At 57.2% G+C, this 56,004-nt stretch carries 59 protein-coding genes and 3 tRNA genes (2 of these 62 only partly in view); 37 read left to right on the forward strand and 25 right to left on the reverse strand.

Features of this window, described 5'->3' with window-relative positions:
* Positions 1-381 carry the 5' end (the start) of a homoserine kinase gene (locus ACHQGU_RS11665; protein WP_395495115.1) on the reverse strand. The gene continues 594 nt to the left of window position 1, outside the view, so only the first 381 of its 975 coding nucleotides appear in the window; it begins with the start codon at positions 379-381; its stop codon lies off the left edge, out of view.
* A 15-nt stretch (positions 382-396) separates the two neighbouring features.
* Complete coding sequence (gene ispH, locus ACHQGU_RS11670; protein ID WP_043553687.1) at positions 397-1,395, reverse strand: 4-hydroxy-3-methylbut-2-enyl diphosphate reductase; 999 nt, start codon at positions 1,393-1,395, stop codon at positions 397-399.
* A 240-nt stretch (positions 1,396-1,635) separates the two neighbouring features.
* Here ispH and ACHQGU_RS11675 point away from each other — a divergent pair, with 240 nt between their 5' ends.
* On the forward strand, positions 1,636-2,226 hold the full coding sequence (locus tag ACHQGU_RS11675; RefSeq protein ID WP_395495116.1) for a hypothetical protein: 591 nt from the start codon (positions 1,636-1,638) through the stop codon (positions 2,224-2,226).
* 124 nt (positions 2,227-2,350) lie between these two features.
* Here the strand turns inward: ACHQGU_RS11675 and ACHQGU_RS11680 are convergent, their stop codons facing one another.
* The 5 genes from ACHQGU_RS11680 to ACHQGU_RS11700 form a co-directional block, all read right to left on the reverse strand.
* Positions 2,351-3,712: an ABC1 kinase family protein gene (locus ACHQGU_RS11680; RefSeq protein ID WP_395495117.1), complete on the reverse strand. Its 1,362-nt coding sequence runs from the start codon at positions 3,710-3,712 to the stop codon at positions 2,351-2,353.
* A gap of 1 nt (position 3,713) precedes the next feature.
* Positions 3,714-5,579 (reverse strand): M3 family oligoendopeptidase, encoded by a 1,866-nt coding sequence (locus tag ACHQGU_RS11685; protein WP_395495118.1) that lies wholly within the window; start codon positions 5,577-5,579, stop codon positions 3,714-3,716.
* 171 nt (positions 5,580-5,750) lie between these two features.
* On the reverse strand, positions 5,751-10,307 hold the full coding sequence (gene gltB / locus ACHQGU_RS11690; protein WP_395495119.1) for a glutamate synthase large subunit: 4,557 nt from the start codon (positions 10,305-10,307) through the stop codon (positions 5,751-5,753).
* On the reverse strand, positions 10,307-11,755 hold the full coding sequence (locus ACHQGU_RS11695) for an NAD(P)-dependent oxidoreductase (protein WP_395495120.1): 1,449 nt from the start codon (positions 11,753-11,755) through the stop codon (positions 10,307-10,309). Before ACHQGU_RS11695 ends, gltB begins: the two co-directional genes overlap by 1 nt.
* Positions 11,756-11,950: 195 nt before the next feature.
* Positions 11,951-12,904, reverse strand: a complete 954-nt coding sequence (locus tag ACHQGU_RS11700; protein ID WP_395495121.1) for a complex I NDUFA9 subunit family protein — start codon at positions 12,902-12,904, stop codon at positions 11,951-11,953.
* 309 nt (positions 12,905-13,213) lie between these two features.
* Here ACHQGU_RS11700 and ACHQGU_RS11705 point away from each other — a divergent pair.
* A tRNA-Leu gene (locus tag ACHQGU_RS11705) sits at positions 13,214-13,300 on the forward strand.
* A 490-nt stretch (positions 13,301-13,790) separates the two neighbouring features.
* Here the strand turns inward: ACHQGU_RS11705 and ACHQGU_RS11710 are convergent.
* From ACHQGU_RS11710 to ACHQGU_RS11735, 6 genes are all read right to left on the reverse strand, one after another.
* The gene (locus ACHQGU_RS11710) at positions 13,791-13,916 is read right to left on the reverse strand and encodes a hypothetical protein (protein WP_256441413.1); all 126 of its coding nucleotides are present in this window, start codon (positions 13,914-13,916) and stop codon (positions 13,791-13,793) included.
* A gap of 369 nt (positions 13,917-14,285) precedes the next feature.
* Positions 14,286-14,834 carry a hypothetical protein gene (locus ACHQGU_RS11715; RefSeq protein WP_215755047.1) on the reverse strand — a complete coding sequence of 183 codons (549 nt, stop codon included), beginning with the start codon at positions 14,832-14,834 and terminating at the stop codon, positions 14,286-14,288.
* Entirely contained in the window at positions 14,831-15,148 is a 318-nt protein-coding gene (locus ACHQGU_RS11720) for a hypothetical protein (protein WP_395495122.1), read from the reverse strand. The genes ACHQGU_RS11715 and ACHQGU_RS11720 overlap by 4 nt, the downstream gene beginning before the upstream one ends.
* The gene (locus ACHQGU_RS11725; protein WP_395495123.1) at positions 15,145-15,492 is read right to left on the reverse strand and encodes a cell wall hydrolase; all 348 of its coding nucleotides are present in this window, start codon (positions 15,490-15,492) and stop codon (positions 15,145-15,147) included. Before ACHQGU_RS11725 ends, ACHQGU_RS11720 begins: the two co-directional genes overlap by 4 nt.
* An 83-nt stretch (positions 15,493-15,575) precedes the next feature.
* The gene (locus tag ACHQGU_RS11730) at positions 15,576-16,112 is read right to left on the reverse strand and encodes a hypothetical protein (RefSeq protein WP_395495124.1); all 537 of its coding nucleotides are present in this window, start codon (positions 16,110-16,112) and stop codon (positions 15,576-15,578) included.
* A gap of 343 nt (positions 16,113-16,455) precedes the next feature.
* A complete protein-coding gene (locus ACHQGU_RS11735; RefSeq protein WP_395496428.1) occupies positions 16,456-18,714 on the reverse strand; it encodes a TonB-dependent receptor in 2,259 nt (752 codons plus the stop codon).
* A 132-nt stretch (positions 18,715-18,846) separates the two neighbouring features.
* Here ACHQGU_RS11735 and ACHQGU_RS11740 point away from each other — a divergent pair, with 132 nt between their 5' ends.
* Genes ACHQGU_RS11740 through ACHQGU_RS11750 form a run of 3 tightly spaced genes read left to right on the forward strand, consistent with a single transcriptional unit; the run spans position 18,847 to position 20,960 of the window.
* Entirely contained in the window at positions 18,847-19,179 is a 333-nt protein-coding gene (locus ACHQGU_RS11740; protein WP_395495125.1) for a hypothetical protein, read from the forward strand.
* A 15-nt stretch (positions 19,180-19,194) separates the two neighbouring features.
* Positions 19,195-20,670, forward strand: a complete 1,476-nt coding sequence (locus ACHQGU_RS11745) for a PepSY-associated TM helix domain-containing protein (protein ID WP_395495126.1) — start codon at positions 19,195-19,197, stop codon at positions 20,668-20,670.
* Positions 20,667-20,960 (forward strand): hypothetical protein, encoded by a 294-nt coding sequence (locus ACHQGU_RS11750; RefSeq protein ID WP_062143823.1) that lies wholly within the window; start codon positions 20,667-20,669, stop codon positions 20,958-20,960. The genes ACHQGU_RS11745 and ACHQGU_RS11750 overlap by 4 nt, the downstream gene beginning before the upstream one ends.
* Positions 20,961-21,011: 51 nt before the next feature.
* Here ACHQGU_RS11750 and ACHQGU_RS11755 read toward each other — a convergent pair whose 3' ends face one another.
* The gene (locus ACHQGU_RS11755) at positions 21,012-22,700 is read right to left on the reverse strand and encodes a S10 family peptidase (RefSeq protein WP_408735877.1); all 1,689 of its coding nucleotides are present in this window, start codon (positions 22,698-22,700) and stop codon (positions 21,012-21,014) included.
* 111 nt (positions 22,701-22,811) lie between these two features.
* A complete protein-coding gene (locus tag ACHQGU_RS11760; protein WP_395495127.1) occupies positions 22,812-23,750 on the reverse strand; it encodes an N-acetylmuramoyl-L-alanine amidase in 939 nt (312 codons plus the stop codon).
* A 482-nt stretch (positions 23,751-24,232) separates the two neighbouring features.
* Between ACHQGU_RS11760 and ACHQGU_RS11765 the strand changes: the two genes are divergently transcribed.
* From ACHQGU_RS11765 to ACHQGU_RS11800, 8 genes are all read left to right on the forward strand, one after another.
* Entirely contained in the window at positions 24,233-27,199 is a 2,967-nt protein-coding gene (locus ACHQGU_RS11765) for a ribonuclease E/G (RefSeq protein ID WP_395495128.1), read from the forward strand.
* 132 nt (positions 27,200-27,331) lie between these two features.
* Complete coding sequence (hisG, locus tag ACHQGU_RS11770; RefSeq protein WP_062143817.1) at positions 27,332-28,081, forward strand: ATP phosphoribosyltransferase; 750 nt, start codon at positions 27,332-27,334, stop codon at positions 28,079-28,081.
* Entirely contained in the window at positions 28,078-29,391 is a 1,314-nt protein-coding gene (gene hisD, locus ACHQGU_RS11775; protein WP_395495129.1) for a histidinol dehydrogenase, read from the forward strand. The genes hisG and hisD overlap by 4 nt, the downstream gene beginning before the upstream one ends.
* Before the next feature lie 70 nt (positions 29,392-29,461).
* Positions 29,462-29,680 carry a translation initiation factor IF-1 gene (gene infA, locus ACHQGU_RS11780; RefSeq protein WP_003622234.1) on the forward strand — a complete coding sequence of 73 codons (219 nt, stop codon included), beginning with the start codon at positions 29,462-29,464 and terminating at the stop codon, positions 29,678-29,680.
* Between the two features lie 4 nt (positions 29,681-29,684).
* Entirely contained in the window at positions 29,685-30,317 is a 633-nt protein-coding gene (locus ACHQGU_RS11785; RefSeq protein WP_062143811.1) for a nucleoside triphosphate pyrophosphatase, read from the forward strand.
* Positions 30,314-31,399, forward strand: coding sequence for a ribonuclease E/G (locus tag ACHQGU_RS11790; RefSeq protein WP_395495130.1), 1,086 nt, complete (start codon positions 30,314-30,316; stop codon positions 31,397-31,399). The genes ACHQGU_RS11785 and ACHQGU_RS11790 overlap by 4 nt, the downstream gene beginning before the upstream one ends.
* Complete coding sequence (locus ACHQGU_RS11795) at positions 31,396-31,578, forward strand: DNA gyrase inhibitor YacG (protein WP_395495131.1); 183 nt, start codon at positions 31,396-31,398, stop codon at positions 31,576-31,578. Before ACHQGU_RS11790 ends, ACHQGU_RS11795 begins: the two co-directional genes overlap by 4 nt.
* A 55-nt stretch (positions 31,579-31,633) precedes the next feature.
* Positions 31,634-31,709, forward strand: a tRNA-Phe gene (locus tag ACHQGU_RS11800).
* Positions 31,710-32,302: 593 nt separating this feature from the next.
* Here ACHQGU_RS11800 and ACHQGU_RS11805 read toward each other — a convergent pair.
* Entirely contained in the window at positions 32,303-32,602 is a 300-nt protein-coding gene (locus tag ACHQGU_RS11805; protein WP_062141731.1) for a YggT family protein, read from the reverse strand.
* A gap of 112 nt (positions 32,603-32,714) precedes the next feature.
* On the opposite strand from ACHQGU_RS11805, the gene ACHQGU_RS11810 reads away from it, so the two are divergent.
* Positions 32,715-32,790: transfer RNA gene (locus tag ACHQGU_RS11810), tRNA-Ala, on the forward strand.
* A 67-nt stretch (positions 32,791-32,857) separates the two neighbouring features.
* On the opposite strand, the gene ACHQGU_RS11815 is transcribed toward ACHQGU_RS11810, so the two are convergent.
* From ACHQGU_RS11815 to ACHQGU_RS11855, 9 genes are all read right to left on the reverse strand, one after another.
* On the reverse strand, positions 32,858-33,787 hold the full coding sequence (locus tag ACHQGU_RS11815) for a tyrosine-type recombinase/integrase (protein WP_395495132.1): 930 nt from the start codon (positions 33,785-33,787) through the stop codon (positions 32,858-32,860).
* Between the two features lie 122 nt (positions 33,788-33,909).
* Complete coding sequence (locus tag ACHQGU_RS11820) at positions 33,910-34,161, reverse strand: helix-turn-helix transcriptional regulator (RefSeq protein WP_395495133.1); 252 nt, start codon at positions 34,159-34,161, stop codon at positions 33,910-33,912.
* Entirely contained in the window at positions 34,158-34,502 is a 345-nt protein-coding gene (locus ACHQGU_RS11825; protein ID WP_395495134.1) for a hypothetical protein, read from the reverse strand. Before ACHQGU_RS11825 ends, ACHQGU_RS11820 begins: the two co-directional genes overlap by 4 nt.
* On the reverse strand, positions 34,478-34,825 hold the full coding sequence (locus tag ACHQGU_RS11830; RefSeq protein WP_395495135.1) for a hypothetical protein: 348 nt from the start codon (positions 34,823-34,825) through the stop codon (positions 34,478-34,480). The genes ACHQGU_RS11825 and ACHQGU_RS11830 overlap by 25 nt, the downstream gene beginning before the upstream one ends.
* On the reverse strand, positions 34,822-35,067 hold the full coding sequence (locus ACHQGU_RS11835; protein ID WP_395495136.1) for a hypothetical protein: 246 nt from the start codon (positions 35,065-35,067) through the stop codon (positions 34,822-34,824). The genes ACHQGU_RS11830 and ACHQGU_RS11835 overlap by 4 nt, the downstream gene beginning before the upstream one ends.
* Positions 35,064-35,300, reverse strand: coding sequence for a hypothetical protein (locus ACHQGU_RS11840; protein ID WP_395495137.1), 237 nt, complete (start codon positions 35,298-35,300; stop codon positions 35,064-35,066). The genes ACHQGU_RS11835 and ACHQGU_RS11840 overlap by 4 nt, the downstream gene beginning before the upstream one ends.
* 18 nt (positions 35,301-35,318) lie before the next feature.
* Positions 35,319-35,843 (reverse strand): hypothetical protein, encoded by a 525-nt coding sequence (locus tag ACHQGU_RS11845; RefSeq protein WP_395495138.1) that lies wholly within the window; start codon positions 35,841-35,843, stop codon positions 35,319-35,321.
* Positions 35,844-35,923: 80 nt separating this feature from the next.
* Positions 35,924-36,373, reverse strand: a complete 450-nt coding sequence (locus ACHQGU_RS11850) for a hypothetical protein (protein WP_156478166.1) — start codon at positions 36,371-36,373, stop codon at positions 35,924-35,926.
* 85 nt (positions 36,374-36,458) lie between these two features.
* The gene (locus tag ACHQGU_RS11855) at positions 36,459-37,097 is read right to left on the reverse strand and encodes a helix-turn-helix transcriptional regulator (RefSeq protein WP_395495139.1); all 639 of its coding nucleotides are present in this window, start codon (positions 37,095-37,097) and stop codon (positions 36,459-36,461) included.
* 119 nt (positions 37,098-37,216) lie between these two features.
* Between ACHQGU_RS11855 and ACHQGU_RS11860 the strand changes: the two genes are divergently transcribed.
* The 23 genes from ACHQGU_RS11860 to ACHQGU_RS11970 form a co-directional block, all read left to right on the forward strand.
* Entirely contained in the window at positions 37,217-37,417 is a 201-nt protein-coding gene (locus ACHQGU_RS11860; RefSeq protein WP_395496429.1) for a YdaS family helix-turn-helix protein, read from the forward strand.
* Positions 37,418-37,487: 70 nt separating this feature from the next.
* Positions 37,488-37,967 carry a hypothetical protein gene (locus ACHQGU_RS11865; protein WP_395495140.1) on the forward strand — a complete coding sequence of 160 codons (480 nt, stop codon included), beginning with the start codon at positions 37,488-37,490 and terminating at the stop codon, positions 37,965-37,967.
* A 371-nt stretch (positions 37,968-38,338) separates the two neighbouring features.
* Complete coding sequence (locus tag ACHQGU_RS11870) at positions 38,339-38,773, forward strand: hypothetical protein (RefSeq protein WP_395495141.1); 435 nt, start codon at positions 38,339-38,341, stop codon at positions 38,771-38,773.
* Positions 38,760-39,341 carry a hypothetical protein gene (locus ACHQGU_RS11875; protein ID WP_395495142.1) on the forward strand — a complete coding sequence of 194 codons (582 nt, stop codon included), beginning with the start codon at positions 38,760-38,762 and terminating at the stop codon, positions 39,339-39,341. Before ACHQGU_RS11870 ends, ACHQGU_RS11875 begins: the two co-directional genes overlap by 14 nt.
* Positions 39,334-40,365 (forward strand): toprim domain-containing protein, encoded by a 1,032-nt coding sequence (locus tag ACHQGU_RS11880; RefSeq protein ID WP_395495143.1) that lies wholly within the window; start codon positions 39,334-39,336, stop codon positions 40,363-40,365. The genes ACHQGU_RS11875 and ACHQGU_RS11880 overlap by 8 nt, the downstream gene beginning before the upstream one ends.
* Positions 40,349-42,259, forward strand: coding sequence for an ATP-binding protein (locus ACHQGU_RS11885; RefSeq protein WP_395495144.1), 1,911 nt, complete (start codon positions 40,349-40,351; stop codon positions 42,257-42,259). Before ACHQGU_RS11880 ends, ACHQGU_RS11885 begins: the two co-directional genes overlap by 17 nt.
* A 221-nt stretch (positions 42,260-42,480) precedes the next feature.
* Positions 42,481-42,939, forward strand: coding sequence for a DUF6362 family protein (locus ACHQGU_RS11890; RefSeq protein WP_395495145.1), 459 nt, complete (start codon positions 42,481-42,483; stop codon positions 42,937-42,939).
* 247 nt (positions 42,940-43,186) lie between these two features.
* Entirely contained in the window at positions 43,187-43,375 is a 189-nt protein-coding gene (locus ACHQGU_RS11895; RefSeq protein ID WP_231869549.1) for an HNH endonuclease signature motif containing protein, read from the forward strand.
* 219 nt (positions 43,376-43,594) lie between these two features.
* A complete protein-coding gene (locus ACHQGU_RS11900; protein WP_395495146.1) occupies positions 43,595-44,068 on the forward strand; it encodes a phage terminase small subunit P27 family in 474 nt (157 codons plus the stop codon).
* An 8-nt stretch (positions 44,069-44,076) separates the two neighbouring features.
* Positions 44,077-45,804 (forward strand): terminase large subunit, encoded by a 1,728-nt coding sequence (locus ACHQGU_RS11905; protein ID WP_395495147.1) that lies wholly within the window; start codon positions 44,077-44,079, stop codon positions 45,802-45,804.
* Between the two features lie 2 nt (positions 45,805-45,806).
* The gene (locus ACHQGU_RS11910) at positions 45,807-47,087 is read left to right on the forward strand and encodes a phage portal protein (protein WP_395495148.1); all 1,281 of its coding nucleotides are present in this window, start codon (positions 45,807-45,809) and stop codon (positions 47,085-47,087) included.
* Between the two features lies 1 nt (position 47,088).
* Positions 47,089-48,045, forward strand: coding sequence for a S49 family peptidase (locus ACHQGU_RS11915; protein WP_395495149.1), 957 nt, complete (start codon positions 47,089-47,091; stop codon positions 48,043-48,045).
* A 1-nt stretch (position 48,046) separates the two neighbouring features.
* Entirely contained in the window at positions 48,047-49,384 is a 1,338-nt protein-coding gene (locus ACHQGU_RS11920; RefSeq protein ID WP_395495150.1) for a phage major capsid protein, read from the forward strand.
* A gap of 4 nt (positions 49,385-49,388) precedes the next feature.
* On the forward strand, positions 49,389-49,613 hold the full coding sequence (locus ACHQGU_RS11925; protein ID WP_061498748.1) for a hypothetical protein: 225 nt from the start codon (positions 49,389-49,391) through the stop codon (positions 49,611-49,613).
* 39 nt (positions 49,614-49,652) lie between these two features.
* The gene (locus tag ACHQGU_RS11930; protein ID WP_395495151.1) at positions 49,653-50,330 is read left to right on the forward strand and encodes a phage head-tail connector protein; all 678 of its coding nucleotides are present in this window, start codon (positions 49,653-49,655) and stop codon (positions 50,328-50,330) included.
* On the forward strand, positions 50,330-50,677 hold the full coding sequence (locus ACHQGU_RS11935) for a hypothetical protein (RefSeq protein ID WP_395495152.1): 348 nt from the start codon (positions 50,330-50,332) through the stop codon (positions 50,675-50,677). The genes ACHQGU_RS11930 and ACHQGU_RS11935 overlap by 1 nt, the downstream gene beginning before the upstream one ends.
* Positions 50,652-51,062: a hypothetical protein gene (locus tag ACHQGU_RS11940; protein ID WP_395495153.1), complete on the forward strand. Its 411-nt coding sequence runs from the start codon at positions 50,652-50,654 to the stop codon at positions 51,060-51,062. The genes ACHQGU_RS11935 and ACHQGU_RS11940 overlap by 26 nt, the downstream gene beginning before the upstream one ends.
* Positions 51,059-51,541 carry a hypothetical protein gene (locus ACHQGU_RS11945; RefSeq protein WP_395495154.1) on the forward strand — a complete coding sequence of 161 codons (483 nt, stop codon included), beginning with the start codon at positions 51,059-51,061 and terminating at the stop codon, positions 51,539-51,541. Before ACHQGU_RS11940 ends, ACHQGU_RS11945 begins: the two co-directional genes overlap by 4 nt.
* Positions 51,542-51,604: 63 nt before the next feature.
* Complete coding sequence (locus tag ACHQGU_RS11950; RefSeq protein ID WP_395494505.1) at positions 51,605-52,864, forward strand: phage tail tube protein; 1,260 nt, start codon at positions 51,605-51,607, stop codon at positions 52,862-52,864.
* A 110-nt stretch (positions 52,865-52,974) separates the two neighbouring features.
* On the forward strand, positions 52,975-53,388 hold the full coding sequence (locus tag ACHQGU_RS11955; RefSeq protein ID WP_395494504.1) for a hypothetical protein: 414 nt from the start codon (positions 52,975-52,977) through the stop codon (positions 53,386-53,388).
* Positions 53,319-53,744, forward strand: a complete 426-nt coding sequence (locus tag ACHQGU_RS11960) for a hypothetical protein (protein WP_395495155.1) — start codon at positions 53,319-53,321, stop codon at positions 53,742-53,744. Before ACHQGU_RS11955 ends, ACHQGU_RS11960 begins: the two co-directional genes overlap by 70 nt.
* Positions 53,744-54,460 carry a hypothetical protein gene (locus tag ACHQGU_RS11965; RefSeq protein ID WP_395495156.1) on the forward strand — a complete coding sequence of 239 codons (717 nt, stop codon included), beginning with the start codon at positions 53,744-53,746 and terminating at the stop codon, positions 54,458-54,460. Before ACHQGU_RS11960 ends, ACHQGU_RS11965 begins: the two co-directional genes overlap by 1 nt.
* Positions 54,461-54,466: 6 nt before the next feature.
* Positions 54,467-56,004, forward strand: partial view of a phage tail protein gene (locus tag ACHQGU_RS11970; protein ID WP_395495157.1) — the start only. It continues 4,057 nt past the right edge of the window; 1,538 of the gene's 5,595 nt are visible here — the first part of the coding sequence; the start codon lies at positions 54,467-54,469; its stop codon lies off the right edge, out of view.

A 56,004-nucleotide genomic window follows, 5' to 3' on the forward strand; every position in this document is an offset into this window, starting at 1 on the left:
CTGAGCCAGCGCCTGCCCAAGCGGGCGGCAATGTTCCTGCCGGATTTTACGCGGCCATACACCGGGGAGAAAGGTTGTAATAGCCGCAGGCCGCCCTGCGAGTGTGCCGAGCGTCTGCCCGGCTGTACTAGCCACCGGCTGCGGGCAGGAAACACCCTCCCCCGCCAGATGCTGCATGAGCCCCAGAAACCACGGGAGTTCCTGCGCATTCACCCGCTTTTCATACAGCGTGAGGATAAAATCCCCCTGCGTGGTGCGCAGCTGAAAATTGCTGTTTTCCACACCCTCGGCAATGCCACGAAATGCCACCAGATTCCCAATGGCGTAATCGCTCAGAAAAGCCTCAAGGGCTTCATCGCTCACATCTGTATAAACGGCCATCCTTCTGCGCTGCCCTCAGCCCAGAGGAGCAGGCAGGCGGAAGATCACGCTTTCTTCCTTCACCGTGCGCTCATCAATGCACAGGGTGTAACGCTTGGCCATTTCGGCCACCATTTCCTGCACCAGTGCTTCCGGAGCAGAGGCACCCGCCGTAATGCCCAGCGTGTTCACGCCTTCCAGTACGGACCAGTCCAGCGCATCCAGACGCTGCACCAGCAGAGCACGCGGTGCGCCGGAGCGCTCGGCCACTTCCCGCAGGCGCTGGGAGTTGGAGGAGTTGGGGGAGCCGATCACAATCACCAGATCGCATTCCGGCGCAATGGCCTTCACTGCTTCCTGACGGTTGGTAGTGGCGTAGCAAATATCCTCGCGCTTCGGCCCCTCAATCAGCGGGAAGCGTTCGCGCAGGATATCCACGATCTCAGCCGTATCATCTACGGAGAGCGTGGTCTGCGTGATAAAGGCCAGACGGGAGGGATCAGCCGGCTGCACGGTGCGGGCTTCTTCCGCATCGTTAATCAGCGTAACCGCACCGACGGGCAGCTGGCCCATAGTGCCCACCACTTCAGGATGCCCGGCATGGCCGATCATCAGGATATGGCGGCTTTCCGGGCCACCGCCGGCAAAATGACGCTCGGCCTCGCGGTGCACTTTGGACACCAGCGGGCAGGTTGCATCCAGATACAGCAGGTTGCGGCGTTCCGCCTCAGCCGGGACCGTTTTGGGCACACCATGGGCAGAGAATACGACGTGGCCATCAGGCGGAACCTCATCCAGTTCCTCGACAAAAATGGCACCCTGCGCTTCCAGAGCTTCCACAACCGTACGGTTGTGGACAATTTCATGACGCACATAAACAGGTGCGCCGTAGCGACGGATGGCTTCTTCCACCACGCGGATTGCGCGGTCTACCCCGGCGCAGAACCCACGCGGACCAGCGAGAAGAACCTTAAGAGACTTGCCATGCGGGGCCTGTGCGGGCTCCTGTGTGGCGGCGGGAGTTTGATCGGGCATGGTGTTCCCCAAACTTGCGGCGGACGGTATAGAAAAAACAGCTATAAGAAGCATAAGTAAGGTAGGCTATGCCCGAAACCCTGAGCAGGTCGCGGTCACCGTGGCCATGGCCTACGCAAAGCGAGGTGGTGATGCAACCCGTTTTCCGGCATTGTGGCCAGCACAACCCTGCTTGATGTCTATGTTTTGCTCGTTTTTTATCTGTTCAACCCCCTCTAACCGATAATTCCGGATTTGCACATGTCCCAAGACCTTTCTCATCCACGCCGCCTGCTGCCCCGCTTTGCGGTGTCAGGTCTTGCGGCTCTTGGCCTGCTGACCATCCTTGGTGGCTGCGGGGATGAGGAAAATGCCTCCATTGCCTTTGCCCCCTCCTGCCCGCTCACCCATATTCCGCCGGAAGCTGCGGATTACTATCTGTATGACGGCAAGACCGCGACCTTCCCGCATCTGATCACGCGGGCGAGCATCCTGAAATTACAGGGGGATTGTCTGGGCGCCGGGCCGAAGGATCTGAAAACCCGAATCGCTTTGCGTTTTGTAGTCAGCCACGGGCCGGCCGCCGCTGGCAGCACTGTCACGCTGCCCTGGTTTATTGCCGTGCTGCATGGGGACCGGATTGTGAACAAGCATGTGTTCAAACACACGTTCCAGTTCCCGGCCAACCTCTCCAGCATTACCAGCGACAGCAAGGTCGTGACGGTCGATCTGCCCATTCCGCCCAAGAACATAGACTCGGATTACCGGTTTGAAGTGGGCTTCCAGCTCACCAAAGAGCAGCTGGACTATAACGAACAGCATCTGAAAAAAGTTGACTATCAGGCTTACTAAAGCCTGAAACGGCAGCCATCCTGTCTGGCACGTGTGCCGGTGCGGATAGCTGCCAGCCTGCCCTGTTACCCCTCGAAGGGTAGACCGCAGAGCAGGCTTACAGGACTAACCTCAACAGAGCAGGTTAGCTGGCAGGCGTTGCCGGGAAGCGCGCAGCGTCAACGGCAGCTTTCTGGCGAGCAGCCAAAGCGGCTTCATCAAAGTCCTGCACGATCTCATGAAAGAGTTCGTACCAGTTCATCTTCACCTTCAGCCGCATGAAGACAGAGCCCAGCCCCACGGCGGAACGGTCCACCAGCACAAATTCCCGCGGCAGGCGCACACCGCCCGTGCGTTGCAGGCCTTCATGCACTTTGGACAGGATTTCACGCCCCAGAGCGGGATTGTTGCCTTCCTGAATATACCGCACGCGGTTATCCATCAGCGGTTCATACAGGAACCCGGCCCACTCGTTCAGGACGTCGATCTTTTCCGGGGTCAGGTCCGTAAAGCCCCACGCGGCATACGCTTGCGTGGCCAGTTCCTTATCCTTGGTCTGCAAGGCCCGGTAGAGGTCGATATTCCCCTTGATGAAGGACGGATTGAAAATCCGGATCGCCCCAAAGTCCAGCAGGTTCAGCCCGTAATCATCCCGCACGGTGAAGTTCCCCATATGAGGGTCTCCATGCACCACGCCATACTGATACAGCGGCACGTACCAGGCGCGGAACAACGTGCGGGCAATCTTCTGCTTCTGCTCTTCCGTCAGGCCTGCCTGAATAACGGCGTTCAGGCCGCGCCCGTTGACCCACTCCATGGTCAGCAGGCGGCGCGTGCAGAGTTCATCAATCGGAGCCGGCACCGTCACTTCCGGACAGTCAGCCAGAGCGGTCCGATACAGCCGCATGTTGGCGGCTTCACGCAGATAATCGAGCTCTTCGCGCAGGCGCTCGGCAAGTTCTTCCACCACGTCATCCTGACGGATGGCGTTATCCAGCCGGTGGTAAACCCCAATGGCCATACGGAACTGGCGCAAATCGGCTTCCACCGCCGCATTCATATCCGGATATTGCAGCTTGCACGCGACCTGCCGGCCATCGGCCAGCACGGCTTTATGCACCTGCCCGAGGCTGGCAGCCGCTGCGGCTTCCCGTCCGAAGGAGCGGAAATTCCGTTCCCAGCCAGCCCCCAGTTCCGCCGTCATGCGGCGGCGCACAAAGTTCCAGCCCATCGGCGGGGCATTGGCCTGCAACTGGGCCAGCTCTTCCGCATATTCCTCCGGCAGCGCGCCGGGGATGGTGGAGAGGAGCTGAGCCGCCTTCATCAGCGGCCCTTTCAGACCACCGAGAATGGATTTCAGATCTTCCGCATGTGAGGCACCGCCTGAGCGAATCCCCATTTTGTGCCCGGCAAGGCGGGCGGCAAGACCACCCACGGTGCCGGTTGTCTGGACCATGCGGCGCAGCTCACCAAAAACGCCGCTATTGTCCAAGTCCCGTTCGGCCATGTTACGCCTGCTCCAGCTGATCGATAAAGCCGGAGATCACATCCAGCCCCTTGCGCCAGAAGCCCGGATCGGACGCATCCAGCCCGAACGGTGCCAGCAGTTCCTTGTGGCGCTTGGTGCCGCCTGCTTCCAGCATGGCAATATATTTATCCTGGAAACCCGGTGCACCCTCACTGAACACGCCATACAGCGCGTTCACCAGACAATCGCCAAACGCGTAGGCATAGACATAGAACGGCGAGTGAATGAAGTGCGGGATATACGCCCAGAAGACGTCATATTCGGGCGTGAAATTGAAGACCGGCCCGAGGCTTTCCGTCTGCACCTGCAACCAGATTTCGCCAATCCGCTCCGGCAGGAGCTCACCGGATTTACGCTCATCATGCACGCGGGTTTCAAACTCGTAGAACGCAATCTGGCGCACCACAGTGTTGAGCATATCTTCCACTTTGCCGGCCAGCAGGGTGCGCTTGCGGTCCGGGTCCGTTTCCGCATCCAGCAGAGACTGGAAGGTGAGCATTTCCCCAAACACACTGGCCGTTTCAGCAAGCGTCAGCGGGGTATTGGACTGGAAGTAGCCCTGCTTTGCCGCCAGAACCTGATGCACCCCATGGCCCAGCTCATGTGCCAGCGTCATCACGTCGCGCGTGCGGCCATGATAGTTCAGCAGGATAAACGGATGCGCAGACGGCACTGTGGGGTGCGCAAACGCGCCGGGAGACTTGCCAGGAGCAGGCGGCACATCAATCCACGGATGCGTCAGGAAGGTATTGATCACCTTACCCATACGCGGGTCAAAGCCATCATAGGCTTTCTGCACAATCTGCTTAGCTTCATCCCACGGGATTTTGCGGTCTTCACAGCCGGGCAGTGGGGCGTTGCGGTCCCAATGCTCCAGCTTATCCAGCCCCATCCATTTCGCTTTGAGGGCGTAATAGCGATGCGCAAGGCGCGGATAATCTTCCCGGACGGCGGAGACCAGCGCATCCACCACTTCGTCCTCAACCATGTTGGACAGGTTGCGGGAGGATGTGGGGCGGGCGTAATGGCGCAGCCCGTCAGAAATGGCTTTGTCCTTGGCCAGCGTGTTGGTGATGAGGGCGAACAGCCGCACATTCTCACCAAACACTTTACCAACGGCTTTCCCGGCCTTCTCACGCACAGAGCGATCCGAATCGGACAGGCGGTTCAGCGCATCACCAACCGGCATTTCCTTGCCATCCAGCGTGACGCGCAGGGCGGCAATCGTCTCATCAAACAGACGGCACCAGGACTGCGCACCCGTTACGGATTTTTCCAGCAGAACCTTCTCGACCTCATCAGAAAGCTGATGCGGGCGGAACAGGCGCGTATCATCCAGAAACGGCTTCCAGTGCGCCAGAGCCGGGTCCTGCATTTTCTGCGCCAGATCGGCATCATCCAGCCGGTTGAGTTCCAACGTAAAGAACAACAGATGCGTGGAAATATCGGTCAGCTTTTCGCTAATAGACTGGCTGAAACGGCTGATTTCCGGATCGGACGAATTCGCGGCAAACAGCAGCGAGGCATAGGACCCGGCCTTGCCCAGTATCTCCTCAATCGCCTCACAGGTGCGGATGGCTTCCGCCACCTCAGCCCCGGACAGACCTGCCAGCTTGCCCTGATAACGGGCGGCAAACTCTTTGGCCTGCTGCTCAGCCTGAGCCAGATCCTGCTTAATCGCCGGATCTTCCATACTGTTATAGAGAGCCGAAAGGTCCCAGCGCGGAAGGGTGGAAGCCTCCTGCCCCGGCGCGGCACTGGTTGCGGCCACAGCCCCGGCTTCCGCAGCAAAGGCCGGAAGCTGAGACGAACGGTGAGAATGCGCTGTATGTTTCATAAGCGGCATCCTATCGCGCAATTTAGCATGAGGCGAGTACATGTGAACGCAATCGGGGTTCACATACGGCGCAGGTCAGGCTGCGCACTCAGCACGACCCGAAAGACCTCCCTGCCTTATACGCTCATAAGGCAGAAACAGATCTTTCGGGACCATCCTCTTTGTCAGGCAAAAGCCTGATCAGGCAGATTCGGCCAGCTCTTCTTCCGGCACACTAAAGCCGATGATACGGGCGTAGTCTTTCGGCACAATCTGCCAGAAGCGCGGCAGAACATCGTTCCATTTATGCAGCAGGTTTGTTGCATAAGGGGAACCGGTTTCTTCTACATGCCGCTCAACCAGACGCCGCAGTTCCTCCGCCCAGCGCTCATCCGTCACCCGTGTCCAGAACAGGGACTCCGGATTAACGCGCTTTTCAAAGGTGTTGGTATCATCCAGCACAAACGCCATGCCGCCGGTAAAGCCTGCACCGAAATTGTCGCCAATTTCGCCCAACACAACCACGGTGCCGCCGGTCATATATTCACACGCGTTGGACCCGCAGCCTTCCACCACGGCCACAGCACCGGAGTTACGCACCGCAAAGCGTTCACCCGCCTGCCCGGAGGCATAGAGTTCGCCCGCCGTCGCGCCATACAGCACCGTGTTGCCGATAATGGCGTTCTGGTTGCTGACAAGACGGGAAGACGGAGAAGGCCGCACGGTGATGGTCGCGCCGGACAGACCCTTACCAACATAATCGTTGGCATCCCCCAGCACTTCCAGCTTCAGCCCCTGCACGGCAAACGCCCCCAGTGACTGCCCGGCAGACCCGCGCAAACGCACCGTCAGATGACCCGGAGCCAACGTCGTCATGCCAAACTTCCGCACAATGAGAGAAGACATGCGGGTGCCAATGGCACGCTGCGTGTTCTGCACGTTGTAGTGCAGCTGCATTTTCTCACCGTGGTCGAACAGCGGTTTTGCATCGCTGATCATCTGCGCATCCAGCGTATCCGGGACCTCGTTCCGGCCTTCCAGCGTGCAATAGCGCGCAAACGGGCCGGGATCTGCCTGTGAGAGCAGAGAGTTGAGGTCCAGATCATCCAGATAATCCGCGCCGCGAGACACCTGACGCAGCAGATCGGTCCGGCCGATCACTTCGTTCAGGCTGCGGAAGCCCAGAGACGCCAGAATATTGCGCACATCTTCAGCAATGAAGGAGAACAGGTTGATGACTTTCTCCGGCGTGCCTTCAAATTTCTTGCGCATCGCCTCATCCTGCGAGCACACGCCCACCGGACAGGTGTTGGAGTGGCACTGGCGCACCATGATGCAGCCCATGGCCACAAGGCTGGCCGTGCCAATCCCGAATTCTTCCGCACCCAACATAGCGGCAATCACCACGTCACGTCCGGTCTTGATACCACCATCAGTGCGCAGCTTTACGCGATGCCGCAGGCGGTTGAGCATCAGCACCTGATGCGCTTCTGCCAAACCCAGTTCCCACGGCAGACCGGCATATTTCACGGAGGTCAGCGGACTGGCCCCTGTGCCACCGGAATGGCCGGAAATCAGAATGGCATCGGCTTTTGCCTTCGCCACACCCGCCGCGATGGTGCCAATGCCGGAACGGGCCACCAGCTTGACTGTCACCGTGGCATCCGGGTTGATCTGCTTCAGGTCATAAATCAGCTGAGCCAGATCTTCGATCGAGTAAATATCATGATGTGGCGGCGGAGAAATGAGAGTCACACCCGGCGTGGCATGACGCAGCTTGGCGATCAGCCCCGTGACCTTAAAGCCCGGCAGCTGCCCGCCTTCACCCGGCTTGGCACCCTGTGCGACCTTGATTTCCAGCTCACGGCAATCATTCAGATACTGTGCCGTCACACCAAAGCGGCCAGACGCCACCTGCTTGATGGCGGAAGAGGCATTATCACCATTCGGGCGCGGTTTTGCACGTTCCGGATCTTCCCCGCCCTCACCGGAATCAGATTTCGCACCAATCCGGTTCATGGCGATGGAGAGCGTCTCATGCGCTTCCGGGCTGAGGGCCCCCAAAGAAATAGCCGGGGAGATCAGGCGTTTCCGCAACTGCGTAATGCTTTCCACTTCCTCTACCGGAATGGGCGTGCGCCCTTCCCGGAAATCCAGAAGATCCCGCAGCGCCACCGGCGGCTGTGCCCGCACGGCATCCGCATACCGCTTGTAGATGGTGAAGCTGTCACTCGCCACAGCGGTCTGGAGCATGTGGATCAGCGTGCCATCAAACGCATGCTGCTCGCCCTTGCGGCGTAGTTTGTAAAAACCACCGACAGGGAGGGCAAGAGACACAGAATCCCATGCTTCCTGATGGAAGGTCAGCACATTGCGGGCAATCCCGGGCAGACCAATACCGGAAATGCGGGACGGCATACCGGGGAAGAATTCCGCCGTCAGCGCACGGGAGAGCCCCACCGCCTCAAAGTTACAACCACCACGGTAAGACGCCACGATCGAAATGCCCATTTTGGACATGATCTTGAGCAGGCCTTTATCCACGGCCTTCCGGTAACGCTCCATGCACTCACGCAGGGAGAGCTTACCAAACAGCCCGCGGCGATGCCGGTCCGCAATACATTCCTGTGCCAGATACGGGTTAACCGTGGTCGCCCCGACCCCGATGGTCACTGCAATGGAATGCACATCCAGCGTGGTGGAGGCCCGCACGTTCAGAGATGTGAAGGTGCGCAGGGAGTTGCGGACAAGATGCGTATGAACTGCCGCTGTCGCCAGAATCATCGGGATATACGCCCGGTCCGGAGACTGGTTTTCATCCGTCAGGAACACATGCGTGCAGCCACCACGCACGCTTTCCTCTGCCTCACGCCGGATGCGGGCAATGGCTTCACGCAGACCAGTCTCGCCTTCCTTCGCCGGGAAAGAGCAGTCAATCAGGCAGCCGGAGGTGCCGCAGAAATTACGCAGCGCTTCATATTCACCCGATGTCAGAACCGGACTGGGCAGTTGCAGCATTTCGCACTGCTCTGCGGACTGATCCAGAATATTCCCAAGATTTCCCAGACGTGTCGCAAGACTCATCACGCGGGATTCCCGCAGGGAATCAATCGGCGGGTTGGTCACCTGACTGAAGCCCTGCCGGAAATAATGTGACAGACCACGGAAACGCGGAGACAGCACCGCCAGAGGCGTATCATCGCCCATGGAGCCAATGGCTTCTGTCCCGTTTTCCACCATCGGGTGCAGGATGGCTTCCAGCTCTTCCAGCGTGGTGCCCACAGCCAGCTGACGGCGACGCAGTTCATCACCCTGATAGAGAACCGGCTCTTTCACATCGGAGCGGACAATACAGCCAATTTTCTGAATACCGCCGACCCATGAGGAGAAGTCCTGACGGGAAGCCAGAAGATCCAGCAGTTCCTCATTGCCATACAGGCGCGCTTCCTGCAGATCGACGCCGATCACATCGCCCGGGCCAAGCCGCCCGCGTTTGGCAACATTGCTTTCAGGCACACGTACCATGCCGGTTTCAGACCCGACAATCAGAAGATTATCGTCTGTTACCGTATAGCGCAGCGGGCGCAGGCCGGAGCGATCCAGACCGGCAATCACCCAGCGGCCATCCGTGGCGCACAGGGCTGCCGGGCCGTCCCACGGTTCCATCACCGCATTGCAATAAGCAAACATATCGCGGTGAGACTGCTTCATCAGAGAATTCCCGCCCACGCTGGCAGGAATCATCAGCGCCTTGGCCGCAGGCGCATCACGCCCGGCAAAGGTCAGCAGTTCAAACACGTTGTCCAGCGTTGCCGTATCGGACCCACCCGCCTGCACCAGCGGTTTGATGTCCTGCATCCACGGGTCGAGATCCGGGTGAGACAACCGCGTTTCGTGGCTTTTCATCCAGTTGATGTTGCCGGAAATGGTGTTGATTTCACCATTATGCGCCAGACGACGGAACGGCTGCGCCAGCTTCCATGTGGGGAAGGTGTTGGTGGAATAACGCTGATGATAAATGGCAAAGCGGCTGACAAAGCGCTCATCCAGCAGATCCGGATAAAACTCGGTCAGATGCTCGGCCAGGAACATGCCTTTGTAGATGATCGAGCGGCAGGACAGAGAGCAGATATACAGATCGACCTGCGCTGCAATTGCCGCTTTTTCAATCCGCCGACGGATAACGTACAGATCCCGCTCAAACGCTTCTTCTGCCGTGCCCGGCAGGTTGCGGATCATGATCTGTTCAATTTCCGGGCGTGTCGCGTTGGCTTTTTCACCAATACAGGCCGTATCAATCGGCACCTGACGCCAGCCGTAAATGCCGTAGCCGAAGGCCAGAATTTCCGTCTCGATAATCTGGCGGCACTGTTCCTGCGCGACCAGATCCGTCTTGGGCAGAAACACCTGCCCGACGGCGATGATCGCACCCTCTACCGGCTGGTCACCCGTGCTGGTGATCGCATCCGCAAAGAAATTCTGCGGGATTTCCACATGGATACCGGCACCGTCACCCGTTTTTCCATCGGCATCCACCGCACCGCGATGCCAGATAGCTTTCAGGGCTGCAATACCGGCTTCCACCACGTCACGGCGCTGCTTGCCGTCCAGGGCTGCAACCAGACCAACGCCACAGGAATCCCGTTCATCAGCCGGGTCATACAGGCCGTCCAGAGCGGCAACATTGTTGTCCCACGCTTCAAAAAACTCTTTGGCGCTTTCACCATGCGTGGTGTCAGGATGCTTCTGCATGCCCATTATCCCTGCTCCGCCACGGCCTGCGCCGTTGCGTGTGTTTCAATCCATTGATGAATGCGTTCCGCCGCATCCCGACCATCGCGAATAGCCCACACCACCAGACTGGCCCCGCGCACAATATCGCCTGCGGCAAACACACCCGGCAGAGTGGTCATGAAGCTATCATGCCCCACCTTGAGCGTGCCCCAGCGGGAAACAGCAAGGTCCGGCTGGCCCCACAGCTGCGGCAGCGGTTCCGGGTCAAATCCCAGAGCGGCAATCACCAGATCCGCGTCCAGCGTGAAGGAACTGCCTTCCAGCGGTTCGACCGACTGACGGCCTGTGGCGTCCGGGAGGCCCAGCTTCATGCGGGTGGCGCGCACGCCCGTCACATGGTCATCGCCCAGAAACGCTTCCGGCGCGGACAGCCAGACAAATTCAACGCCTTCTTCTTCCGCGTTTTTCACTTCCCGCGCGGACCCCGGCATGTTGGCCTTGTCACGCCGATACAGACATTTAACGGATTTGGCCCCCTGACGAATGGCCGTGCGCACACAGTCCATCGCGGTATCGCCACCGCCCAGCACCACGACATTCTTACCTTTGGCATCCAGCGCCTGCGCATCGTCCGGTAGCGTATCGCCCAGAGAACAACGGTTAGAGGCGGTCAGATAATCCAGAGCGCGCTCAATGCCTGCCAGTCCGGCACCGGGGCCACCAATCGCACGGGATTTGTAAACACCGGTGGCGATCAGAACGGCCTGATGGCGGCTGCGCAGTTCTGCAAAGGACAGATCACCCTCGCCGCTACCAACGCCCTGCCCCAGATGAAACGTCACGCCGCTTTCTTCCAGCAAAGCATGGCGACGCGCGACGATCTCTTTTTCCAGCTTAAAACCAGGGATACCGTAAACCATCAGGCCACCCACGCGGTCATACCGGTCATACACGTGCACCTGATAGCCTGAGGCCCGCAGGCGCTCAGCGGCAGCCAGCCCCGCAGGACCAGCCCCGACAATCCCGACGGATTCCGTCCGTTCCCGCACAGGGCGTGTGGGTTTGACCCAGTTATTCTCAAAGGCTGTGTCGGTAATATAGCGCTCGACCGCACCAATGGTAACGCTCTCAAACCCCGGCTCAATGACACAGTTGCCTTCACACAGACGGTCCTGCGGGCAGATGCGGCCACAAATTTCCGGGAATGTGTTGGTCGCGGAAGAGACCTCATAGGCTTCTTCCAGCCGCCCTTCCGCCGTCAGCATCAGCCAGTCGGGGATATTGTTTCCCAACGGGCAATGCACGGAACAGAACGGCACGCCACACTGAGAACACCGGCTGGCCTGCTCACCTGCCGCAGCGGGAGAGAACTCCTCATAAATCTCCGCAAAATCCGCCCGTCGCGCCTGCGCTGTGCGCTTATCAGGCTGCTTTTGAGCGACAGAGACAAATTTCAGCATGGGTGTGGTCATAAGGCGTTCCCCGGAGACGGGGCGCGCGTCAGACAGACCTCGCCCCAAACAAGCAGGACTGAGGTAGCGCCTTACGCGCCATCCTGAAAAGACAGTATTACTGTCCTTTCTTTATTTTTCCTGTTTTTGAAAGAGATTTAGCCTCAAAAACCATTTTATATAGGTTTCATATCGGACCTTTTTATCTCTAACCCCTTATTCTACAAGGCGAACGCCTGAACGCCCACCACCCGCCCGATAACGGGTCAGATAAAACGGCACGATGGCCTCTATGCTCTGCGGAGTCAGCCCGAGCTTTTCAAAACCTGACTGACCAGGCGGCACAACATTGTCCTGAGACAACATCAGCAACTGGTCACGCGTCAGGATATGTCCCGGCAAACGCTCGAAAATCGCTGCCTGAATGCGCGCCAGAGCCGGAGGCACCACGTAAAGCGCACGAGAGCGCTGCGTGGTCCGCAAAACCCACTGATAAATCTGCTTCATGGTCAGGATATCCGGCCCGCCAAGTTCCCACACCTGCCCCGCCAGCGAGGGATCTTCCGCCAACCGCGCCACAACCTGCGCCACATCCCCTACATACACAGGCTGAAGGCGCGCATTGGCACCATAAACAGGCAGAACCGGCAGATACCGCGCCAGCGTAGCAAACATATTAAAGAAGTGATCCTCCGGCCCGAAGATAACGGACGGCCTGACAATAGAAGCCTGCGGCATGACGGCCCGGACAGCATCTTCCCCCGCGGCCCGACTCCGCCCGTAAGCAGACGGTGCTGAATGAGACGCTCCCAAAGCAGACATCTGCACAAACGCTGGCACGCCAGCCTGTGCGGACAGACGCGCTACCCGACCTGCCCCCTCAACATTCACGGCCTCAAGCCCCTGCCCGGATGCATCCCCCAGCACCGCGGCCAGATTGATCACAACAGACGCGCCCTCGACCACACAGGATACTGAGGCATCATCCAGCACCGAGGCATAGAAAGGCGCGATTTGCCCCAGCTTTCCCAAAACCCGCAGGGATGCGGCTTTATCCGGCCTACGGCAGGCAATACGTACGGTGTATCCGGCTTCAGCCAGACGCTGGACAACATACCGCCCCACAAAGCCACCACCGCCAAACACTGTCGCAATCTTCTGCTCACTCATGGTGTTCTTTCCACTCCTGTCTGCTCTGGCCTGCCTTCTGGGATAGCCCACGCATAGTCTACGCCTCTTTTTGGAACGCTCGGTGAGCACAAATGGTTCAGCATCCTCCCCGACCACCTGCCTCGCCCCAAGGACACAGGCAACACACCATGAAAAACTGCTGTTTTTTAGGGAATTTGGAGAGGCGACTGGACGCCAAATAACAAAAAGAAACAAATCCTGAGAAAAATGTATTTTTTTCCGTTGACGAGGGTACGGGGCCAAGCTAAATACCCCTTCACCAGCCGGGGTAACCCGGTTGTCATCTGAGCCCAGATGGCGGAATTGGTAGACGCGCAGGTTTCAGGTATCTGTGGCCGCAAGGTCGTGGAAGTTCGAGTCTTCTTCTGGGCACCAAAAAAAACCGCAGTTCGCTGCGGTTTTTTTGTATCTACTGCTCTTCATCCCCTCATGCTTTTTTGCATGACGGGGAATGAGAGTGGATCTCCCCCATTGTTTCCATTCTCAACATGCAAATCCGCACGAGACGCTGTGCAATTTTTCAGCTTGTGCTTATGCCGCTCGCTTCTGAGCCATTCTCTTAGTCACATCACCTGCTTCGCGTGATGCGCGGGCTGTAAGAGGCGCACACCTGATTGCCACCCCCTACCGCCTTTTGCCGAAAGCTCTCTGCACTTATCCCCAGAATCTGAGGATGCCTGCGGGGGTAAGCCTGTGGATAACGGGTACATCTTTCCGGGATTATGTCAGCATTTCTAACACCCTAATATTCCATGACTTTCGATAACCTGAGCTTGAAAGCTCCCAGAATCAAAAAAAGAAGCCCGACTCCTCCTGCATCAGCAGAAAGAACCGAGCTTTTTTGAAAGAACATGATTATCAGAAATTATCTGGGCTTTTTGAGCTGCCGGAACAGCATAATCAGAAAACCCGCCACAGCCGCACTCACAGCGACAATGATGCGGGCCACCGGTTTCTGACGAGTTTTGAAGTCTTCAGACAGTTTTTCCATGGAAGTATCCTCCTTACCTAAGATAAAAACGTTTGGCCGGAGACACTGTTCCCGCACTGGCACCGCCACAAGCCAATCAATCTTGTCTTTTCTCGTATACCCGATGGTCATACGCAGCAATCATTGACCAACAGGCACCGTAAGCTTCCTTGCGCAGACCGATCCTGACTCCCACAAGCCCTTACTGCCCGACAAAGCCTGCTACCTATTGAGGGCATATTTGCGGCGAGTCAGAAGGCTACATCAGTAACTTTACCAATCAACCAAACAAATCATTCTGACGCTTTTTCCAGGACAGGAAGGCGGCGAGGCCTGATCCCAGCACCACAGTGCTCAGGCTGCCTAAGATCAGGCCGCACTCAAAGCTCGTCATTGCACCGCCAGCACGGAGAGTGCTGTTGCCTCCTGCTCGTCTGTAACGCTTGGCAGGCTGATACCCAGAACCCCCTCAAACGCATCAATCACGGTCCGAAGTGCGTTAAAGGTGGTGATCGCTGTATTGATCACGCTGTTGGTCACAGTCTGCTGAGCTGCGACCAACCCGGCACGGATTGCCACTGCAACATTATTGAGGTCCACCAGCAACGTATCAATGCGCGTTTTGGCATTCGTGTTGTCGTAGCTGACTGTCAGGCTACCATTCGTCTCGCTCGCCAACGCAGAGAGTGCGGTAGACAAAGCGCCTCCCGCAGCCTCAATAACGGCCACAGCCGGAGCCCCCATAGCAGTGGATACGGCCGTGATGCTGAGAATAGTTGTGACAGCATTGATACCTGCTTGCGCGTAGGCCTTAACTTTGGTCGTGTTCAGCGTAAGCGTGGTCGTTTTTCCACTTGTCGTAACCGTGCAAGCAGTGAGCGTCCCGGCCGCAGCCACGAGGCTGGCGGAGCACAGGAAAGTGCGACGAGACTGGATCATGATTGTTTGTCCTGCACAGTGGATGAGGCTTGCGCAGCCAAACTCTGAGATGTATCGACCCGCGCCCCGATGTGATTGACCGCCCAGCCGATGTTTAGGCCTATGGCGGAAACGACCTGATAGGGAGTCGTCCATTTGCTACCGGCTTGCGGAGGCTGGATTGCTGCGGTCACACCGCCACAAATGATGATCACCCCGGAGATGACCGAACTCCACGGTTCCGGGATTGCTGAAAACAAAAGGGGCACCACCGTAGTGATGCCCCCAATCTTGGCCGCATTAACCGCAAAAGCGTTTTTCGTGGTGTCTGTCACATCCCATCTCCCCTCAGGCCAACACGATAAAATGCGTGATGACCAATAGTGCATTTATAAAAGCGACCTTGCGCCCAATAGGGCCTCTGGCCGCGCCAGTCGTAATAGTGATCCGCTCCACCAGTCAGGTCAGACAGGCCGCCGTTCACAAGGCAAGCAGACAGACCCTGAGCCTCGCGAAACTGCATGTCTGAGTCAGAAACTGTCAGAAGCTTTTCACGGTTGGGATCGCTGGCATCCCAACAGGAAAACTGGGCATGTGCCTGACACACTCCGGCAATATCATGCCCCCACCAGCCTGGATGTTTCGCCCGGTTACCGATGACATTCAGGACCGCCTGCATGCCCCGTGTTCCCTCCCCCCTGGCCTCACCCCAAGCCGTGCGAGAAGCTGCCTGCACGGAGTCAGTGATTGGTAGTGTGCTTGTCATGATTTTTCCCAACCTCTGGGAGCCAGTGCATAGACAGAACCTTGCGGTTGAGGCTGCGGCGCAGGAACTGGAATATGATACCGATGCAAAAAACCAACGTTACCAAACAGGTAATCATCCCAGGTTTGGCTGGAAAGAATCGTGCCGCCCGCTGCCGCAGCAATAGTGCAAATAATCCCGACAATGACTGATCGTGTCCGCCAGCGGCGCAGGTTTTCTTCAGCAAGCCGGTTCTGGTTTTCCTGAGCGCCAGTGAGTTTTGCGAGCTGTGTTACCAGATCAAAAACTCTTACTTCCAGACGGCTTATTCCCGCTGTTGTCGCCACAGTGCGGGCATTCTCTTCTGCCCTCATAGTGGCAAGATCTTTGCTGATGCCGTCCAGCTTTCCGTCAGTCGCGTCCTGTCGCCGCTCAACGGCAGCGAGACGAATTTCATGACCACCAACAATTTCGCGTAGGTCACCATCAGCTGCAACGATTATGCCGCTCTGTTCTTCAGTCATAGATTTTCCGGACACAAAAAAACCGCCCACACGGCGGTATGTTCTATGCGTATGGGCGGTTAATTTGTTAGCCGCTATAGCCCCACTGCGCGTCGATCCATGCAATGCGCGTTGCCGCGTATCGCATGGAAATCACTCCGAAGCGGCGCAGAGAACGCCGACATTATTGATTGTATTGGGGTAATAGGTGGTGCCGTCTGTCAGGATCACGCCCGACGAAGTGTTGCCACTTGTAGATTGTGCGTCTTGCATTGTTTTGTCCGGAAAAAAGAAAAGCCACCCAAAAGGGTGGCTTTGTAAAACCGGGTTCAAAGAGGAATGCTCTTTAGCCCCGATGTTATCCAGACTTAGGCATGACCACGCGGGCAGGCAATTACAGATCTGTGGTGAATGAGAACTTGAAGGTTCTGGGCAGCCCCTGCAGCAAGTAGCCATTAAAAGCTGAGGCCCAGTAACGTGTGTTGGCAATATTATCGACGCCAAACCGCAAAGTCAGAGGTTTGTGTGCAACCGCAAACGTGTAGCGGGCCCCCAGATCAAACCGTGTCCAGACTGGCAGATGCGCCGTGTTAGCTGTGTTCACCCACTGTTTTCCGGTATTTTCCACTCGGCCGACCAGCGTTGCGCCACGCAGGAACGGCAGGTCATATTCCAGATTTCCATTGATGGTATAATTCGGAATCCCAATAGCCGTATGGCCATTATCCAGCCCCTGTGCCGTACGGCGCAAATTAGCATCAATCAGCGTGGCACCACCGTTAAATCGCAGGCCGGGCAAAATCTGACCGTTTACACTTAATTCTGCACCCCGGTTCCGCTGCAATCCATTTTCCCGGAAAATGAAAGAGCCATTATTGCCGTATGGTTCCGTGTAGGAATTGGGCTGAGAGATTTGATAAAATGCCAGTGTCGTTGTGAAGCGTCCGGTATCGTATTTAGCACCGACTTCATACTGAACACTTTTGAAAGGTGGAAAAATCTGCCCGAGATTAACCAGATTGGTGCCACTCGCCGTCGGCCCCTGCGATAGCCCTTCAATTCGATTAAAGTAAATAGACGTGCGGCGAGTTGGGTGAACCACAAGTCCGACAACCGGCGTGATCGCATCCCGGCTATAATGCGACGTACGGGACCCATCCGTATAAGCGTCGTATCCGTTTATCAGCATATTCTGGTAACGGAAGCCGGCAGTCAGCGCGACGCGCCCCTTCCAGAAGGACATTGTGTCTGAAAAGAACAAACTATAGAGCTGCGTTCGGCTGGTTGGCAGCGGGTTGTCCAGATTGCCACCTGTCCAGTTTTCTGTCGGGGCCGGAACTGCCGCCGTATTATAGAGGTTCGTATCGAAGGAACTGAGCGCCATGGAATACGCCGTGCGGCTTTCTTCCCACAAGGCGGATCCACCGGCATTGATTTCATGTTTGACTGGCCCGGTGTCAAAATGGGCGCGCACACCGCCGCGTGTGCTTTCATTTGTCTGCGCATAGGGCACATACATAGCCCCGGCTGTGGCGGCACCAGTCTGGGAATTATTCACCGTCAGAGTGGAGTAATTGCCTTTCTCGTCACTCCCAAGGCCACCAAAAGCACCATAAAGTGTGACGTGTTTTGATAAATCATGCTCGATATTAAGCATGCCAAAAATGTAATTCAGATCATTATACGTCCAGCGCTGGCCGTAATTGTGCGAGGCATTGGGCACGCGCGGCACCCCCGTTACATCCGTGCCAAGAAATACGCCCGGACGCCCGCCATTCACACCCTGATTCTGGTAATTCATATCCAGAGAAATACGTGTTTTGTCATCATGCCAGTCAAAATCCGCGCCCAAGGCAACGGAGTGGCGACGTTCATGATCAATAGACGTCTGACCATCCAGACCCGCAACATTCAACCGCAGCCCATACGCTTTGTCCTGCCCAAAACGTCGCCCCACATCAAGACTGCCGCCGCCAACACCCTGACTGGCATAATCACCCGTCAGACGGGTGATCGGCGTATTCTGGGCATGTTTAAACATCAGGTTGATGTTCCCCCCGATGGCCGTCCCGCTGGGAGCAGCCCCGTTCAGGAACGCGCTGGCGCCGTTGAGCACCTGAACCTGATCATAAAGCTGGGGGGAGAGAAGCTGCCGGGGCGTGATGCCGTACAGACCATTAATAGCGACGTCGTCCCCATACACAGGGAAACCACGGATGACGAAAATTTCCGAGAAGTTCCCGTAGCCGTATGTGGTGCGCACTGAGGGGTCATTCTCCAGCACCTCGCCCAGTGTCTGAGACTGCTGGTTGAGAATCAGACTGGACGTATAGCTCCGGATGTTAAACGGCACATCCAGCCCCTTCTTGGTGCCCAATGCCCCAAGCTGACCACCGCTGATGACTTCCATCTGGTTGCGACGTCGGGCCGTGACCAGAAGGTTTTCATCTTTCCGGGCCTCTGTTGTCGGCGTCTCCGTTTGTTGGACTTTCTTAACGGGCGCAGCCTTATCCGTTACCGTTTTCTGCGGTGCAGTTGCCTCCTGTTGTGCGGCAAAAGCAGCATCATTGAAGACCGCAACTGTTGCCAGCAAGAACGCAACCCGCCCTACTCTGTGTAGTGAACGAAGGACCGGCAGGCGACCACGCATCATCATGATTAATCCAAAATTAGAGACCGACCGCGCCTCCATAAGCGCAATTAAGAGACATTCGCAATATTATTTTATAATTTCCTCCTATGTCCGGGGTTTACAGCCGTCTCCTGACTACTTAGCAACATGAGAATGAGTCGCACCAAAAGCCCGGGCATGACGGTGTCTTCCGTCCAGCCTGACACCAGGAAAAACCAGAAGCGTCAGGCTGTTCTCCGGCGGCTTGGTTTGCTGGCTGTTGTCTGCGCGCTCTCCTTTCTGACAGCCCATCTGGCCATGCTGGATGCTCAGCGCCTACCGTTTGAAGACATGCGGCTGAAAACGGATCTGGGCGGCATGGTGATCGCCGCTCTTTTCCCTGTTCTTGTGCTGGCTGGGTTTGCCGGACGCAGCCATTGGTGGGGGCTGATCCTTGGCCTTGTCGCCTGTGGCTCAGCAATCCTTGCTGGTATTCTTCCGTTCTGATGAGAAAGACGACCCATGCGTGAAACACTGCGGGTGCATATGGGGTGGCTCCATAGCTGGGTTGGCTTTCTGGCAGGACTGCTGCTGGCCTGTATTTTCGCGTCTGGTACGCTGGCCGTATTCGATACGGAAATCACCCAGTGGATGCAGCCTGAAGTCCCGCTGACGCAGGGAACATCCCTCACACCTGCCGCTTTGCAGGCCGCCGCGCAGGCTGTCCAGACTGAAGAGGAGAAAGGACTTTCCGCGTTCCTCACTCTACCCTCGCAGCGTGATCCCGTTCTGCGGGTTCTGCATTATGATGGGTATGAGTTTGTCGGCACTGCGCTGGATTCAACAACCGGAGCCGTCTTCCCTGCCCGCGAGACGGCTGGCGGGCAGTTTTTCTATAATTTCCATTTCTCACTGCGCGGCGGCAATCAGCCCGGCGTGCAGATCGTCACCTTTCTGGGGCTTTGCCTGCTGGTGGCCATTGGCTCCGGGCTTGTCATCCACATCAAGGCGCTTTGGCCGGACCTTATCCTGTTCCGCCCGTTTGGAGCACGTCCGCGCGCCTGGGTGGATGCTCACCTGATCGTGGGGGTTCTGTTTCTGCCGTTTATTGCTTTCATGGGCTATACCGGCACCGCTATCCACGCACGAGCATTGCTTCCTGCCGAGTCCTTTTTCCCCTCTCACACGGCAGCCCCGCACAAAAAAGAAAAGACCGCTCCCAAAGGGCACGTGTTGCAGGCTGGCCCGTTGCCGCCGCCCCTTGCTCCTTTAATTGCACAGGCGCGGGATGTTTTGCGAAGCCCTGACGGTAATCTCATTCTGTTTACGCCGGACGAAGTGCGCATTTTCAAAAGCGATGCATTTGGCCCGTTTCTGACCAGAGATCATGTGGATTTCAGCCGAAAAGACGGGCACCCTCTTCGTTCTGTCACGCAAAGCCCGCCAGCTGTTGCGACCATGCAGCTTGTGCGCGGGCTGCATTATGCCCGTTATGCGCCCCTCCCTTTGCGCTGGCTGTATTTCCTCTCCGGGCTGGCGGCGACCACTCTGGCTGCAAGCGGGTTGGTTGTGTTTCTCATGAAACGTCGCCGCTCATCGGGTGAACAGTTTTTCTTCCGGATAGCTGAAGCCCTGACCATGACGACAGTTGTAGGTTTTCCTACTGCAACCCTTGGGATTTTCTGGGCCAACCGTTGCCTGCCAGCTGTATTTTCTGGCCGTGCGATGATGGAAATTGATCTCTTCTTTCTTGTGTGGGGCCTGTGCGCTGCGCATGCACTCCTTGTCTCTTTAACGCGCCATGCTGCCTCGGGCTGGCGTCAGCAACTCGGGGTTCTGGCGGGATCCGGATGCGGACTTCCGTTTTTGGATCTGGTCTCGCGCTCACACGCATGGGCACAGGGCGCAAGCGCGTTCATGGTAGCGGATACACTGGCATTTCTCACGGGCCTGATCGCGCTCTGTGCATTGTTGAAATTACGGGAACCTGCTGCATGACTTTCCTGCTTGTGCTGGCGCTGTGGAGCGCTGCCTTCTGGTGCCATGAATGTTTGCAGCCCCGAACACGCAGTTCTTTCCCCCGGCAGGCCGGTGCTGTGTCTGTTAACCAGATTGTGCGGGCATTAGCGCCCTGCCTCGCACTGACCCTCTGCCTGTTTCAGGATCCGGCTCTTGGCATTTTTTACTGGCTGGGCCTCGGCTCTGCCGCAGGCCTTGGCACCAGCGTGCTGATGGCAGTGCTAAAACAGAAACGGGGCCTTGCCCGAATGAGCAAGACCCCGCTGTAAAACCTGAGCCAGGCGCAGGGGTTTTCCTGCGCCCAGCCGCACGTTTTCTCGTTATTTTGTTGCCGAAGCCGGAGCACCGTGCGTCTGTGTGATGAACTTTGCGACATTATCATGCAGCTGCGTCAGAGATTTCTCATTCGCATAGACCATATGGCCGGATTCATACTGCACAATCTGAATGTTGTTGCTCAGATCACGGGAAATGGGCAGATGCTTCATTTCATAAATACCCTCGAAATACGGTGTCCCGAGGTCATAATAACCCTGATTGAGCATCACTTTCAGAGCAGGATTATGCTTCATAGCAGAAGCCAGATCGGGCAACACGTTAACCGCACCGTGGATCGGGAAATCCGTATTGGGCTGCTTGTGTGAGAAATCCCATTTCATGATGGCATCAGAAAAGAATTTGTATTCCTGATACCCATCGCCAAAGGCGGGGGAATTGCCATAGTGCAGCGTATTGCGGGCATAGTCGTTAAAGGCCGCAATATAGGCGGAGGACATGGCCGAAGACTGCGGATCGTAATAGGAGAACTGGGACAGCTTATCCATGGTCGGACCAGAGAAGCGGCTATCCAGACGGCCTGTATCAAGATCCTTATCGCCCTGAAGGGTTTTTTCAAACTCCCCGCCGTTAATCCGCAGGTCGGCCTTTTTAATGTAATCTACCGGCAGGCCCGTATAATCATGCAGCTTCTGGGCTGTCGCATCACGCTGCGCGTCAGAAATGGCGTTGCCTTCCTGCAGAGCAGCTGTGTAGTCGGTCAGTGCAAAATGCTCGACTTCTTTCAGAAACGCCTTGAGGTCCGGATGCTCGGCAGGCAGACGCTTGTGATACCACGCCGTTGCGGCGTAGCTCGGCAGGGCCAGCACATAAGGCTGATCGATTGACGGGTTCATGGCGACCCCGTCAATGTCATTGTCGTAATTCATGATCTGCGAAAGCAGAATCACGCCGTTCAGATCAATGCCTTTATCGTCAGCCAGCTTGTTGGCCACAATCGCGGACCGCGTTGTGCCGTAGCTTTCCCCAAACAGATATTTGGGAGAATTGTAACGCCCGAAACGGGAGAGGAACTGGGCGATGAAGTCGGTAAACGCACCGGCATCCGGGTCCGTGCCCCAGAACGCCTTTTCCTTATCCTTGCCGATCAGACGGCCGTAACCGGTGCCAGGGGCATCGATAAACACCAGATCGGACACATCCAGCAGGCTGTCATTATTATTTACAATGGCGTAGGGCGCTGCAGGCGTATGGGTATCGTCCGCAGTCACCACACGTTTCGGGCCAAAGGCGCCCATATGCAGCCATACGCTGGAGGACCCTGGGCCACCATTATAAACAAACGTGATGGGCCGGTTTTCCGGACGTACACCCTTCTTGAAATAGGCCACGTAATACATGGACGCTGCGGCATCCGGCTGCTTCTTGTCTTTGTCCTTGTCTGCATCAGGAAGTTCGGAATCATCCCAACCACCTTTATGGACAATCAGGGTGCCGGACACGGCCTCATAATCAATATGCGCCCCATGCACGGTAACGGACCCGCTGGAGGTCACGCTTTGCGGTTTGCCCAGAAAATCTTCTACGCTGACTTTCTGTTTTGCGGCATCAGCCGCCTGATGCGTATCTTCCGCCAAAGCAATCGGCTGAACGGCTACACCGGCACCCGCTGCCAGCACAGAAACCGTGGCCAGCAACCCGGCCAGCTTCAAACCTGTCTGTTTTTTCCGCACGAGACATCATCCTGTCAGACTATGTTATAATATAGCCTGAATATCAGGAAGTGTGGCGTTCGGCCAGTCTGTTTACACTTGGTAACAAACAACCCAACCAGAGCGTCTGCTTTACCCTGCCAACCCGACACCAGCCGAGGCGAAATAGCGATTAACGGCGGTACACATCGCCCCCGCCACCATGGCCCGGTGCCCGGCCTGCCTCAGAGCAGCTTCATCCAGCCGGTTGGACATAAAGCCCATTTCCACCAGAACTGACGGGATCTGCGCCGATTTCAGCACCGCAAACGCGGCGTGCCGATGCGGATGCGACAACAAATTAATGCGAGACTGAAAAGAGGCCACGACGGCGCTGGCCATATGAGCAGACCCGCGCCGGGCTTCTTCCGTTACCAGACTGGCCAGAATCTGCTGTACTTCCGGCGATGTCCCCTGCACCAGAGGACCGCCATATCGGTCTGCACTATTTTCTGTTTTTGCAAGATCCGCTGTCTGGCTATCCGACGCTCCGTGCGAATGGGTATAGACACTGGCCCCGCGTACCCCGGCATTGTGCAGAGCATCCGCATGCATAGAAATAAAGAGCGATGCCCCATGCTCCTGCGCCAGTTCCACACGCCCATCCAGCGGCACAAAATGGTCAGTGGTGCGTGTCATGGCTACACGATACCGCCCGGTAGCCAGAAGCTGCTGACGTAATTCTGTGGCCGCCGCTTCTGCCACATGTTTTTCATAAGTGCCGGTGTAGCCAATGGCACCGGGATCTTTCCCACCATGGCCCGGGTCCAGCATGACCAGCGGCAACGCAGGCCGGGCTTTGCCGACAATGGCAGGTGCGTGAAGTGTCTGCCCGGTTGCATGGCGCGTCGTACCTGCGGCCTGCGCCTGCGTGCTGAGCAGGCCAGTGGTCAGCAGTCCGGCCCCGGTTATCAGAAGCCCGCGGCGGTTGAGAGAATTTTGTGCAGGATGTGAAGCATCGATCCCGGCTGCGCGGGCGGACCGCTCGGCCATCAGAAAAAAACCGGGTGTTTTTTCGGATTCTGACGTCATGACGAGGCTCACACTTCTCTAATTGGGGCGATCCTGCACACAGATAATGTCGAAACCGTGTCAAGGCCAGAGAGATGCAAAACAGTCTTGCTGAATGGCTTGCGGTTTGTTGCCGTTTAGGTCATGGTCAGCAAGCATGGCTCAAGGCAGGATTGCCCGTCATGCATCCTGTTTCCGCTCCTTTAGGGTTTAAAGGCGCGGCTGGCGTTTAACCGCCGCCCAGCGCAGATGGGAGCAGGAAACATTGGTTGAAGGATACATGACTATCGTCAGGGCCACGATCTTGGAGTGCATGACCAGACCGGAGACAGCATCCTGTTTCCGCGCCTCTGCTGTCACCTCAGCGCCTGGCCTGACATCCGCCTCTCATTTTCTCACACGTACAGACCTATGCCTGTCGGAAGCGTCCCCCTCCCGTGTCCAGCCGTTCAGACGGCTCCACCGGATAGGCCGGCCACCGGCACGCCGGAGTTTTTCTTTTTATGTCAAAGCGTATGCTGATCGATGCGACGCACGCGGAAGAAACGCGCGTTGTCGTTATGGATGGAAACAGACTTGAAGATTACGATGTTGAAGCTGCCTCCAAAAAGCAGCTCAAAGGGAACATCTATCTTGCCCGCGTGGTTCGCGTAGAGCCCAGCCTTCAGGCAGCTTTTGTTGAATATGGCGGCAACCGCCACGGGTTTCTGGCCTTCAGCGAAATCCACCCTGACTACTACCAGATTCCGGTTGCTGACCGGGAAAAGCTTCTCGCCCTGCAGGCTGAAGAAGAAAACCTGATTGACGCTGGCGAATCCGAGTCCGACGAAGACGAGACCGACGCGCAGGCTTCCGCCGCTGATGATGAAGACGCCAGCTCTGATGCTGACGAGTCCACCAGCGAAGACGAAGGCCGCCGCCCCTCCCGCCGGAATGATACGCCTGACTATGTTGGTGGTGAAACTGACACGGGTGAGGAAGCGCTGATCCAGAAGCGTATTGCTCGCTTCCTGCGCAACTACCGCATTCAGGAAGTCATTCGCCGCCGGCAGGTTCTGCTGGTGCAGGTCGTCAAGGAAGAACGAGGCAACAAGGGCGCAGCCCTGACGACCTACGTCTCCCTCGCCGGTCGTTACTGTGTGCTGATGCCCAACGCTCTGCGTGGTGGTGGCGTCTCCCGCAAGATTACGTCTGTGCCTGACCGCCGCCGCCTGCGTGACATCATCTCCGGCCTCAATCTGCCGCGTGGCATGGCCATGATTGTCCGTACCGCTGGCGCGCAGCGTCCGGGGCCGGAAATTACACGAGACTGCGAATATCTGCTCCATCTGTGGGACGATATCCGGGATCTGACGATGCAGTCCGTCGCACCGGCGCTGATTTACGAGGAAGCAAGCCTCGTCAAACGCGCCATCCGCGATGTGTACACGCGTGAAGTGAGCGAAATTCTGGTGGATGGCGAGCATGGCTGGAAAGCTGCGCGCGACTTCATGCGCATGCTCATGCCGCAGCACGCAGAAAAAGTCCGGCTGTGGAACAAGGAAAGCCAGCCGCTCTTCACACATTACCATGTGGAAGGGCATCTGGACGCCATGCTCTCCCCTGTTGTGTCTCTGCGCTCCGGTGGCTATCTGGTTATTAACCAGACAGAAGCTCTGGTCGCCATTGACGTGAACTCCGGTAAAGCGACCAGCCAGCGCAATATTGAAGAAACCGCCTTCCGTACCAATCAGGAAGCAGCGGATGAAGTGGCCCGCCAGCTCAGGCTGCGCGATCTGGCCGGATTGATTGTCATTGACTTCATTGACATGGAATCCCGCCGCCACAACAGCGCGATTGAACGCCGCCTGAAAGATGCGCTACGCCATGACCGTGCACGCATCCAGATGGGTTCGATCTCACACTTCGGTCTGCTGGAAATGTCGCGCCAGCGGCTGCGGCCTTCCGTGGCAGAAGCTGCGTTTACGCCCTGCCCGCACTGCCAGGGCACCGGCATGGTCCGTGGCATTGAAAGCTCTGCGCTGCATGTGCTGCGTGCCGTGGAAGAAGAAGGCGCACGCCGTCGTGCTTCCGCCATTACCGTGCATGTTGCCGCAGAAATTGCGTTCTATGTGCTGAACAACAAGCGCGACTGGCTGGCGGAAATTGAGCAGCGGCATCAGATGGAAATTCTGTTTGAAGCCGACGCCACGCTGCCTGTGCCGGAAATTCGCATTGAACGCCGCCAGCCGCCCAAGGCGAACCGCAACCATGCGCCGCTGCCGCCGGTTGAAAATGCCGTAGTGGATGTCACCCCGGAAGACGCAACGCCGGTTGTGGAGCAGGACACGACGCCACGCGCCGAGGTTCCGGCTGCAGCCGCTGAAACTGGCACGGGGGAAGACGAACCGCGCCGCCGTCGCCGTCGCCGTCGCCGTCGTGGCAACGGGAACCGCGAAGAGAACGGGACGACATCAGACCAGACCGCAGCAACGGCTCAGACTCCGGTAGCTGAAGAGCAGGCTGCTGCCGCAGCACCCGCTGAGGCTGAAGGCAATCTGATCCCCGGCCGCCGCCGCACCCGCCATTCCCGCGTGCGCCCGACCGAAACGGAAACACCGGAAATCCGGGTTGCTATTGAGGAAGGTCCGGCTCCGCAGCCGCGCCGCCCGACATGGCAGGGCCCGACCCCGGCAAACCCGTTTGGTGGCAGTCTGGATATTTTCGATCTGATCGAAAACTCCACCATGGAAGCCGCTGAAGCAGAAAAGGCGAAGGCCTCCAAAGCAGCAGCAAAGCCGGAACCTGCCAGGGCCGCTCCGGTGGCAGCACCGGCTACAGCCGAAGAGCCGAAAGAAGTTGAAGCTCAGGCTGACGAAGCGCCGACCGCTGAAGCCAAACCGGCCCGCAAGCGCCCGGGACGCCGCCGCAAAGCTGCTCCTGTAGCGGAAGAAGCTCCGGTTGTGGCCGACGCTGAGCAGGCCGCTCCTGCTGCGGTAGAAGCCGTGACGGAAACTGCTCCTGCTGCTGAAGCCCCGGTTGCGGAAGAAGAAGCCCCGAAACCGCGCCGCCGCCGTGCCACGCGGAAAAAGGCTGAGGCTACGGCTGAGGTTGAAGCGCCCGCTCAGGACGCAGATGCTCCTGCCGCACCGGCAGCCGATGCAGCGCCGGAAGAAGAGCCCAAGCCCCGCACACGCCGCCGCGCAACCACGCGCCGGAAAACTGCGACGGCAACGGACGAGGCTTCAACCGCCGCACCGCAGGATGAAACAGCGGAACCCGCTGCAGAAAAACCTGCACCGCGCCGCCGTCGGGCCGCAGCCAAGAGCACGGCTGCGACTAGCAAAAGCGCCCCGGCTGAAGCCCAGGACACCAGTGCTGACAAAGCGCCTGCGAAGGAAGACGCACCGGATGCGTCCATCGTGCAGCCGATTGTTATTGATGACGAGAAGCCTGCCCCCAAGCGCCGCACGGGGTGGTGGCGTCGCTAAAGCAGGACTGAGGAGAAGGGGGTAGGTGTTCGCACCTGCCCCCTAACTGCTTCCTGCCTCTTTTGGCCATCGGCCACGTATGGTAGGTAAGGCCTTCGTAAAAACAGACCTGCCCGCCCCACCGGAGTTTTCATGACCGTGCCCCAGCCAGATCTTCAGCCCGAGCGTTCTTCCGGAGCGCAGGACCGGGGCCCTCTGGTTCTGGCTCTGCCTAAAGGGCGGATCCTGAAAGCCGTCACGCCGCTTCTTGATAAAGCAGGCATGGCCCCCTCCCCCGATTGTCTGGGTGATGACAGCCGCAAACTGCGCTTCCCGACCCAGAACCCCAATCTGGATGTTGTGCGCGTCCGCTCATTCGATGTGGCGACCTTTGTGGCATCCGGTGGCGCGCATGTGGGCATCTGCGGCGCAGACGTGCTGATGGAATTTGACTACCCCGAAATTTATGCCCCGCTGGATCTGGGCATTGGTGGCTGCCGTGTCTCCGTTGCGCAGCCTGCCAGCCTGCCGCATGACCCGCAGGAATGGGCGCGGTGGTCTGAGGTCCGCGTTGCGACCAAATACCCCGCCATAACCCGTCGCTTTTTTGCAGCGCGCGGTATTAACGCCAATATCGTGCATTTGCATGGTGCGATGGAACTGGCCCCGATGCTGGGCCTGTCCCGCCTGATTGTAGATCTGGTGGATACCGGCTCTACCCTGCGCGCCAACGGGCTGCGGGAAGTGGAAACGATTACGCACATCACCAGTCGGCTGATTGTAAACCGTACGGCCCTGAAAACCCGTCCGGAAGAAATCAGTGCGATTATCAACGGCTTTCGCAGCGCGATGGAAGCCGCTCCTTCCGCCGCACAAAAGATCAAGGCAGAGCAGTCTTCATGAAACGGCTAGACACACGCGACCCCGGTTTTGAGGCAGATTTCGCCTCGCTTCTGACTGCCCGTGAAGAACAGGGGCAGGAAGTTCATAAACCGGTTGCGGAGATTCTGGCCTCTGTGCGCCGGGATGGAGACGCCACCCTGTGTGCGCTGACCGAAAAATTTGACCGCCTGCCGCTTACCCCGGCCCAACTGGCCTTTACGGCAGATGAAATTGCCAAAGCCTGCACACAGGTCAGCCCGGAGCTGATGGCGGCTCTGGATGTTGCCGCTACGCGCATTGAATCCTTTCACAAAGCCCAGATGCCATCGAATGTCCGTTATACGGATGATGTCGGCATGACGCTGGGCATGCGCTGGATCGCGCTGGATGCGGTCGGGCTGTACGTTCCCGGCGGGAAAGCGGCCTACCCTTCCTCCGTGCTGATGAACGCCATTCCGGCACGTGTGGCAGGTGTGCAGCGACTGGCCATGTGCGTACCGACACCGGACGGCGTGATTAACCCGCTGGTGCTGGCCGCAGCGCATCGGGCTGGCGTGACAGAAATTTACCGGATTGGCGGCGCACAGGCTGTGGGCGCCATGGCGTTCGGCACCCAGACCATTCGTCCCGTGGACCGTATTGTCGGCCCTGGTAACGCCTTTGTGGCGGAAGCCAAGCGGCAGGTGTTTGGTCATGTAGGCATCGACAGCATTGCAGGTCCGTCTGACGTGGTGGTAATTGCCGATTCGGCCACAGACCCACGCCTGATTGCGCTGGATCTGCTGGCGCAGGCCGAGCATGATGAACTTGCTCAGGCAACGCTCATCACACCCGATGCAGCCTTTGCCGATAAAGTAACAGAAGCCGTCACAACCGAGCTGAAGACGCTGACCCGCACCGCTATTGCGGGTGCCAGCTGGGAGCGGAACGGCGCGGTTCTGGTCGTCAAAGATCTGGACGAAGCCGTGGCTCTGGCCAACAGTCTGGCGCCGGAACATCTGGAACTGATGGTGGATGATCCGGAAGCCCTGTTTGCCAAGGTCCGGCACGCTGGCGCGGTTTTCCTTGGCCGGTTCTGCCCGGAAGCTGTGGGCGATTACGTGGGTGGCCCGAACCATGTGCTGCCGACTTCCCGCACTGCACGCTTTGCGTCCGGCCTGTCTGTTTTTGACTTTATGAAACGGACAACCTTTCTGGCCGGTGGCCCGGACACCCTGCGCCGTATTGGCCCGGCAGGGGTCGCTCTGGCACAGGCCGAAGGGCTGGAAGCGCATGCGCTGAGCATCTCTGCCCGGCTTGATGCGTTAGACCAAACCACGCCTAACGCTTGACCGAACCGGCTCCCTCACCCATATCTGCACATCCAACCATAACGAGGCTTAAAAATGAACGAAGGACGCCATGTCTAAAGAAGACATGATTGAATTCAGCGGCACGGTTACAGAACTGCTGCCCAACGCGATGTTCCGAGTGAAACTCGACAACGAACATATGATTCTGGCCCATACCAGCGGCAAAATGCGCAAGAACCGTATTCGTGTTCTGGCTGGTGATCGGGTGAATGTCGAAATGACACCGTATGACCTGTCCAAAGGTCGTATTACCTTCCGCTTCAAGTAAGACGATGGCTGTATCCGGGCCGGATGGCACGGAGAACGGAGGCCGCCCTCACTTTGTGCTGGCGTCCGCATCGCCCCGCAGGCTTGACCTTTTGCGTCAGGTCGGGCTGGTGCCAGACCGCGTTCTCCCGGCTGATATTGATGAAACCCCAGCCCGGACAGAACTGCCGCGCCCCTACGTGCGCCGCATGGCCATGGAAAAAGCGAACGTGGTTGCTGCCAGCCTGAGCGAACCTGCTCTGGTGCTGGGAGCGGACACGGTTGTTGCCCTTGGCCGACGCATTCTGCCCAAAGCAGAAAACCGTGAGACTGCACGCGCCTGCCTGGAACAGCTTTCCGGCCGTCGTCATACGGTGCTGACCGCCCTTTCTGTTATCCCCTCTGCTGGCTGGCCGGAAGGCCACCGGGCCGAACGAGTTGTAGAAACGGCTGTCACGTTCTCCCGCATGACCTCTCATCAGATTGAAAGCCTGCTGGATCTGGGCGACTGGCAAGGCAAGGCGGGCGGCTATGCACTGCAGGGCCATGCTGCGGCTTTTATCCGCTTTGTCTCCGGCAGCGCCTCCGCCGTTATTGGCCTGCCCCTGTTTGAAACGGCCCAGTTGTTGCGTGGCCAGCCGGGCCACTGGCTGGCGTGAGCGTGTATCTGCGCCTCGCCACCTATCCCGGCGAACTGCGCATTGCCGTTACACAAGACGAAACCCTGCTTGATTACGCGCTCTGGCGTCCTGCCGCACCGGATGGTGTGGATGATGTCTATCTGGGTCGCATCAGCGCGCATGCCCCCGGCATGGGCGGAGCGTTTGTGGATCTGGGAGGGGGCGGAAGTGGCTTCCTGCCCGACCAGAAGGGCTCGGACACCCTCACGGAAGGACAAACCCTCACCGTGCGTGTGGTGCGGGCTGCGCAGGGCGGCAAAGGGGTTCGGCTGAAGCCAGAAAAAGCTCCTGCGACTCTGCCCGCTAAGCCGGGGCTGATCAGCCGAGGCCCCACGCTACTGGACCGTCTGGCCGCCCGGTGGCCGGATGCTACAATTGTTGTCGATTCCCCGGCTGCTGCGGCCTGTCTTCCGGTCGCTTTGCGCCCGCGCCGCCAGCAGGAACTCCAGTCGTTCCCGGAAGAGATTGCCCACGCCTGCACAGCGCTGGAAGAACCGCTTATCAGCCTGCCCGGCGGCATGCAGGCCAGTATTACGCCAACACCTGCTTTGGTCGCCATTGATATGGATGCGCCCCCGGCCAAAACGGGATGGCCAAAACAGACTGCACAGTTTGCAGCCAACCGGAATGCCCTTCCGGCTCTGATGCGCCAGATTCGCCTGCGCAACCTTTCTGGTGCGATTCTGATTGACCCTGCCGGACTAGCCACACGCAAGCGGCAGGCGCTTCTGGAGCCTGTAAAAGCGGCTCTGCAGGATGATCCGCTCCGCCCCCGTTGCCTTGGCATTACTGCGCTGGGGTTGGTTGAACTGGTACGGGCACGGATTCACCCGTCTCTGCCAGAACTCCTGTCCTCCCCGCATGGGCAGGCGCTGGCCGTATTGCGCCACCTTGTGACGCAGGAGATGGAAGCGACCGTCCTGCGGGGCGGCCTTGGCCTCATCACCGCACTGGAACAGGACCCGCAGGCTCTGGCAGACTGTATCTCTCAACGCGGTAAGCCTTTGCGCCTCCAGCTTGACCCCGCCCTGCCTGATTTTTTCTGGACGACACACGCATGAGCAAAAACAGCACCTGCCCCGTTTGTGGCGCGCCAACCCAGGCCGCCACACGCCCTTTCTGCTCCCAGCGCTGCGCCGATATTGACCTCGGACGCTGGTTTTCCGGGCAATATCGCATCCCCGGTCCGCCGGCTGATGAAGAGAATCTTGAAAAACCTGAGATAAATGAGGAAAGGTGACTTGATCTCTCTCCCCTCCTGCGATACATGCTCTCTCACGCCGCAAGGCTGCGGTGCCCAAGTAGCTCAGTTGGTAGAGCATGCGACTGAAAATCGCAGTGTCACTGGTTCGATCCCGGTCTTGGGCACCATTTTTCCTAAAAATTCAAATGCTATTTCTGCTTCGGTTTAAACCGTCTTAGATTGCGTATGCTGTATGAGGCTGATGCTCTTTGAGCTCCCGGCCTTTTTTGCATGTGTCCGAGTTGCCGCACCCTACCAGCCTGAAAACACACTCTTTTTTCCATTTTATGCTGTCTTATTTTTCTGCTTTTGCACTTATCCCCAGATTCTGCGGATGGCTGCGGGGGTAAGCTTGTGGATAAGCAGTACAGGCTGTGTCGATAACCCTCAGTCCATCTTTACCTTGCAAGATTGTCTCAAAAATAATGCATCTCAGATTCCGTTTACGTTGGAAAACGGACATGCGTTCCTGGACGAGGATTAAACTGATGGCTGTAAGTGGGAGCGTCAGAAACGCTGCTTAGACAGCGGCAAGCTGTTGACCGCTTCCGTTTTTAACCCGACGAATATCTCCCCGTAGTCTCACAGATGGGTGTCGGGATCGCAGACCTTGTTGCAGCTGCGCAGGCCAACAAGGTCGCTGCCTGATTTTTTACTAAAATAAGAAAGCCAGTTGGGTTCGTGCTCCAGCTTTCAGGGCACGAACCTTCTGTATGGTTTCTCAGCGATAAATCAGGGTTCTGAAAAGGCTGACCAGCAGCGGCTGCACCACATACTGGATGCCCAGCAACACAACCATGGGGCTGAAATCCACACCGCCTAGTGAGGGCAGAATACGGCGCACCGGTTCCAGCAGAGGCTCTGTCATCCGGTTGAGGAAAAGGCCCACTTTCCAGACAAGCGGTTTCCGACTGTCCAGAATACCAAACAGGCAGAGATTGATGAAAATGCAGGACAGGATCAGGATCCAGCAATAAATCTCTAACAAGCGCATCAACACTGAAAAAAGAACAAACAGCAAGAACACTTCTCCACAACACAGGGGGAAGATCTGGCTTTACCAGACCTCAGTCCGATACAATACAGCTTGACACCGTCTTGATAAGCCCTTTAGATCCCAGACTTATACAGGCGGGGCTATAGCTCAGATGGGAGAGCGCCTCGTTCGCAATGAGGAGGTCAGGGGTTCGATTCCCCTTAGCTCCACCACCCGCCTTTATAATCCCCTGATTTATAAAGAAAAAACGCCAGAAAGTGTAAACTTTACTCCACAAGTTTACACTACCCTCTTCAATTTGAGGCGTTTTATGGGCCTTCCCAGCTTGCTGACGGCCTGCTCAGCCACGACTCTTTGCTGCACGTCTTTGGTGTATCTCTCAATCTCTGCGAGCGTCTGATGACCGGTGATAGAGGCGATCTGGTGGGGCGTGCATCCAGCTTCAGCCATTCGCCGCGCAGCGGCCTTGCGTAACCCGTGAGGACTTAGTTTTCCTTCGATGCCTGCATCCCGTGCGCAGTCTTTGAACCAATTATAAAATGCGTTGCCAGAGGCGAATGGCTTACCTTGCTGCGTCATCAAAAATGCAGGAGCATTCTTTGGCAGTGGATCAATGACCTCACACAAATCCGGGTGCATCGGGATTTGCATTCTGACGTCTGTTTTGATCTGCATTACGGCAATAGCGCCATCCGAAACATCACCGGCTCCCATGCGAATAACATCGCTGCGTCTCTGCCCAGTATAAAGCAAGAGCGTCAGTGCTAGCCTTGCGCGTGTTCCGACTGCCCAAAAATTCTCGAATTTCTCAATATCGTCTTCTGTCCATGTCGGTATTGGATTTTTTTTGTATTTGAGTTTTTTAATGTCACGGACAGGGTTGTCATCACGCCAATCATTCTCAAAAGCATACTGAAAGAGCTGACGCAGTACATTGCGCAGGGCATTGGCCTGAGCAGGCGTATTGCCCATTGCCTCCAGAATAGCTCTGATGTGTTTGGGCTGAGCTGTCCGGACAGATTTATCGCCATGCAGTTCAACAAAATTATCTAGCAGACGTGCATAGGTTTTTTGAGACTGAGGCCTCAGGGCCTTAAAGCTGTTAGACGTACGCCACGTCGCAGCCAGCAGGCGCATGCTGCCAGGGAGGGACCTGGAGGCACCAATTTCTTCCTTTTTCCCGTCCAGTGCTTTCTGGTAGGAATCCATAAAATCCCTACTCCCCGGATGCCCTGGCAGCTGGACCCGTGGATGACCAGGCTTCCGGAAGTAATAGTATTTGCGCCTGTTCTTTGTAATTGCCTGCACATACAGCAGATTTAGCCGAGCCATCAGGTCCAGTCGCTTGCCGGGTCTGGCGGCATTCTACGGTCATCAATAGCTGCATCAAGATCATCCCGCACCCAGCCGCGCACTGTAGGAGTTAAGGCGACGGGTTTTGGCAGGCGGCCCGATGCGGACTCTCTGTCTAGAAGACTTGGAGAAATATCCAGATACTGTGCGGCTTTTTCCCTACGCATAAAGCGCGGCCAATCTGGGATACCTTTGCGCGGGGCATTATCGGCTTGAAGTGTTTTACTCATGCTGCCGCTCTCTTCTCTGCCGACTCAAGAGTCCGGACGTCATTGGTCCAGCCTTCAATGCACTTCTGGCCGGCGTCCATCACGGTTTCACAATCGTGGAAAACTATCAGCCAGTCTCGGTTATCTGTAACCGTCGCATGGAATAATCCGCCACCAATGGGCCACAGATCAAACACCCAGCCCATGAGGCCGCGTGTGCTGGGTCCGGTGATGTGGCGCTTGCCGTCGCGCTCCTCGCTCTGGCATTTGCCAAACTCAACAAAATTGCCGTGCTCGTCAGTCAGGATGGCCAGATACCCGCCGCTGTGTTGCGGCTTTAGTGTAATGTGGTGCTTGGGCATTTTTCTTGTCCCACTGCATTCGGCAGCATCACTTTTCTTATTTCTTCGCAGTTTTCTACCCTTTGCAAAAGATCGCGAAAATCTTTGTGTTTTTCTGGCGGTAAATGGGAAAGTGCCTCTTTAATAAGGCGACTAATGGCAAAGGCTACGATGGTAGCATCCCCGCCAGTCCCGCATACCACTCGCATGTTATCTCCAGCACTGGGGGTTATTGTCACGCAGGTTGCCACTGCCACTGTGTCAGCATCCCCTGATGACTCTATCAGCTTGCGCATGGCTTTCGTGCCAGCATCAAACTGAACTAAAGCTTCTGTTTTGTTCATAGCTTTTCTTCTTCCTTAAGGCGTTCCGCCTCGGCGCGTCCTACTTTGGTCAGGTGGTAATGCCAGCGGGTGCCACTGCGGATACGTCTCACCAGAGGGTCTGCGCCACCAGCCAGGCCTGCAGCGCCATTGGTATGGCCTTCTGGGTAATGGTAGCCAGTGCGGGGCGGATATTCAGCCAGAGCCAGCAGAGCGTCTTTCTGGGCGCAGGTGTAGTGGCGGCTGGGCGCGTCGTTGCTCATGCTGCGCGCACCGGCATGCTCCAGGCGCGGGCAATGTCCAGAACCCCGCTACGCCGGATCTGGTGCGTTGTCCGCATGGCGGCATCTGCGGTGCGCTCTTCGGCATGCATGGCGCGCCCCATGGCGCCAATATGGCTGAGCATCGCCTGCCGGGTTTCCGCATCATGCACGGAATTATGGACGCACTGCTCCAATGCAGCCCGGTGCTGCTCAAACTTATTTACGTTTTGCATCTGGTTTCTGCCTTGGCTTTATTGTGCTGTTACTGGAATAGATGTGTCATGCGGGATAGGCTGCTCAATCACCCATCCTTTGCCTGGCATTAGGGTGCAGATCTCTCCATCGCTACACAGTGCATGGATGCAGTAATCCATTGTGTCTGTGTCGTAGTGCGATGATATCTGCACGACCTTTCTCGGTCGCCTGCGGAATTTTTCCGGGTTCAACTCCCTGCATTTCCGGCTGATCTGCCGGTGGACAGGCTTTGTCCAGACAGATCGTGGCTCCCCATCCGTTACAACCCGCAGGCCTTTGAAGGCCATAAGGCTTTCATCAAAGCAGGTTTTCGCCAGTGATACGGGGTCGATCCCTTCCGGAGCATCACGGCGGGCATGATCCATCCAGTCGCAGGCAGTATCCAGCGTGGGCACCCACTCGCCGCTAAACTCAGTAGGTGTCAGAATGAACAGAATATGGCGGTAAAGATCAGCATCCTGCTGGGCGGCCAGCTCACTGGGGCCTGCCTCGGCGGTCTGCTGTGATGTCTGTGTCTGCATAGCTTCCTCCATCGCGTCGGTGGCGATAAGAGGATACTAGGCATTGCCTATCACTTGGTCAATAGGCAATGCCTATCGTTTTATTGTTGTGCGCTTACATTGCCATCAAACATGGTAGGCAGAGCGTGTTTGACCGTTGTATCTTTGGCCAGGGGCAAGGTGATATTGACTGTTCCGTCATATTTATTGTCAGCGCCTGAGGCACTATCAATCGCAACGCCGATCAGGCCGCCTGCTGCGATATTGCCAAAAGATGCGCCCGCAACCCCAGAATGATTTTTGTAGGTTGCAACATCATAGCCGTCTTTTACGCATTCAATCCAGATATCGCGCTTTGTTTTCTTAACTAAAACGCTTCCTGGTGTTTGCTCGACTGTGCCAATTCTTTCATTTTTTCGATACAAGCCACATGTTGCTCCTTGTGGATTTGTATTGACTGTTATTTGCTGACTTGTCCCATCAATAATAGATGCGCAGCCTACTGTTGAGCACAGCAATGAAAGAAGAAGTATAGGTCTAATTTTAATCACGAATAAATTCCAAATAAATATACACCTAATGATCTAAGTGCATATTTGTATTACGTGGAATTATCTTATGATTCCAGATCTGCGGTTAAACCACATGAAAATCTATCTGAGAAACCCATTCAATTTCTGGATTATAAATTGGTGGGACCATTGGATTTACTGATGCTAGAACAAATGATGACGGCGACGGACCAGGCGCTACTGTTTTAAGAACCATTTGCCCGTCTGATAGCTTGGCTACAACGTCCTTGCCGATCATTTTCAAGGAGAGCGATTCTTTTCCTGGAAAGTGAATGCCTACTACTTCACCGGGTTTGTAGCGAGGCACCATGGATTCTCCCTGCACCCGCAGAATAATGCCATTATAGCCTGCAAACGGAAGCTCGACATCGCCGTCTTGGTCAATGTCTCCATCTTGAAATATGACCACACGATCTGCGCCAGCCACAAAACCTGCCACTGGTAATTTTGTGACAGTTTTATCGAGATTCCCGGCGGCTTTGAGTGCTTCTTGTGGAGATCCTAGATCCCGCCCGCACAGCTCTTCCAGGGAAACATTATAAAGAGCCGCAATAGCCGGGAGGCGGTCAAGCATAGGCTTGGATCTGCCAATCTCCCATTGAGCGACCGACGCAGCGGCAATGCCCAGCGCACGCCCAACCTTGGCTTGAGACAAGCGTGTAGCAGCACGGAATTTCTTTAGTCGGGCGGGCCAGTCATCCATTTCCTCATAATTCATTAGGCAAAGCCTACTGTCACCTAGCATTTGCTTATTGCTTTTTCGATAGGCATTGCCTAGTGTCCATCTCTATGGAACAGGCCGATATCAAACAGATCATAAGGATGGCTGGGGGTGCGACAGCATTGGCCAAGCGGCTGGGGATCAAGTCCCCGTCTGTGCACTCCTGGCAGAAAGTGCCTCCCGCCCGTGTTTTGGCTGTGGCCGAGATCACGGGAATACCTGCGTGGGAAATCCGGTCTGATTTGTACCCAACACCGGCTGAGTACGCATCTTGTGTCATCACGAATGGATCTGAGGCATGAAAACTCATAACGCCACCAGTACGCCTGCGGCCTCAGCTTGTCACCCGGATGCTATCCGGAGCGCTCTCTGATGCATGTTTCTGCAATCAAGACGGCCACTCAGGGCGCAATAAAGATCATTGGAGGTTGCTACGCTGCGGAAGACATCAGCCGCGTGCGTCACTCTCAACTGGGGGAATATCAGAACCGAAACAGCCCGCAGGTTGTGCCGGTCGATGTTGCCATTGATCTGGATTTAAGCGCGCAAGAGCCGCTTATTTTGGCAGCTATGGCCCATGCAGAGGGCTTTCGGCTTATGCCTGTGAGCTTCTCTGGCTCGGGTCATATCCCCAAAGATATGGCGCAATATGCCAAAGCAACCAGCGATGTGCTGCAGGATGCGCTCAATGCTCTGGCTGATGGGCAGGTTGATGTGCAGGAAGCTCACGCCATTCTTGCCCATATCCAGCGTGCCCGCATGGTGTCTGGCCAGATAGAGTCTGCGCTGCACAAAATTATTGCCGAGAACAAGCCTCATATTGTCGCCAGCTCTAATGCAGGTGCGGCCTGATGGCGCGTGAGGCAATCGTATGGACTCCGGAAATGGATAATAAGCTCCGCCGTTATGCCAGGTGCGGGTGGAGTATCCGCATGCAGTCCCGTCTGCTCAATTTATGCCCTGATGTCATCTACAAGCGCCGGAAGCGTTTGGGGCTATCAGTGAAAAGCAAGAAAATATGAATAACTTTCAGAAGCCGCGCCTAGCGGTGTCCATGCGTAGCTTTGGTCAGCCTGCACTGCCGGGGCGGCATATTGTCGCATCGCGTCCACGGAATAGCCGGGTGCTGCGGGAATCTGCTGCGGTGCGACCTAATCTGGCAGAACAGATCCGGGTTTCCAGCGGCATGTCTTTAATCTGGCGGTGTAAGCGGGGTCATTGATATGGCTGAAACTCTCATGGACGGCATTGATATGGGCCGGATTCTTAGCAAGGCAGTTAAATCTGCCGGGGGTGTCACCGCCTTTTCCAAGCTGCATGGCTTTAAGCCGCAGGCTGTATGGGATACGCATTCGCTCAAAGGTATCAATGAGAAGGTTGTATCTTCTGTTGGCCTGATTATGGTTCTCCGCTACCCACTCACAAGCGACCCCAAAACTTTGGCGACGGGTAAGCAGGTTCAAGATAAACTGAATAGTTTTATCCGCGAGTGCAAAACTCAGCGTGCGGCTGCGCATATTTTCGGAATCCACGAAACCACCCTCAGCAACATCCAGAATGCGCTGCGCGGTTTCAGCCCGGTATTGGCCCAGTTGGGTTTTAGAGAGCCTGTGCAGCGGTATGTCTGGAAGAAGGCTGACGCTCGTGCGACCGCTTAAAAAGACGTCGCGCTATCAGCGTGATCCGCTTGATTTTTATCAGGAAGATCCAGAGCCCGTCCTGGCATTACTGCAGGTCGAGACGTTTTCTGGGTGGGTTATGGACCCTTGCTGCGGTGAGGGGAATATCCCTTCTGTGCTGCGCGCACATGGCATCCGTTCAGATGGTGCTGATATTGTTGACCGCTGGGCAAAGTCTTTAGCTGTAGGTGATTTCCGACAGGTTTTACGCTTCTGGCGTCCGGATTGTGTCGTATCAAACCCTCCATATCACTGCTGGGAAGAGATTGTTGATGTCTCATTTGAGAGTGGTGCATCGCATGTATGCCTGCTTCTGCCATTCCGTCGGGTTGAGGGTATTGAGCGCCGTCGGTTCTGGGCGCGTCGTCCGCTAGCGCGGCAATGGGTCTCAAGTGAGCGCTTGATTATGCGTCCCAGCGGAAAATCCTCTGGTAAGGGCGAGAAAAAACAAGAGTGTTTTTCGTGGTTCGTCTGGGAAGCCGGTCATACCGCGCCTGTCTGGCAGACTGGTCTGCTGCCGCTTGTAAGGAGTGTTGGTCATGACTGACCGTGCCCTCTCATACAAGGAAGTCTCTGCCATGCTGGCGCAGAATATGGAGCCGCTGGCGCGTGATCTGCTTCCGGCTGGTCGCCGGGCCGGTGCTGAATGGACGGCTGGTAGTGTAGCTGGTGAGCCCGGCACTCGTCTGGCAGTCCATTTGCACGGTGCAAAAGCTGGCGTCTGGAAGGATTTCGCAGAAAATATCAGCGGTGATGCTCTGGATCTGGTTGCGGCCTGCATGACGGGTGGCAGCCTTCCCGAAGCATACCGCTGGGCCTGCAATTATCTGGGGCTGACGGCTGATACGGATATCATAGTGCGCCGGGCTGAAATCAAAAAACACGCGGAAGAAGCCCAGAAAGAACAAACAGAGATAGAAAAGAAAAATCGGACAAGTGCCCGTAAAATGTGGCTAAGCGCGCAGGATCGCATCATGGGCACGCCTGTGGCGTCCTATCTGCTATCCCGTGGGATTGATCTGGAACGCTTTGACCATGCGCCCAATGCGCTGCGGTTTTCGCCCGAGCATTACTGCTCAGAAATCAAAGCTCCATTGCCTGCCATGCTGGCTGCCATCACGGATCTGGATGGGCGCATTATCGCGCTGCATCAGACATGGCTCAGCCAGCACGGTGGTCAATGGACCAAGGCGCAGCTTGCATGCGCCAAAAAGGTCCGTGGCCGTTTTTCCGGTGGCTGTATCCGGCTGCGCAAAGGTTCAGCCGGCACGCCACTCAATAAAATAACCCCGGCGGAAACCGTGGCGATTGGTGAGGGGATTGAAACATGCCTCTCTGTCGCTCTGGCCTGTCCGGAGCTGCGTATCCTCGCAGCAGTATCCCTCTCAAATCTCGGTGCCGTCCGTCTGCCAGACTCTGCAAAGAATGTGCTGATTTTGGCAGACCGTGATGATGCCCCTGCAGCACAAAAAGGCCTGCAAAAAGCAATAGATTTGCACATGCAGGCCGGACGTGATGTGCGCGTGGCAAAGCCGCCTAAAGGTAAGGATTTTAATGATGCAATCCGGTGATAGCGGCCTTTCGGCTGTCCGGTCTGCTGTCCAGGCGGCAGACCGTCAGTTCCAGGTGATTGATGGCGGCCGCGATAAAAAAGGCGGTGGTGGTCCGCCAGAAGCCCCAAAAGCGGAAGAGGAATGTCCGGTTACTGTAATCGGGCATCTGGATGGAGCTTTTTACTTTCTGGACCGCGTTGGCCAGCTGCGTGTGCTTAAGGCATCCCAGATGACGCGCCGTGCGGATCTCGTATCGCTGTTTGGTGGGAATATCCTCTGGATGAAAGAGAAATTCCCAAAGACAACCAAGGTAAAAGAAAAAGGCCAAGACGGTGAGGAAACTACTCGTGACGTTGTGGTTGATTTTAAAATCAATAATGTTGCCGAATACTTGCAGCGTGAGTGCTTTAGGGCTGGTCTGTATGGTGACCATATCCAGATACGCCGCCCCGGTGTGTGGCCAGATCCGTCTGGTATGCCGATTGTGCATTGTGGGGATCGCGTGCTGGTTGGCGCTAAGCTGGAGCGTCCGGGCACCCGCATTGGCAATCAGATCTGGGCCGCAGCTGCGCCTGAGCCGCGTCCGGCAAAGCCTTGCGGATACGCTGAACCGCGTGCCTTGCAGCAGAACATCCGTGACCTGTGGAACTTCCGTGTGCCGGGGAGTGACGTCATCGTTATGGGGATGCTGGCCTGTGCGTATTATGGGGCGGCTATTCCGTGGCGCCCGGCTGGATTCCTAACCGGGGGCGCAGGGTGCGGTAAATCCTCGCTTCTGGAAGTTCTGAAAAGCGCTATCCCTCTCAAGTTCGCAACCAATGATGCGTCCAAGGCCGGGATTGAGCAGATGGTGGATGGTCGCGCTATTCCGATGCTGGTCGATGAAGCGTCGGATCGTGTTGACCAGCGCGCCGCCCGTGCCCTGCTGGATCTCGTGCTCTCCGCAACGGGTGGTGAAGGCACCAAAGGTGCTCGTGGTGGTTCTGATGGTATCGCCCGCAAAATCTCAGTGGCTGGCAGCATCATCATGGCATCCATCAGGCCGCCAGATATGGAAGCTCAGCATCTGGGCCGTTTCACAATCATAGAAATGGAGGCAGCCAAGCAAGGTGCAGACCATACGGCAGAGCATCGTGATCTGTCCGCCTGGTGCAAAGATCTTGGTCCGTCACTCTGGGGTCGCGCTATCGCTGGCTGGGAACGCTACCGTGAGGCGCGTATTCTCCTCCGTGCCGCCGTGGGTAAGGCCGGCTGTCAGCCGCGCGAAATGGACCAGATGGGCTCACTTCTGGCTGGCTGGTGGACTCTTGTGCATGACCATGTGCCAACAGAGGCCGAGGCCGCTGATGCTGTGCAGGGCGTTATTGGTTATATCCGGAGTGTGGATCAGGTGATGACGCAAAGCGGCACGCAGCAGATGATTGATTTCCTGCTGTCGCAAAAGGTCCAGATGAACCGCTCTACAGACCGTCAACCTCTCAACGTGCTTATCAATCGCATGCTGGAGCCTGACAGGCCGAGAATGCAAGAGGAAGATCCTGATTTTCAGGATGTCCAATACTCGCGGGATAATGTTGCGGCTGTGTTGGCTAGTTACGGAATCCGGGTTGTCCGCGCCAATGAGCCTGCTGGACGAAGCGGGCAAAAGCCGCCTCGCTGCAGTGATGGTGATGGGTTGTGGATATGGCCTCGCAACGCTATGTTGGCGGCCCTGTTCCGGGATACAAATTTTGCTGGCCAGAAATACATCTATGAGATAACTCGGATGGAAAGCTGCCGTCCTGCGCCAAAAGATGAGCGTGGACGAGAGAAGGCAATCACCATCGGCAAGATGAAGCACAAGGGGTGCTTGTGGGTCCGGTGCTGTGAAATGGGCCTTTCCGATGATGGTGAGCCCGGAAATGAGGACTAGGGAACTCAATGGGAACGTAACAAGTTCCCTTTAGTTGCTGTATTTTCCTAAAGGGAACCAAAATCCAGAAAGGGAACCTATATCCGCGCTCTCACGGGATAGTCTTGCCTCGTGCTCTATTCGCTCTGTGTGAGAAATTGCGGTTCCCTTGGTTCCTTAGTTCCCTTTCTTACTAACATATTGATAAATATATATAATAAAGGGAACCGAAAGGGAACCAGATGGGAACCAACGGAACGCCGGCAGAAATTATGGCCAACAAGCCTATGAGTGGGGCTGAAATGGCTCAGGATGTAGAGCAGCGTCTGTTTGAGGCAGGCATTACGCTGGCATGCTTGCCCTCACATGGCCTCAAGCCGTCCAGCCGGGTGTCATCTTGGCGTGATACCCTGATGGATCTGGATGACCTTCTTACCCTCGTAGCAGACGAAGATCTTCGCCCGCCCGTGCCAAGCGCTGCAAAGATCAGTCGTATGGATGAGGCCATGGGTTGGGTGCAGGCCATCAGTGCGGCGGATCAGCGGCGTGTGGTGCTGCTCTGGATGATGATCCACCCCATCACGCACCGACACCGGCTCAGCTGGGAAAAGATCGGCAAGCGGATTGGCCGCTCTGACAAGACAGCAAAAAGCCTATTTCACAGGGGGTTAGAGAGTATCACCAAAAAAATTTACGCCTGACTGCATTTTTCTCTTCCCTTTTTCCGGAAAAAAGAGTGTTTTGAGCGTCATGATTAGGGGTCGTGCAGCCTACGGGGTGCGCGGCCTTTTTTATTGCCCTGTCCGGAGCCTGAGAATGCCCAAGCGTAGCCCTATGCATCGCCCGCGTGGGTGGAAGCCTGAGGCGCAACGGCGGAAGGAGTTTGACCAGCAGCGCGGCACATCCCGCCAGCGTGGTTACGATGCTGACTGGGAACGGGTCCGTGCCATGCATCTGGCCCTCCATCCTCGGTGCTGCGTGCCGGGATGCCGCACTCCGACCGACCGGCTCAACGTCGATCACATCGAAAGTGTGCGAAAAAACCCCGAAAAACGGCTGAATTTGGCCAATTTGCGGACACTTTGCCAGTCTCATCACTCGTCCAGGACGAGCCGGGACCATTCCTGGAACGGCTGAAATCGCGCTCGGAAACTGCTGAAAAATGGCGGAAAACTGCCATTTTTTCGGTATTTTGACCCCGTTTGGCCTCGGGAGGGGTGGGGGGTATCAAATCTCTAGGGATTTTGAGCACCCGGACCGCGCCATGGGCAAATTTTCACACCCGCGAAATTGAAGGAAAAAGTCACAGGGAGGTCAGATCGTTACCCTCCTGCGGACACGCATGAGGATCTCAACATGAAGGGGCGAAAACCCAAACCAACTCACTTGCAGGTTGTCGGGGGCAACCCCGGAAAGCGGGCCATCCGTGAAGATGGTCTCCGGCTCCCATCGGAATATGCCCCGCCGCCGGATCATCTGGACAGCTACGCAGTTGAGGCGTGGGAAAAGTTGGTGCCGGAGCTGGTCAAGCTCCAGATGTTTACCGTGCTGGATCATCATGCCGTGGAGCAATACTGCCAGACGTATGCCCGCTGGCGGCGTGCAGAGGATGCTCTGAAGGAAGAGGGCAAAGACACATACGAAACGCACGGCAAGCAGGGCACCATGCGGCGTGCGTTGCCTGAGGTTGCGATTGTCGCTGAGACGATCCGCCTCATGCGCTCTGTTGGCTCTGAGTTCGGCCTCTCCCCTGTTGCGCGCCTGAGGTTGGGCAACGTGGGGCAAGGGGATCTGTTCAACGCATTCCAGAAATTCGACAAGCAAGGATAGCCCTTCTCATGGCCAAACACCCCTACGTGCTGCAGGCGCAGCGCTACGTTAAGGGTGTGGTCTCTGGTAAGGTCATGGCCTGTCAGTGGGTCGTGGCGGCCTGTGTCCGGCATTTGCAGGATCTGGAGCGGTCCAAGAAAAAAGACTTCCCCTACAAATTTGTTAAGCCGACGGCTGAGCGCGTTTGCGAGTTTCTTGAACTCATGCCCCACATCAAGGGACCGAAAGCGCGCAACGGTGAGCTGATCGAGCTTGAAGACTGGCAGTGTTTTATCCTGGTCGTGGTTTTCGGGTGGGTCCATAAAAAGACAGGATTCCGGCGTTTCCGGCGCGTCTACATTGAGGTGCCGCGTGGTAACGCCAAAAGCACGCTGTCGTCTGGTGTCGCGCTCTACATGCTCACGGCAGACGATGAGGCTGGTCCTGAGGTCTATTCAGCAGCCACAACCCGTGACCAGGCGAAGATTGTTTTTGGCGATGCGCGCAGCATGGTCAAAAAGCGCCGTGATATGGTGCGGCATTACGGCTTGGATAATCAGGTCCGGTATCTCCTCTGCGGTGCCAATGACGGGATATTCCGCCCTCTCTCGCGGGATGGTGAGACGCAGGACGGCCTGAATATCCATTTTGGCTGTCTGGACGAGCTGCACGCGCATAAAACCCGAGAGGTCTATGAGGTTGTCGAAACGGGCGCTGGCAAACGTGACCAGTCGCTGATCTGGGCTATCACTACAGCGGGCTTCAACCGCTCCGGGATCTGTTACGAAATCCGCTCCTACGTCATGCAGATTTTGCGGAAGGCTCTGGCTGAGTGGGATGACAACCCCTACAAGCTCAAGGGCGACGTAGCGGATGATGAACAGCAATTCGGTATCATTTACACGCTGGATGATGACGATGACTGGACAGATGAGCGCGTCTGGCAGAAGGCAAACCCGAATTGGGGCGTCTCGGTCATGCCGGACTACGTGGCGGGCCTTGCGCACAAGGCCATGCAGATGGCCAGTGCGCAAAACGGGTTCAAGACCAAGCATCTTAACCTGTGGGTCAACGCAGATCAGGCCTGGATGGATATGCGGGCGTGGGAACGCTGTGCAGATTATGAGCTGTCTGAGGAGGATTTTGCGAATGAGGACGCAATCGTGTCTCTGGATCTGGCCAGCAAAGTCGATTTGGCTGTCCGTCTGAAACTGTTCCAGCGCCAGATTGACGGCACAACACACTATTACATCTTCGCCGCCTTTTACCTGCCGGAACGTCAGGTCAGTGAGTCCGGAAATGCCCAGTATGAGGGTTGGGTTGCCGATGGCTGGATACAGGAAACGGAAGGCGACGTGATCGACTTTGGGCTGATTGAGGCTGACATCCAGTCAGATGCTGAGACGTTCAATCTTGTCAGTGTGCCTTATGACCCGTGGCAGGCCACTCAGTTAGCGCAGCGCATGGCGGAAAAAGACGTGCCAATGGTGGAATATCGCCAGACAGTACAGAATTTTTCGGAAGCTATGAAGGATCTTGAGGCGCTTGTCCTGTCTGGCCGCCTGCACCATGACGGCAACCCTGTTTTGGCGTGGTGTATCTCAAACGTGGTCTGCCACACCGATGCAAAAGACAACATCTACCCCCGCAAAGAGCGGCCAGAAAACAAGATTGACGGCGCTGTGGCGCTTATCATGGCTCTTGGTAGCACGCTCAGGGAGGCCGATGACTCTCAACTCGTTTATGATGGAATGTAATCATGGGTTTTCTCAGCATGCTGGGCGGCGGTGGCGGTGCATCGTCAAAAATCCGCCAGGAGCCGCGTCTGCTTGCTGCTGCGGAAGCCTCCAGTCCTGCAGATAGCTTCCAGACTGGCGGACCATGGGCAGAGGTATCTCTCAGCGGTCCATCCCGTGCCGGCGTCACGGTCAATGAGCGTACCACCTTGTCCCTGCCCGCCGTCATGCAGGCCGTCCGCATCCTGTCTGGCGTGTTTGCCATGGTCCCGCTGCATTATTGCAGCCACGACAATGGCGGCACGCACAAATTACTGAATGACCCGCTCTATAGCCTGATGAACGGGCGGCCAAACGATGCCCAGAGCCGCTACGCTTTTCGGGAAATTCTGATGAGCGACATCCTGATGGCAGGCAATTTCTACGCCTATGTCTCGCGGGATCAGTTCATGAGGCCCGTAGCTCTGACCCGTCTGGACCCGTTTGCGGTGCAGGCCTACCAGTCGTTTGACCAGGCAACTGGCCAGACCATGTTTTACGATGCGACGTTGCCAGACGGCACCTCTCAGCGGTTCCCGTCGCGGGATATTTGGGCCGTCACGGGTATGAGCCGTAATGGCCTGCAAGGGCTCAACCCGGTTGCCTACATGCGGGAGGCCTTTGGAGAGAGCATCGCCACGGCAGCCTACGTCCAGAACTATTGGCGAAATAATGGTCAGCCGCCCGTCACCCTGACGACCGACAAAAAAGTCGATCCTGACGTTCGCGCCGCCATCAAGGCAGATTGGAAAACCTATGTTGCGGGCGTTCACAATGCTGGTGAGCCAGTTGTCCTGGGCCAAGGCCTCAAGGCCGACTACATGCCCGTCAACAACAAAGACGGGCAGCTTGTCGAAACCCGCACCATGCAGGTGCTGGACATTGCCCGCGCCTGGGGCGTGCCGCCACATCTGATTTTTGAGCTGTCCAAGGCGACTTTTGGCAATATCGAGCAGCAGTCTCTGGAATTTGTCATCTACCACCTTGGCCCGCACTTTGCGCGGGTAGCAGACAGCGCAACGCATGCCTTTGCAGCCTCTGGCTGCCTGTTTTCCCATGATCCGTCTGACCTCGTGAAAGGCGGCTTTCTGGACCGTGCGCAGGGTGTCTCTTCGCTGCGGAATGCTGGTGTCATCAGCACAGATGAAGCCCGCAATAATTTCAATCTCAACCCCGTAGCGGATGGAACCGGGCAGGACCGCTGGCAGCCCGTCAATATGGGAATTGCCGGCCAGCCTGCGCCTGCCCAGCCGCCTGGAGCCTAACATGACGCGATATTATGCACTGGAGGCGATCAGGGCGCAGCCCTGGGCGATCCTTCCCGCACATCTGGGCGCGATTGAAGCCATTGCGGCCCGCGCTCTGGAGGCTCCCGTTGTGGAGCTGCTGCGTGCGGATGGCCATGCGGAACGGTATCAACAGATCCTTTCCGCCGTGGCTGACACAGGCGACAAGATGGCAGGCACCCAGCGCGTTACCCTCAACCGGCAGGGCGTGGCGACGCTGCCCATCATGGGGCCTATCTTTCCCAGTGCCAACATGATGACCAATTATTCCGGCGCTACGGATCTAGCCAGTCTGTCGTCTGATTTTGCGGCGCTCCAGTCCAGCGGTGCTGTCAGCCAGATCCTGCTGGTTGTGGATAGCCCCGGCGGTGTCACCACCGGGATCAATGCCATGGCTGAGCAGATTGCCGCCAGCAGCAAGCCTGTCACAGTCTACGTTCCTGGCATGGCTGCGTCTGCGGCCTACTGGCTGGCCAGTCAGGCGGGCAGCATCGTGATGGACCCAACAGCAATGGTCGGTTCCATCGGTGTGGTGATGTCCGGCTCTCAGCAGGTCCAACCCGGTGAAGATGGCCGTATGTCTTTTGATATCGTCAGCTCCAACGCACCCAACAAACGGCCAGATCTGACGTCTGATGATGGTCAGGCTGAAATTCGCACCGTGCTGGACGATATTGAGTCCATTTTTGTCAGCACGATTGCCAAAGGTCGTGGCATCAGCGCGGATACCGTCAAACAGAATTTCGGCCAGGGCGGCTTGAAAGTGGCGAAAAGCGCCATTTCAGCCGGCATGGCCGATAGCACCGGGACGCTGGCTGACACCATCGCCCGTCTCGGCGCAGCAAACCCCCTCCCCTCACCGGCAAAATCCACCCCCAGACGTGCGCAGGCAATGGCCGATCTGGAAGAACGCCGTAAAAAAGCACAAGGAAGCTGAAATGGCCGACCGTATTACCGCACTGCGCACCCGGCAGGCGGAAAATATCTCCGCAATGGATGCCCTGCTGGCAACAGCTACAGCAGACAATGACCGTGACCTGACGGAAGCCGAACAGGCTCAGTATGATGCCATGCGGGCCGAAGATGACCGTCTGACGGCCAATCTGGATCGTGAGCAGGACATGGAACGCCGCCGTGCGGCCTCTGCCCGTCCGATTGCTCCGCTTCCCCCTGGCAATTCCGGTGCAACCGCCCCTGCCCAGCCTGCTGTAGCACTGGATCCGGGTATTCGCTTCGCTCGTCTGACGCAGGCTGTTGCAGCCACCAAAGGGCGGGGCGGCATGGCAGCGGTGTCTGATTATGCGGAAAAGGCCTGGGGCACCGCATTTGCCATTTCTGCGGCTGATAACATGCAGCAGTCAGTGGATACGCAAGGCGGTTTCCTCGTCAACACGGCCTATTCGTCCGATTTGATTGCCGCGCTGCGTCCTGTTGTCGCTGTCCGTAAAATGGGCGCGCTGTCCGTGCCGATGCCGAACGGCAACCTCACAACTCGCAAGCAGACAGGCGTTTCCAGTGCTCAGTGGCTTGGTGAGCGTGATGCAATCCAGACGTCTGCCCCGTCTGTGGGTGTTGTGGCGCTGACGGCAAAAAAGCTGGCGGCTCTTGTGCCGATTTCCAATGATCTGCTGCGCTATAACTCCATTCAGACCGACACACTGGTCCGTGATGACGTTGTGCGTGAAGTAGCACTGGCGGAAGATCAGCAGTTTATCCGTGGTCAGGGCTCACAGTTTGCCCCGAATGGCCTGCGGTATCTGGCCAACGCTGCCAATATCATTGCGGCAAATGCGACGGTGAACGTCCAGAATGTCCGCAATGACTTAGGTAAACTGCGTCTGGGCCTTGCTAAAAACAATGTGCCCATGACCAACGCCGGCTACATCATCAACCCCACGCTGGTGGAATTTCTGTCTCAGCTCCAGACCCCCACCGGTGCGCTGGCGTTTCCCGAAATCGCGGATGGTCGCATCGGTTCCTATCCGTATGCCTGCACCACGTCTGTGCCGGACAATCTGGGGGATGCCGGGAACCAGTCTGAAATCTATTTTGCTGATTTTGGGCAGATCCTGGTTGGTGATGCCTTGCAGACCACGCTGGCTGTCAGCACAGAGGCCAGTTATGTGGATACTGAGGGCAAAACCCGCTCCGCGTTCCAGAATGACGAAACCCTGATCCGTGTGATTGAGGCTGTGGATCTGGGGGCTCGGTATGATACCGCCATCGCCTGCCTGACAGGCGCCGCATGGTTCCCCGGCGCAGTGGCAGGAGAGTAAAACCATGAAAAAAGTGAAATTTACCGCCCGTTGCAGCGGTATCGGCAGCGTTTACAACGCAGGGGATACTGCGGTTTTCCCGGATAGCGTGGCTGATGCCATCGTATCCGCCAAAAAGGGCACCGCAGAGCCTTTTGAGCCTGCGACAGCCGCAAAAGCAGCCGCCGCAACTGACAAGAGCGACGACGGCAGCAAGCCGCCCGCAGATGACGCAGGAAAACAGAAATAAGGTCACTTTCGGGTGGCCTTTTTTAATGGGTGAAGCACAGTGGCAACCATAGTCACCGCACCAGCAGGAAAGACGGCTCTGGTCACGACAGAAGCCGTCAAAACCATGCTGTCTCTCTCCAATGATGAGCAAGATGACGTGCTGACCATCCTTATCGGTCAGGCCTCGTCTCTGCTGGTGCGGCGGCTTGGCAGGCCGCTGGCTTTGCAGAGCTATACAGAGCGCTTGCGCATCCATAGCCACAGTCAGGGGATTAACCTCTCCAACGGGCCGATTGTCAGCATCCAGTCCATCACGGTGGAGGGCCAGCCCTGGGCAGGCCCGCTGGAAGAAATGGACGTCTCCCGCACTATGGCGCGCATCTGCGCTCCGGGTCTGGCCCGCTGGCGTGGCTGGCCAGCCCGGCATTACCCGCATGAGGTCACAATCAGCTACACGGCTGGCTACCTCCTGCCGGGTATAGAAGATCCGGGCGTGCTTGCGGGCATGTTGTCCGGTCAGCCTCTGCCTTTGCCGGATGATATTGCGGGAGCCTGCCTCAGCACGGTTTGCAGCCTCTATCATTCAGCTGGCCGGGATCAGACGATCAAATCTGAGTCTGAGCAGGGCGTTGGCAATACGGTCTATCAGGCGCTTGATCCGCAAGCCGGTTCAATCCCGCCTGACGCGCTGGCAGTCATCGACAACCTGCCTCTGGCAGCAGACGGGCCAATCTGATGGGGCACCGCACAGACCGCCGCCGCCGCCAGATCAGTCGCAAAGGCCGCCCCATGATCATCAGGCGACCGGGCCAGACCGCGGGCGTGACCATGCAGGCCTACGCGCCGCCGGCACAGGCTGCCCAGATCATTGATGGCATGGGGAGCGCCGCCTTTCTTGCCCAGGTGATGGCGGACGCTCTGACGGCCCATGGCACGCCTGCCAAGGACGACACGGTGCAGGACGGCCCCAAAACCTACACGCTGACAGACGCGACGCCAGTCTATGACGGGCCAACCCTCTGCGGCTGGACGCTCATTGCAGCAGGAGGCGAAAGCCATGACGACACCGGCAGTCTGGTCTGATGCCTGGACCCGCGCCACAGCCGCTGCACAGGCGGACGGGACGCGGGTGCTGGATCAGGCCGCACAGAACCCGGATGTGCCCACCGGGCCATTCTGGGTCATGGAAACTACGTCCGGCACGTCTGACCGCGCCGGGGCCGGTGATCCGGTCAATGTGGAAGACGGCACCATCTGGCTGCACCTGATGGTGGCCAGAGGCACCGGATCTTTGCCAGCCCTGACCAGCCGCAAGGCCATGTCCAACGCCTTCCGGGCTGCGACGGACCTTCCGGAAGGCCTCGCCTACCACGAACACAGTTTCGACCCGCCCGACATCAATCAGGCGGGCAACCGTATCCGATTTTCCCTAGGTATTGACTACCAGTATCAGGACATCCTCACATGAAATTCTTCCCTCTCTACGAAACCGCGCCCAGCGCGGGCACCTACCAGCTTGGCTCTGCCGAGATTGAAGCAGAAAGCACCTCTGCGGCCGTCGCCATTGCAGAGCAGTCTGCTCCGGAAGGCTGCCGCACAGGCGTCTGGCCTTACAAGGCTGTCGCTGGCCTCCCGGATAGTCAGGCGCCAGCAGCTGATGAAGTCGGGAAGCTCTATGATGTGCTCTCCCAGCCTGCAGGCCCGACCGGCACTTTCGCCCCCAGCGGGCAGGTGTTCGGCTCATATTCCACTGATGCCAGCGGGATGGCGCTTTCTCTGGAACGGTTCTTCGGTTTCCGGCTGGGCCTGATCCCGCAGGGTGAAAAGCCCGCACCGGCAGCAGCGCCCGCACCGGCCTCCTCCAGCGGCACGACATCTGCTGCGGCGACAACCTCTGGTAGCGCCTCCACCGTCAGCTCCGGCGGCTCTGCTACCCCGGCCGGCTAATCAGCCAGCCATCATCTGTCTTTCACAGGCCGCCACTGAGCGGCCTTTTTTTATGGGGTGAGAATGGCCTACACGGGCGCTACAACCGGCTTTGCCGCCGGTGCAGAAACTAATGACAGTGCAGTCGATTACGCGCTGGAAACCATTTATAACCAGCCGCCGACCGGGGCATATCAGGCACTGCGCTATACGGGCTTCTCGCTGGCGGTCAATGAAACCGAAACCCAGCCGGATGAAATCAATGACACTCCGGAGATGGCCCAGTCTGTCCTGATAGGCCGCACCGCGCAAGGCGATACTTCCGGAATTCTGTCTGCCATCACATATGATGATTTTTTGTCCGGGGTCATGACAGCAGACTGGTCAGTTATTTCCCAGGCTGCCACAAGCAGCGTTACAATCTCAATTGCAAGCCGGGATCAGTTTCAGGCAGGCAATGACACAATTTCAGCTAAAGATTCGACAGGCATTGTTGATGTCTTTAGCGAAATCGTCTCTGGAGACATTGTCTCTATTTCTGACCCATCTGTTGGGATTTCTGCATCTTACGCAGTCACCAAAATCAGCGGCGGCGTGATTTATTTCAGCCCCGGCACATTTGATGGGATCCTTGATAAAATTGCGACATTGTCAGGAGAGGCCGGTGGCACGTCTGGGAATCTTGGCACGGGGGCAATCGTCTCATGCACCTTTCTGAAAAATGGGAAAATTGGGAAATCGTTCACGTTCCGGAAAAAGCTTAATTCCAAACTGGAAATGTATTCCGGGACCATGGTCAATCAGGCCCAGATCACGCTACAGAAGGGGCAGCCTGCGACAATCAGTTTTGACCTGGTTGGGTCTGACCTGATCGTATCTGACACCGATATTGCCTCTTCCGTTACGCCTCGTACGACAACACCTCTGATCGATACGGTTACAGGCTTTTTGGGATGTAGCATTTTCGGAACTACCCCATCGGGTTGCATCCAGTCTGCCACGATTACGCTGTCCCGTGATGGGTCTGGGCAGGATACTGGCATGGGGCATGTTGGGGCTTGTGGTATTCGTTTCGGCAGTTTCAAAGCTGCTATGGAAATCACCTATCTGTTCCGTGATTATCAGCAGTTTACGGACTGGAAAAACGGGAAAACCGGCCCTGTCACCGTCGGTGTGCAGGGATCTGACGGGATCGGCTATCAGTTCAATGTCCTGAACGGTATTATCCGAAACCCAAAAACGCCGATTTCTGGAAAAAACCAGACTGTGGTGGCGACAGTTTCCATTACCGCCAACCCGATTTCTGGCGGCGGGACTTTCGCAATTTACAAAACCAAAAACTGACCAGGGCTTTTGCCTGTTTTTGTCCCTTAACATTGGATGAAAAGCGGGACGGCTCTGTCTCATGCTTCAATACAGGCCGCCACTGAGCGGCCTTTTTTTATAGGTGCCCCATGGCTATTCTTGCAGACCTCAAAACCGACAGCGCCGCCATTAACGATGGCGAATGGAAGAAAATCGACAAATACCCCGGCCTTGAAATCAAGAGCCGTGGCTTCACTGATCAGTTCATTGATGCGCAGAGCCGCCGCCTGCGCAAAGTGGCGGAAAAATACCGTGGCGATGTGTCCGCCATTCCCAACGCCGTGCGCCGCCAGCTGAATGCGGAACTGCTGTGTGATTTTCTCGTGCTGGATGTGCGTGGCCTGTTTCATGACAAAGCACAGAAGCACGCAGTCTCGCTGGAAGAGTTCAAAAATCTTCTGCCTAACCCGGACTACCGCGAACTGATGGGCGCATGCTGGGAAGCTGCTGGTCTGGTCACGACCGAAGCCGGCAAGCAGGCCGAGGACGCAACGGGAAACTGATAGCGGCGCTCAGCTGGTGGCTGGAATGGGGATCGTATGACGAAACCCTGTGGGCGGATCTGGAAGGCACCGAAGAGGCCCGCGTGGACCCGCTGCCGGAATGGCAGTGGATCTGGCGGGCCTGGCATCGGCTCTCTGCTGAGCGCCCGCACGTCACGCAGGGTTTTGGTGTCCCCATGGGTGGCACGGTCATTGAAGGTCGGCCCGGTGTGATCCCATGGAGCGCCGTCCGGAAATGGGCAGAGCATCATGGTTTGTCCTGGGCAGAGATGGCCCTCCTTGATCGCGTCCTGCTGGCGATGGATGGCGTCTATATCCAGCACTGGGCTGCGAAGTTTAAAGCAAGGGTATCCTGATGGCGATTGCTGAAAAACTGAATGCCCGCATCCAGCTGATGGTCAGCCGGACAATGAATGGGGCGCAGTTCAAATCTGTGATCGGCAACCGTATCCGGAAGGAGCGGGATGACCTGATCGCTTCCGGAGCGGCCGCGCCGGGCTATGTGCGCCGTGTGGATGGCAGCCTTGGCAAGCCGGAAGAGGATGTGCGGCTGCATGGTGGCTCTGTCACTTACATTTTCAGCATGATTGCCCAGGCGACAAACTGGGCGCTGACGGAATGCCGCAACCGCTCCCCCGTCAGCAGTGGCGCGTTCCGGGATAGCTGGTCCGTGCTGGTGGATGGCAAGGCCTGGACGAAATCGCCAGCCGAGATCCCGATGGGGTCTGAGGTCTGGATCGTCAACACCATGCCTTATGCCCGTAAAATCGAAGTGGGCGGCCAGCAGATCCGCGTGCCGCCGCGCATTGTGGAATCTGTCCGGCAGTCCCTGATGCGGCGTTACAAGCGCGTCAAGGCGCTGCGGGCCTTCAAGCCGCTTCAGGGCGGCCGGGACGCACGGGGCGACCCTGTCCCCTACATCCTGCGGAGTGCGGGCATCGCGTCGGGGATCTCATGGAACAAAAAAGAGGGATGGGGCCGCAAGCATGCCGCCTACATCAGCCGGCGCAAAGACCGGCAGGCTGGTGAGCAGATGCTCTATCCAACCCTCATACTAACAGAGAAATGGTAAAATCCCATGGCAGGGCAGGATCAGGTCGAACAGCTGGAAGTTATCGTCACCACCCGTGACGAAACGGCCGAAGGTGCAGCCAGCGCGCTGCGCAATCTGGATGCTGTGGAGGCGCGTGGCGTCTCTCTGACTGATGTCATGTCCGGCATGGGTGAGGCCAGCGGCACAGCCACTAAAACGCTGGCAGAAGGGGCTGCCGGGGCCGTCACCTCTTTTGACGACCTTGGCACCCGTGCGGCTGCGCGTGTAAGCGAACTGACCAAAGAACTGACGCACCTGAGCGGCATGCAGGACACCCTGCGGGCGCAGTCTCAGCAGGCGCTTTCTGCCGGGGTGGACGCCAGCGGAGCCACAAAGGGGCTTGCGCAGGTCGATGCTGAAATCAGCCGCGTGGCCGGTGAACTGGAAGAGGTGCAGACACGCCTGCGGGCGGCCGCTGTTTCAGAGAACGCATGGAATGGTGCTCTGGGTGAGCGTAATGCCATTCTGAATGGTCTGCGGGCCGCTCTGGACAGCCAGACTGAGGCGCAGACCAAAACCAACGCTGCCACGGCCGCCGGGATCGCCCAGACGCAGGAACAGGGCAGTGCGCTCTCTGATGCAGCGCGCAGCTGGAAGTCTATGGATGAAGCTGCGGGGGCAGCCTCCCAGACCGTGACTGAGGGCGCAACCGGGGCGCTGGACTCTCTGGAAGCGCTTGGCTCGCGTGGGTCTGCCAGCATTACGGATCTGACGGCAGAGCTGAGCCGGCTGAGTGCCTTGCAGGAAAGCCTGCGGGACCAGGCTCAAAAAGCTGTTTCTGAAGGGCTGGACACTTCTGCGCTCAGGGAGGATCTGGCGCAGATTGATGCGCAGATCCAGCGCACCTCAGCCGACCTGACCGAAGAGCAGAACCGGGTGCGCCAGCTGAAGGCAGCACAGGACACTCTGAGCCCGTCTCAGGCCAGCGGCTCCGATACGGCGGCCGTGAGCAGCCCTGCTGCTGTTTCCGCGCCGTCTGTTTCTGCTGGCGGTCAGCAGAGCCAAGACATGCAGGAAGAACTGGCCGCTATTAAAAACGCGGCAGGCCTGACTGCGGGCGAAATGGTGGAACTGGAGCGTGCCGAAGCTGCCGCCTTTACGGGCTTGCAGGCGGGGGCTGATCGCAGCGCCACCAGTATGCTGCGCACGGCCCGGTCAAGCAGCCAGCTGGCCCGCACGCTGCTTCAGCTGGCGTCTGCGGAAGATCGGCTGGATGACCTGAAAGCGCAGGCCGATGCTGTTCCGGATACACAGATGGACAGCACTGTGAAAAGCGCCATCCTGCAGGATGCGGAACAGCGCGTGCAGGCGCTCCAGAAGCAGCGGGATGCTTTGCTGGAGGCTGCCCAGGCGAACAACACACTGACAGAGTCCGAGAACAAGGGCGGAAACCTTGCAAAGCTGGAATCCTATCAGATCGGCCAGATTGCCGACGAAGCCCATAAGTTTTTTGACATGGTTCTGGCGGGCGGGAACCCGCTTCAGGCGCTGTTTTATGAGGCACCCAATGCGGTGCAGATCAT

It is taken from the genome of Acetobacter sp. KSO5 (assembly GCF_044094635.1).
GTDB classification, from domain to species: Bacteria; Pseudomonadota; Alphaproteobacteria; order Acetobacterales; family Acetobacteraceae; genus Acetobacter; species Acetobacter cerevisiae.

Bases quoted from the DNA above. Each gene is read 5' to 3' on its own strand.
- ACHQGU_RS11870 (WP_395495141.1), top strand. From the start codon at position 38,339: ATGGCTGAAACTCTCATGGACGGCATTGATATGGGCCGGATTCTTAGC.
- ACHQGU_RS11910 (WP_395495148.1), top strand. From the start codon at position 45,807: ATGGGTTTTCTCAGCATGCTGGGCGGCGGTGGCGGTGCATCGTCAAAA.
- ACHQGU_RS11715 (WP_215755047.1), bottom strand. From the start codon at position 14,834: ATGATCCAGTCTCGTCGCACTTTCCTGTGCTCCGCCAGCCTCGTGGCT.
- ACHQGU_RS11725 (WP_395495123.1), bottom strand. From the start codon at position 15,492: ATGCAGGCGGTCCTGAATGTCATCGGTAACCGGGCGAAACATCCAGGC.
- ACHQGU_RS11865 (WP_395495140.1), top strand. From the start codon at position 37,488: ATGCATGTTTCTGCAATCAAGACGGCCACTCAGGGCGCAATAAAGATC.
- ACHQGU_RS11830 (WP_395495135.1), bottom strand. From the start codon at position 34,825: ATGAACAAAACAGAAGCTTTAGTTCAGTTTGATGCTGGCACGAAAGCC.
- ACHQGU_RS11905 (WP_395495147.1), top strand. From the start codon at position 44,077: ATGGCCAAACACCCCTACGTGCTGCAGGCGCAGCGCTACGTTAAGGGT.
- ispH (WP_043553687.1), bottom strand. From the start codon at position 1,395: ATGCCCGATCAAACTCCCGCCGCCACACAGGAGCCCGCACAGGCCCCG.
- ACHQGU_RS11950 (WP_395494505.1), top strand. From the start codon at position 51,605: ATGGCCTACACGGGCGCTACAACCGGCTTTGCCGCCGGTGCAGAAACT.
- ACHQGU_RS11915 (WP_395495149.1), top strand. From the start codon at position 47,089: ATGACGCGATATTATGCACTGGAGGCGATCAGGGCGCAGCCCTGGGCG.
- ACHQGU_RS11890 (WP_395495145.1), top strand. From the start codon at position 42,481: ATGGGAACCAACGGAACGCCGGCAGAAATTATGGCCAACAAGCCTATG.
- ACHQGU_RS11740 (WP_395495125.1), top strand. From the start codon at position 18,847: ATGAGTCGCACCAAAAGCCCGGGCATGACGGTGTCTTCCGTCCAGCCT.
- ACHQGU_RS11750 (WP_062143823.1), top strand. From the start codon at position 20,667: ATGACTTTCCTGCTTGTGCTGGCGCTGTGGAGCGCTGCCTTCTGGTGC.
- infA (WP_003622234.1), top strand. From the start codon at position 29,462: ATGTCTAAAGAAGACATGATTGAATTCAGCGGCACGGTTACAGAACTG.
- ACHQGU_RS11685 (WP_395495118.1), bottom strand. From the start codon at position 5,579: ATGCCGCTTATGAAACATACAGCGCATTCTCACCGTTCGTCTCAGCTT.
- ACHQGU_RS11855 (WP_395495139.1), bottom strand. From the start codon at position 37,097: ATGGATGACTGGCCCGCCCGACTAAAGAAATTCCGTGCTGCTACACGC.
- ACHQGU_RS11935 (WP_395495152.1), top strand. From the start codon at position 50,330: ATGGGGCACCGCACAGACCGCCGCCGCCGCCAGATCAGTCGCAAAGGC.
- ACHQGU_RS11825 (WP_395495134.1), bottom strand. From the start codon at position 34,502: ATGCCCAAGCACCACATTACACTAAAGCCGCAACACAGCGGCGGGTAT.
- ACHQGU_RS11745 (WP_395495126.1), top strand. From the start codon at position 19,195: ATGCGTGAAACACTGCGGGTGCATATGGGGTGGCTCCATAGCTGGGTT.
- ACHQGU_RS11860 (WP_395496429.1), top strand. From the start codon at position 37,217: ATGGCTGGGGGTGCGACAGCATTGGCCAAGCGGCTGGGGATCAAGTCC.
- ACHQGU_RS11815 (WP_395495132.1), bottom strand. From the start codon at position 33,787: ATGGATTCCTACCAGAAAGCACTGGACGGGAAAAAGGAAGAAATTGGT.
- ACHQGU_RS11925 (WP_061498748.1), top strand. From the start codon at position 49,389: ATGAAAAAAGTGAAATTTACCGCCCGTTGCAGCGGTATCGGCAGCGTT.
- ACHQGU_RS11795 (WP_395495131.1), top strand. From the start codon at position 31,396: ATGAGCAAAAACAGCACCTGCCCCGTTTGTGGCGCGCCAACCCAGGCC.
- ACHQGU_RS11820 (WP_395495133.1), bottom strand. From the start codon at position 34,161: ATGAGTAAAACACTTCAAGCCGATAATGCCCCGCGCAAAGGTATCCCA.
- ACHQGU_RS11765 (WP_395495128.1), top strand. From the start codon at position 24,233: ATGTCAAAGCGTATGCTGATCGATGCGACGCACGCGGAAGAAACGCGC.
- ACHQGU_RS11960 (WP_395495155.1), top strand. From the start codon at position 53,319: ATGCTGGGAAGCTGCTGGTCTGGTCACGACCGAAGCCGGCAAGCAGGC.
- ACHQGU_RS11695 (WP_395495120.1), bottom strand. From the start codon at position 11,755: ATGACCACACCCATGCTGAAATTTGTCTCTGTCGCTCAAAAGCAGCCT.
- ACHQGU_RS11920 (WP_395495150.1), top strand. From the start codon at position 48,047: ATGGCCGACCGTATTACCGCACTGCGCACCCGGCAGGCGGAAAATATC.
- gltB (WP_395495119.1), bottom strand. From the start codon at position 10,307: ATGGGCATGCAGAAGCATCCTGACACCACGCATGGTGAAAGCGCCAAA.
- ACHQGU_RS11885 (WP_395495144.1), top strand. From the start codon at position 40,349: ATGATGCAATCCGGTGATAGCGGCCTTTCGGCTGTCCGGTCTGCTGTC.
- ACHQGU_RS11940 (WP_395495153.1), top strand. From the start codon at position 50,652: ATGACGACACCGGCAGTCTGGTCTGATGCCTGGACCCGCGCCACAGCC.
- ACHQGU_RS11760 (WP_395495127.1), bottom strand. From the start codon at position 23,750: ATGACGTCAGAATCCGAAAAAACACCCGGTTTTTTTCTGATGGCCGAG.
- ACHQGU_RS11835 (WP_395495136.1), bottom strand. From the start codon at position 35,067: ATGAGCAACGACGCGCCCAGCCGCCACTACACCTGCGCCCAGAAAGAC.
- ACHQGU_RS11880 (WP_395495143.1), top strand. From the start codon at position 39,334: ATGACTGACCGTGCCCTCTCATACAAGGAAGTCTCTGCCATGCTGGCG.
- ACHQGU_RS11735 (WP_395496428.1), bottom strand. From the start codon at position 18,714: ATGATGCGTGGTCGCCTGCCGGTCCTTCGTTCACTACACAGAGTAGGG.
- ACHQGU_RS11675 (WP_395495116.1), top strand. From the start codon at position 1,636: ATGTCCCAAGACCTTTCTCATCCACGCCGCCTGCTGCCCCGCTTTGCG.
- ACHQGU_RS11900 (WP_395495146.1), top strand. From the start codon at position 43,595: ATGAAGGGGCGAAAACCCAAACCAACTCACTTGCAGGTTGTCGGGGGC.
- ACHQGU_RS11680 (WP_395495117.1), bottom strand. From the start codon at position 3,712: ATGGCCGAACGGGACTTGGACAATAGCGGCGTTTTTGGTGAGCTGCGC.
- ACHQGU_RS11840 (WP_395495137.1), bottom strand. From the start codon at position 35,300: ATGCAAAACGTAAATAAGTTTGAGCAGCACCGGGCTGCATTGGAGCAG.
- hisG (WP_062143817.1), top strand. From the start codon at position 27,332: ATGACCGTGCCCCAGCCAGATCTTCAGCCCGAGCGTTCTTCCGGAGCG.
- ACHQGU_RS11700 (WP_395495121.1), bottom strand. From the start codon at position 12,904: ATGAGTGAGCAGAAGATTGCGACAGTGTTTGGCGGTGGTGGCTTTGTG.
- ACHQGU_RS11965 (WP_395495156.1), top strand. From the start codon at position 53,744: ATGGCGATTGCTGAAAAACTGAATGCCCGCATCCAGCTGATGGTCAGC.
- ACHQGU_RS11945 (WP_395495154.1), top strand. From the start codon at position 51,059: ATGAAATTCTTCCCTCTCTACGAAACCGCGCCCAGCGCGGGCACCTAC.
- ACHQGU_RS11845 (WP_395495138.1), bottom strand. From the start codon at position 35,843: ATGCAGACACAGACATCACAGCAGACCGCCGAGGCAGGCCCCAGTGAG.
- ACHQGU_RS11895 (WP_231869549.1), top strand. From the start codon at position 43,187: ATGCATCTGGCCCTCCATCCTCGGTGCTGCGTGCCGGGATGCCGCACT.
- hisD (WP_395495129.1), top strand. From the start codon at position 28,078: ATGAAACGGCTAGACACACGCGACCCCGGTTTTGAGGCAGATTTCGCC.
- ACHQGU_RS11710 (WP_256441413.1), bottom strand. From the start codon at position 13,916: ATGGAAAAACTGTCTGAAGACTTCAAAACTCGTCAGAAACCGGTGGCC.
- ACHQGU_RS11955 (WP_395494504.1), top strand. From the start codon at position 52,975: ATGGCTATTCTTGCAGACCTCAAAACCGACAGCGCCGCCATTAACGAT.
- ACHQGU_RS11785 (WP_062143811.1), top strand. From the start codon at position 29,685: ATGGCTGTATCCGGGCCGGATGGCACGGAGAACGGAGGCCGCCCTCAC.